At 51.6% G+C, this 57671-nt stretch carries 44 protein-coding genes and 1 rRNA gene (1 of these 45 running past the window's edge); 23 read left to right on the forward strand and 22 right to left on the reverse strand.

From position 1 onward, the window contains the following. Positions 1-12 precede the first annotated feature (12 nt). Positions 13-124, forward strand: a 5S ribosomal RNA gene (gene rrf, locus FOA19_RS09160). A 526-nt stretch (positions 125-650) separates the two neighbouring features. Here the strand turns inward: rrf and purB are convergent. Beyond that, positions 651-2003, reverse strand: coding sequence for an adenylosuccinate lyase (purB, locus tag FOA19_RS09165; RefSeq protein ID WP_149090545.1), 1353 nt, complete (start codon positions 2001-2003; stop codon positions 651-653). A 224-nt stretch (positions 2004-2227) separates the two neighbouring features. Here purB and FOA19_RS09170 point away from each other — a divergent pair, with 224 nt between their 5' ends. Beyond that, the gene (locus tag FOA19_RS09170) at positions 2228-4240 is read left to right on the forward strand and encodes a biosynthetic peptidoglycan transglycosylase (RefSeq protein WP_149090546.1); all 2013 of its coding nucleotides are present in this window, start codon (positions 2228-2230) and stop codon (positions 4238-4240) included. Between the two features lie 179 nt (positions 4241-4419). Here FOA19_RS09170 and FOA19_RS09175 read toward each other — a convergent pair whose 3' ends face one another. From FOA19_RS09175 to hemG, 3 genes are all read right to left on the reverse strand, one after another. Next, entirely contained in the window at positions 4420-5382 is a 963-nt protein-coding gene (locus tag FOA19_RS09175; RefSeq protein WP_149090547.1) for a TerC family protein, read from the reverse strand. A 173-nt stretch (positions 5383-5555) separates the two neighbouring features. After that, positions 5556-6305, reverse strand: coding sequence for a polyprenol monophosphomannose synthase (locus tag FOA19_RS09180; protein ID WP_149090548.1), 750 nt, complete (start codon positions 6303-6305; stop codon positions 5556-5558). A gap of 24 nt (positions 6306-6329) precedes the next feature. Next, positions 6330-7670, reverse strand: a complete 1341-nt coding sequence (gene hemG / locus FOA19_RS09185; protein WP_149090549.1) for a protoporphyrinogen oxidase — start codon at positions 7668-7670, stop codon at positions 6330-6332. Between the two features lie 131 nt (positions 7671-7801). Between hemG and FOA19_RS09190 the strand changes: the two genes are divergently transcribed. Further along, the gene (locus FOA19_RS09190) at positions 7802-8338 is read left to right on the forward strand and encodes a D-glycero-alpha-D-manno-heptose-1,7-bisphosphate 7-phosphatase (protein WP_149090550.1); all 537 of its coding nucleotides are present in this window, start codon (positions 7802-7804) and stop codon (positions 8336-8338) included. 413 nt (positions 8339-8751) lie between these two features. Here the strand turns inward: FOA19_RS09190 and FOA19_RS09195 are convergent, their stop codons facing one another. Then, positions 8752-10152, reverse strand: a complete 1401-nt coding sequence (locus tag FOA19_RS09195) for a type III PLP-dependent enzyme domain-containing protein (protein ID WP_149090551.1) — start codon at positions 10150-10152, stop codon at positions 8752-8754. A gap of 85 nt (positions 10153-10237) precedes the next feature. On the opposite strand from FOA19_RS09195, the gene FOA19_RS09200 reads away from it, so the two are divergent. The 4 genes from FOA19_RS09200 (at position 10238) to FOA19_RS09215 (ending at position 14746) form a co-directional block, all read left to right on the forward strand. Beyond that, entirely contained in the window at positions 10238-11218 is a 981-nt protein-coding gene (locus tag FOA19_RS09200; protein WP_149090552.1) for an arginase, read from the forward strand. Between the two features lie 6 nt (positions 11219-11224). Beyond that, complete coding sequence (argS, locus tag FOA19_RS09205; RefSeq protein WP_149090553.1) at positions 11225-13021, forward strand: arginine--tRNA ligase; 1797 nt, start codon at positions 11225-11227, stop codon at positions 13019-13021. A 189-nt stretch (positions 13022-13210) separates the two neighbouring features. Then, positions 13211-13798, forward strand: a complete 588-nt coding sequence (locus FOA19_RS09210) for a glutathione peroxidase (protein WP_149090554.1) — start codon at positions 13211-13213, stop codon at positions 13796-13798. A gap of 9 nt (positions 13799-13807) precedes the next feature. Further along, positions 13808-14746: a 1,4-dihydroxy-2-naphthoate polyprenyltransferase gene (locus FOA19_RS09215; protein WP_223808813.1), complete on the forward strand. Its 939-nt coding sequence runs from the start codon at positions 13808-13810 to the stop codon at positions 14744-14746. 107 nt (positions 14747-14853) lie between these two features. Here FOA19_RS09215 and FOA19_RS09220 read toward each other — a convergent pair whose 3' ends face one another. Next, positions 14854-16356, reverse strand: a complete 1503-nt coding sequence (locus tag FOA19_RS09220) for a DEAD/DEAH box helicase (protein ID WP_223808814.1) — start codon at positions 16354-16356, stop codon at positions 14854-14856. 594 nt (positions 16357-16950) lie between these two features. Between FOA19_RS09220 and FOA19_RS09225 the strand changes: the two genes are divergently transcribed. The 4 genes from FOA19_RS09225 (at position 16951) to FOA19_RS09245 (ending at position 24109) form a co-directional block, all read left to right on the forward strand. Next, complete coding sequence (locus FOA19_RS09225) at positions 16951-18933, forward strand: T9SS type A sorting domain-containing protein (protein WP_149090555.1); 1983 nt, start codon at positions 16951-16953, stop codon at positions 18931-18933. 702 nt (positions 18934-19635) lie between these two features. Next, positions 19636-21990, forward strand: coding sequence for a T9SS type A sorting domain-containing protein (locus tag FOA19_RS09235; protein WP_190300343.1), 2355 nt, complete (start codon positions 19636-19638; stop codon positions 21988-21990). Between the two features lie 137 nt (positions 21991-22127). Continuing rightward, positions 22128-23348: a CaiB/BaiF CoA transferase family protein gene (locus tag FOA19_RS09240; protein WP_149090558.1), complete on the forward strand. Its 1221-nt coding sequence runs from the start codon at positions 22128-22130 to the stop codon at positions 23346-23348. Between the two features lie 80 nt (positions 23349-23428). Further along, a complete protein-coding gene (locus FOA19_RS09245) occupies positions 23429-24109 on the forward strand; it encodes a hypothetical protein (RefSeq protein WP_149090559.1) in 681 nt (226 codons plus the stop codon). 223 nt (positions 24110-24332) lie between these two features. Here FOA19_RS09245 and FOA19_RS09250 read toward each other — a convergent pair whose 3' ends face one another. Together FOA19_RS09250 and FOA19_RS09255 are read right to left on the reverse strand one after the other, a co-directional pair. After that, positions 24333-26234 carry an ABC-F family ATP-binding cassette domain-containing protein gene (locus FOA19_RS09250; protein WP_149090560.1) on the reverse strand — a complete coding sequence of 634 codons (1902 nt, stop codon included), beginning with the start codon at positions 26232-26234 and terminating at the stop codon, positions 24333-24335. A gap of 126 nt (positions 26235-26360) precedes the next feature. Next, positions 26361-26753: an SPW repeat domain-containing protein gene (locus tag FOA19_RS09255; RefSeq protein WP_149090561.1), complete on the reverse strand. Its 393-nt coding sequence runs from the start codon at positions 26751-26753 to the stop codon at positions 26361-26363. Between the two features lie 155 nt (positions 26754-26908). Between FOA19_RS09255 and murI the strand changes: the two genes are divergently transcribed. From murI to FOA19_RS09280, 5 genes are all read left to right on the forward strand, one after another. Beyond that, the gene (gene murI / locus FOA19_RS09260; RefSeq protein ID WP_149090562.1) at positions 26909-27727 is read left to right on the forward strand and encodes a glutamate racemase; all 819 of its coding nucleotides are present in this window, start codon (positions 26909-26911) and stop codon (positions 27725-27727) included. A gap of 90 nt (positions 27728-27817) precedes the next feature. Next, positions 27818-28468: a hypothetical protein gene (locus FOA19_RS09265; RefSeq protein ID WP_149090563.1), complete on the forward strand. Its 651-nt coding sequence runs from the start codon at positions 27818-27820 to the stop codon at positions 28466-28468. Positions 28469-28591: 123 nt separating this feature from the next. Further along, positions 28592-29773: a glutathionylspermidine synthase family protein gene (locus FOA19_RS09270; protein WP_149090564.1), complete on the forward strand. Its 1182-nt coding sequence runs from the start codon at positions 28592-28594 to the stop codon at positions 29771-29773. Positions 29774-29817: 44 nt separating this feature from the next. Further along, a complete protein-coding gene (locus tag FOA19_RS09275; RefSeq protein ID WP_149090565.1) occupies positions 29818-30435 on the forward strand; it encodes a hypothetical protein in 618 nt (205 codons plus the stop codon). 21 nt (positions 30436-30456) lie between these two features. Continuing rightward, complete coding sequence (locus FOA19_RS09280) at positions 30457-30987, forward strand: flavodoxin family protein (RefSeq protein ID WP_149090566.1); 531 nt, start codon at positions 30457-30459, stop codon at positions 30985-30987. Here the strand turns inward: FOA19_RS09280 and FOA19_RS09285 are convergent. After that, a complete protein-coding gene (locus tag FOA19_RS09285; protein ID WP_149090567.1) occupies positions 30980-31582 on the reverse strand; it encodes a DUF1801 domain-containing protein in 603 nt (200 codons plus the stop codon). The genes FOA19_RS09280 and FOA19_RS09285 overlap by 8 nt on opposite strands. A gap of 87 nt (positions 31583-31669) precedes the next feature. Further along, positions 31670-32407 carry an outer membrane lipoprotein-sorting protein gene (locus tag FOA19_RS09290; protein WP_149090568.1) on the reverse strand — a complete coding sequence of 246 codons (738 nt, stop codon included), beginning with the start codon at positions 32405-32407 and terminating at the stop codon, positions 31670-31672. 325 nt (positions 32408-32732) lie between these two features. Between FOA19_RS09290 and FOA19_RS09295 the strand changes: the two genes are divergently transcribed. After that, positions 32733-33527 carry a sulfite exporter TauE/SafE family protein gene (locus FOA19_RS09295; protein ID WP_149091877.1) on the forward strand — a complete coding sequence of 265 codons (795 nt, stop codon included), beginning with the start codon at positions 32733-32735 and terminating at the stop codon, positions 33525-33527. 81 nt (positions 33528-33608) lie between these two features. Beyond that, entirely contained in the window at positions 33609-35018 is a 1410-nt protein-coding gene (locus tag FOA19_RS09300) for an MBL fold metallo-hydrolase (protein ID WP_149090569.1), read from the forward strand. 356 nt (positions 35019-35374) lie between these two features. On the opposite strand, the gene FOA19_RS09305 is transcribed toward FOA19_RS09300, so the two are convergent. Continuing rightward, the gene (locus FOA19_RS09305; protein WP_149090570.1) at positions 35375-35800 is read right to left on the reverse strand and encodes a DUF6640 family protein; all 426 of its coding nucleotides are present in this window, start codon (positions 35798-35800) and stop codon (positions 35375-35377) included. Between the two features lie 255 nt (positions 35801-36055). Here FOA19_RS09305 and FOA19_RS09310 point away from each other — a divergent pair, with 255 nt between their 5' ends. Continuing rightward, a complete protein-coding gene (locus FOA19_RS09310; protein WP_149090571.1) occupies positions 36056-37330 on the forward strand; it encodes a replication-associated recombination protein A in 1275 nt (424 codons plus the stop codon). Between the two features lie 141 nt (positions 37331-37471). Here FOA19_RS09310 and FOA19_RS09315 read toward each other — a convergent pair whose 3' ends face one another. The 4 genes from FOA19_RS09315 to FOA19_RS09330 form a co-directional block, all read right to left on the reverse strand. Then, positions 37472-37903, reverse strand: coding sequence for a response regulator (locus tag FOA19_RS09315; RefSeq protein ID WP_149090572.1), 432 nt, complete (start codon positions 37901-37903; stop codon positions 37472-37474). A gap of 50 nt (positions 37904-37953) precedes the next feature. After that, a complete protein-coding gene (locus tag FOA19_RS09320; protein WP_190300344.1) occupies positions 37954-40203 on the reverse strand; it encodes a PAS domain-containing sensor histidine kinase in 2250 nt (749 codons plus the stop codon). A gap of 235 nt (positions 40204-40438) precedes the next feature. Further along, on the reverse strand, positions 40439-40870 hold the full coding sequence (locus tag FOA19_RS09325; protein WP_149090574.1) for a response regulator: 432 nt from the start codon (positions 40868-40870) through the stop codon (positions 40439-40441). A gap of 44 nt (positions 40871-40914) precedes the next feature. Beyond that, the gene (locus tag FOA19_RS09330) at positions 40915-42051 is read right to left on the reverse strand and encodes a sensor histidine kinase (protein WP_149090575.1); all 1137 of its coding nucleotides are present in this window, start codon (positions 42049-42051) and stop codon (positions 40915-40917) included. Between the two features lie 200 nt (positions 42052-42251). On the opposite strand from FOA19_RS09330, the gene FOA19_RS09335 reads away from it, so the two are divergent. Beyond that, positions 42252-43331 carry a PAS domain-containing sensor histidine kinase gene (locus FOA19_RS09335; protein ID WP_149090576.1) on the forward strand — a complete coding sequence of 360 codons (1080 nt, stop codon included), beginning with the start codon at positions 42252-42254 and terminating at the stop codon, positions 43329-43331. 663 nt (positions 43332-43994) lie between these two features. Beyond that, complete coding sequence (locus FOA19_RS09340; protein ID WP_149090577.1) at positions 43995-46343, forward strand: family 1 glycosylhydrolase; 2349 nt, start codon at positions 43995-43997, stop codon at positions 46341-46343. Positions 46344-46539: 196 nt separating this feature from the next. Here the strand turns inward: FOA19_RS09340 and FOA19_RS09345 are convergent, their stop codons facing one another. Continuing rightward, positions 46540-47139, reverse strand: coding sequence for a hypothetical protein (locus FOA19_RS09345; RefSeq protein ID WP_149090578.1), 600 nt, complete (start codon positions 47137-47139; stop codon positions 46540-46542). Positions 47140-47558: 419 nt separating this feature from the next. Here FOA19_RS09345 and sppA point away from each other — a divergent pair, with 419 nt between their 5' ends. Both sppA and FOA19_RS09355 read left to right on the forward strand, forming a co-directional pair. Then, positions 47559-49328, forward strand: a complete 1770-nt coding sequence (gene sppA, locus FOA19_RS09350) for a signal peptide peptidase SppA (protein WP_149090579.1) — start codon at positions 47559-47561, stop codon at positions 49326-49328. 176 nt (positions 49329-49504) lie between these two features. Beyond that, positions 49505-50323: a purine-nucleoside phosphorylase gene (locus FOA19_RS09355; protein ID WP_149090580.1), complete on the forward strand. Its 819-nt coding sequence runs from the start codon at positions 49505-49507 to the stop codon at positions 50321-50323. Between the two features lie 394 nt (positions 50324-50717). On the opposite strand, the gene FOA19_RS09360 is transcribed toward FOA19_RS09355, so the two are convergent. From FOA19_RS09360 to FOA19_RS09385, 6 genes are all read right to left on the reverse strand, one after another. Then, positions 50718-51554 carry a DUF4249 domain-containing protein gene (locus FOA19_RS09360; RefSeq protein ID WP_149090581.1) on the reverse strand — a complete coding sequence of 279 codons (837 nt, stop codon included), beginning with the start codon at positions 51552-51554 and terminating at the stop codon, positions 50718-50720. Continuing rightward, positions 51554-53854, reverse strand: a complete 2301-nt coding sequence (locus FOA19_RS09365) for a TonB-dependent receptor (protein WP_149090582.1) — start codon at positions 53852-53854, stop codon at positions 51554-51556. Before FOA19_RS09365 ends, FOA19_RS09360 begins: the two co-directional genes overlap by 1 nt. A 210-nt stretch (positions 53855-54064) precedes the next feature. Then, positions 54065-54337 (reverse strand): Txe/YoeB family addiction module toxin, encoded by a 273-nt coding sequence (locus FOA19_RS09370; RefSeq protein WP_149090583.1) that lies wholly within the window; start codon positions 54335-54337, stop codon positions 54065-54067. Then, positions 54327-54614, reverse strand: a complete 288-nt coding sequence (locus FOA19_RS09375; RefSeq protein WP_149090584.1) for a type II toxin-antitoxin system Phd/YefM family antitoxin — start codon at positions 54612-54614, stop codon at positions 54327-54329. The genes FOA19_RS09370 and FOA19_RS09375 overlap by 11 nt, the downstream gene beginning before the upstream one ends. A gap of 167 nt (positions 54615-54781) precedes the next feature. Then, on the reverse strand, positions 54782-56647 hold the full coding sequence (locus FOA19_RS09380) for a M61 family metallopeptidase (RefSeq protein WP_190300345.1): 1866 nt from the start codon (positions 56645-56647) through the stop codon (positions 54782-54784). Positions 56648-56835: 188 nt separating this feature from the next. Beyond that, on the reverse strand, positions 56836-57671 hold the 3' end of the coding sequence (locus FOA19_RS09385) for an ABC transporter permease (RefSeq protein ID WP_149090585.1). 1585 nt of this gene lie beyond the right edge of the window; 836 of the gene's 2421 nt are visible here — the last part of the coding sequence; the start codon falls outside the window, past its right edge; it ends in the stop codon at positions 56836-56838.

Here is a 57671-nt window from a genome sequence, read left to right on the forward strand (position 1 = left end):
GGATCCCAAGATAATGGTGGCTATGTCGCGGGTGTCCACCTCTTCCCATTCCGAACAGAGAAGTTAAGCCCCGCCGAGCCGATGGTACTGCGGTCACACGCGGGAGAGTAGGTAGCCGCCAACCCCACTTTTTAGTCAGCCCCCCTTCAGAGATGGAGGGGGGCTGTCTCGTTTATAAGCGGGCAGGGGGAGTGTGATGCAGGGGCTTTCTCTCTATCTCCCTTAGTCAATGAGGTTCCTCTAAGGGCTGCATTACCCTTTTCCAGCTGCTGTTTCTTGCCTCTATTCCCGTTCACTCTATATAGTATTAAGTGGAAGTAAGCCCGGGAGTTTAGGATCGCAAACTCTCTTATCACGATAAACAATATATAAAGCCCATCCTGCAAATCTTATTCGACAAGCCTCCAGGCTTGCCTCGTTCTGGGTCTGTATCCAAATACCAAGCCCTAAACTGGAATATCAATCCCAAATTGTTATCAGGCATAATCTGACCTTGATTATCTTGCTGTTTATACTCCTTTTCTAAAAAAGAGCCTTAAATCGAAACTTATCTACCTAGACTAGTTTCCTTTCTTTAAAGTATATTAAATGTAAAGGCCTACTTTCTTACTTGAAGGTAGGCCTCTGCAATTGATATACTTTTTATGGTTTTAATAAAGAGTAATCCCGGTGAAAGTGAAAGGAGAAATCAACTTTAGCTCATCTTTTATCTCATCTGGAACATCTAGAGCATTTATGAACTCCTTAATGGATGCCTCTGTGATTTTTAAATTGGTTCTAGTCAAAGCCTTCAATGCTTCATAAGGTGCAGGGTAGGCTTCTCTTCGGAGGACAGTTTGGATGGCCTCGGCTACTACTGCCCAGTTTTCCTCTAAGTCATTGTTTAAGGCTTCTCTATTTAATTGTAGTTTGCCTATTCCTTTTTCTAGAGACCTTAGGGCTAGTAAAGAATGGGAGATAGGAACTCCAATGTTCCTGAGAACAGTTGAATCTGTTAAATCTCTTTGTAGTCTGGAAATGGGCAGTTTCTCTGAAAGGTATGCGAAAATAGCATTGGCCATACCAAGGTTACCTTCTGCATTTTCGAAATCAATAGGGTTAACTTTATGTGGCATAGCCGAAGATCCGATTTCTCCCTCTTTAATCTTTTGCTTGAAATAGCCCATAGAGATATACTGCCATATATCACGAGCAAAATCCATCAGAATGGTGTTGATCCTTTTGATGTTGTCAAAGAGGGCAGCTAGATGGTCATAATGCTCTATTTGAGTAGTCACCTGACTTCTTTTCAGATTGAGTTTATCCTGCAGGAATTTATTTCCAAAATTGATCCAGTTAATGGAGGGGTAGGCTACAAAATGTGCGTTGAAGTTACCGGTAGCACCACCAAACTTACCAGCAAAAGGAATTTGATTAAACAAAAGAAGTTGTTGCTCTAGGCGTTCTACAAATACCTGGATCTCTTTACCTAAACGGGTAGGGGAAGCTGGTTGTCCGTGGGTATGGGCCAACATTGGAATTTCTTTCCACTCTACTGCCAGAGTAGCCAGAGTTTCTTTTACCTGATTTAGGAGAGGTAGGTACTCCTTTTGAACAGCTTCTTGCAGAGAAACCGGAATAGCAGTGTTGTTGATGTCTTGTGAAGTTAGGCCGAAATGCACAAACTCCTTTGTTTCTCCAATACCCAGCTTCTCAAGTTTGTCCTTCAGGAAATACTCAACTGCTTTTACGTCATGGTTTGTGACTTTCTCAGTATCCTTAATGGCTTGGGCATCTTCCAGCGAAAAGTCTTCGTAGATTTTTCGCATACCGGCATAAAGGTTGCTATCAAAGTCTTTAAGCTGAGGCAAAGGAAGTTCACAGAGGGAGATAAAGTATTCTACCTCTACTAAAAGGCGGTAACGGATAAGGGCAAATTCAGAGAAGTAAGCGGCAAGCGGCGCCACCTGATTACGGTAGCGTCCATCTATAGGAGAAATAGCGGTAAGTGCTGTTAAATTCATAAATACAGATTTTACTCAAAGATATAAAGGAAGATGAGAACCTCTAGCTACCTGAACCTAAACCCAGTTCTTAATCGTTTCTTTTCATAAACCTTGTACTTTACACACCGTATTTACCCAGTTGCGATGCCAAGAATTTTTAGGTATCGGGGATTGCGTTACTTTTGCAAGTTGGAGCAGGAAAAATGTAGGGCTCTGGATTAAAACTAACTATACAAAGCACCTTGTCAAGATTCACAGATTTTTTTGTCAGGAATAAGAAGAAGCTATTGATTGGGATTGGGGGATTCGCCTCGGTCATTATGATTGGCTTTGTGGTGTTCCTGCTTAACCGGGAAAGGATTCTGAAGTATGCGGTGGCCAAAGCCATCCAGAAAGTTGAGAATAAGTATCCAGCCAAGCTCAAGATTGGGAATGCCCGGTTTTTGGACCTAAACACCGTATTGGTCACGGATATTGCTTTATTGCCCAATGACCGCCCTAAACTTATGCAGATTGATACTGTAGAGGCAACGGTGAGTTTTAGATCGCTCTTTTTGGGCCGGATGGTGTTCAAGCAGTTTGATATGGCGCAGGGCGCTATCACCGCTTTTAAGCAGGATAGCGTAGACAATTTCTCTTTCTTGTACAAAAAGCAAGCTGCCGGAGAAACTGTAGATTCTACCGCTAAGAAAACCTCTAACTATGGTACATTGCTCAACAGGCTCATTGAAACGGCTTTTGAAAATGTGCCGGATGGGGTGAATTTCAGAAACCTGGCCGTGCTGTTCAAGAACGATGGCCGTACCATCAACATGAACCTGCCTACTATGTTAGTAGAGGATGGGGAGATCAATGCACGCATGACCATCACCACCGAGGCGCTCACCAACACCATGTACGTCAAAGGGGTTATAGACCCCGATAACTACCTGCTTGCGGCTAAGTTCTATGGTGATAACCAATCCAAAAGCATTGAGGTACCCTATATTCAGCAGAAGTTCGGGGCTACCATGCGGTTTGATACGCTAAGCCTCAGTATCACCAATAAGGTGTACAAGAACAACCAGTTGACTATAAGCGGTGAGTCTAGTGCATATGGACTTGTGCTGAACCACCCTAAGATTGCGGATGAGAATGTGACTGTGCAGAATGGGGCCATGAAGTACGTCCTCACCTTGGGAGATCATTACTACGCTCTTGAGCCAGAGTCTGAGGTGCGCATCAACAAAGCCATTTTCTACCCCGAGGCAACGTACGAGACCCGCCCTAAACGCAAAATCGGAATCAAGATAAACTCACCGGATATTCCGGCCAACGACCTTTTTGCTTCGCTGCCTCCTGGTTTGTTTGATACTTTCCAAGGCGTGCAAGCCACCGGTACGTTCAAGTACCGCATGAACTTCTTCGTGGACATGGCCCAGGTAGACAGCCTTAAGTTTGACTCTGACTTAGATGCCTCTCCAGATTTCAACATCACTCAGTTTGGCCCGGTAGACTTAAGAAAACTGAACCAGGAGTTCACGCACACGGTCTACGAGAAAGACAAAGTGGTAAGAACTTTCCAGGTAGGTCCCTCTAACCCAAACTTCACGCCTTACAATCAGATTCCAAACCATCTCAAGTATGCCATCCTTACAGCCGAAGACCCGCGTTTCTTGACGCACAAAGGTTTCCATGAAGGGGCATTTAGACATTCACTGATTACCAACATCAAGGAGAATTCCTTTGTGCGGGGAGGTAGTACGGTGTCTATGCAGTTGGTAAAAAACGCTTTCCTTACCAGAAAGAAAACTATTACCAGGAAAGTGGAGGAGGCGCTTATTGTCTGGATTATCGAGAACCTGAGGCTTACCAACAAGGAGCGGATGTTTGAGGTGTACCTCAACATTATTGAGTGGGGGCCAAACGTCTACGGCATCAGGGAAGCGGCCCGTTTCTATTTCTCCAAAGAACCAAGCCAGTTAACCTTAGAAGAAAGCCTTTTCCTGGCCAGCATCGTACCTAAGCCTAAACAGTACCGCACTTATTTTGATGCTTACGGTGGGCTACGGGCCTATCCGAGGTACTTCTTCAAGCTCATAAGCGGGAACATGCTTAAACGCGGGCTGATCTCCCCATCGCAGGCGGCCAGCGTCTCCACGTATGTGAATTTGAGCGGCCGGGCTGGTAGCTTTATTATCCCTAAACCAGATACCACTCACGTTCAGCTAATGGATACCCTTCAACTAGCGCCTATTGATTTACTAGATTTCTAATAGAAATACAGTATATAAAAGGAAGAGGCTGCGCTCCAATGGAACGCAGCCTCTTCCTTTTATATACTTTAGTGATCTTGGTTCTGAGGATTCTTGTTTTAAGGTTGTTTTAGCAGAATCAGCCCAAAAACGAAATTGATCTAAAGGTTTAGATTCGAGCAAAAAGAACCTGGAACTTGCTAGGCCCTTGTCTCTTCTTCCTGCTCCTGGATAGGAACCACAGGACCTTCTTTCTTAGGGAACAACAGCGAGAGCAGCACAGAGGCCGTCAGGATGAAGGCTACCACACCCAGGGCCACCATCATGTTAATCTCATAGTACCCTGAAATCAGCAGCTTTACCCCGATGAAGACCAGGATGAGGGACAAGCCATAGTGCAGGTAATGGAAGAGCTGCATGATACCCGAAAGCGCGAAATACAGGGCCCTTAATCCTAGCAACGCAAACACATTGGAGGTATACACAATGAACGGATCTTTGGAAATGGCTAGGATGGCAGGGATTGAATCGGCGGCGAAGACAATATCGGTGGTCTCCACCATGATCAGCACCAGGAACAGCGGCGTAGCAAAAACCGTTTTATCCAGCTTCACAAAGAAGTTACCCTCATAGTGACGGTTGGTCACAGGCATGTACCGGCTCACGAATTTCACCACGGGATTTGCCTCCGGGTCAATGTCTTCATCACCGGAGGAGGTGGCCATCTTGATCCCGGTGAATACCAGGAAACCGCCCAAGATGTAGACGATGAAGTGGAATTTGGCAAGCAAAGTAACGCCTACCAGAATGAACACTGCCCGGAAGAACAGTGCGCCCAGTACTCCCCAGAAAAGGATTTTATGCTGGAATTTAGGCGGTACCTTGAAGAAGTTGAAGATAAGGATAAACACAAAGAGGTTGTCCACGCTCAGGGACTTCTCAATGAGGTAGGCCGTAAGGAACTCCAGGGCCGGACCACTGCCCTTCCAATAATAAATGAACACGTTGAAGGCCAAAGAGAGAATGATCCAGAAGGCACTCCACAGCAGGGCCTCTTTTATCTTTACAACGTGTGTTTTCCGGTGGAATACAAAGAGGTCTAACGCTAGCAAGATCAGCACAAATGCGTTGAACCCCACCCAAAATAAGATATCTGTTTTCACGGTATCAGGTTAATGACAAGGTGCAGACAGTATCCTTTGAGAAGCAATTATTTAGCCCCTTATAAGAAATACCATCATATAATAGAAAATGAAAGATACAGCTAAACAACCGCAAAACCATGGAAAAGGGGCTGAGCGGTTTCGGTTTTAAGCGGTTTTTAGGAAAACGGGCCCTAAACGGCCACCAATTCGCGGCGTTTGAATTGCTTGAAATAGCTACTCAGCTTCATCTGGATGACCCCGATAAATGCTTCCTTGATGATGCCTTTGCTCATTTTAGACTGGCCCTTGGTGCGGTCTGTGAAGATGATGGGCACCTCTTTTATCTTGAACCCAAACTTATAGGTGAGGAACTTCATCTCAATCTGGAAGGCATACCCAATAAAGCGGATCTTGTCCAGGTTAATGGTTTCCAGTACCTGCCGGTGATAACACTTGAAACCGGCGGTGGCGTCATGGATGGGCATGCCCGTGATCAGGCGCACGTAGCGGCTGGCAAAGTAGGAGAGAAGCACCCGGCTCATGGGCCAGTTCACCACATTTACCCCGCTGCTGTAGCGGCTCCCGATGGCCAGATCGTAGCCTTCCACCGCACAGGTGTTGTAAAGGCTCATCAAATCATTAGGATTGTGCGAGAAATCGGCGTCCATCTCAAAGATGAACTTGTAGCCAGCCTGCAAGGCGTATTTGAAGCCGTGGATGTAGGCCGTGCCCAAGCCAAGCTTGCCTTTGCGCTGCTCCAGTAACAGCCGATCTGGGAATTCTGTCTGCAGATGCATCACCACCTCGGCGGTGCCGTCCGGGGAGTTGTCGTCTACAATGAGCACATGGAAAGGGTGGGGCAATGAAAAGACCTTACGGATTATTGCTTCAATGTTTTCTATTTCATTGTAGGTCGGGATGACCACCACGGACTCTTTCATTCCCCAAATATAACCTATATGGTTTTATGGGAGGGAAGGGCGCTGGGAAAAAATTTTCTGGGCCAGCTGTTTGGCAAAGCGCACACAGTCTGGAATGGCAGGTCCCGCAACCCAGTTGGTGCAGGCGTACAGTTGGTCTTGTTCCAGCAAACCCAGCATGAGGTGCACATCAGTGATAAAGATATCGGCCTGGGGCAGGGCCGAGGGCCAGCGGTAGCAGTGCTGAAAAACCGGCAGTTTGGCAGAGATGGCGTAGTTCTCCGTGAGTTCCTCGTGGACCCGCAGCAGAATCTCGGCCTCCGGAAGGCTAGCAAACTCGGCGGCCTGGCTGCCTCCTACATACGAAGAGAACAACACCTCATCGTCTGGGCAGATGCGGGGAAAAAGCGCGCTGCTCCAGACCGTACCTGAGCTGAAAGGCTGTTCTTTCTGCGGATGCATAGCCCCGAGGCCATCCAACGGAAACCCGATGGTATGTTTACGGTAGGCGGTGTGCACCACGGTCATGGGCGCGTAGGAGACGTTGTGCAGGGCGGCAGCGAGGCCAGGGGTGGTGAAGTCCAGCAGTTCAGCGGCGGCATGGGCCGGTAAGGCCACTACCACCGCGTCAAATTCCTCATCGGCTAGGCCTTCCACGTCGTGCCTGATGCTGAGCAGGTATTTTCCCTTTGTCTTATGGATCATCTCCACTTTATGGTCTACGTGCAGCGACACCAGTTTAGAGGCGATGGCCTCAGGTAGGGTCTGCAAGCCATTAAGGAGCGAGATTACCTGTTTACGCGGAAGGTCTACCTGCAGGTCCAGGGCTTTGAGCACAGAACCGTGCTTGCGCTCCATCTCCTTGAGCGCCGGAAAGGTTTTCTCCAATAAGAGTTTATCGGGGTCACCGCCGTACATACCGGCCACCATGGGTTTCACCAGGTAGTCCACCACCTCCTGGCCGAAGCGACGCTTGAAGAAGTGGCTCACGGTTTCCTCAGGTACCTCCTGCGGCGGCAGTTTCACCTCTTGCGTAATCTTCAGTTTGGTGCGCCAATGGAAAAAAGAGTCCAAAAGCAGTCGCCGGGGCGAGGAGGGTAGGCAGTGGTATTCTCCGTCCTTCCTGATGTAACGGTCCTGGCTACGGGTAGCAGGCCTGATGACCTCATCCTCCAGTTTGAGTTCCTGCAGTAATTCTTCCAGCTCCTCGTTCATTTGCAGCGAGTGCGGCCCCAGTTCTAAGTGGTAAGCACCCTTCTGCACGCTTTTGATTACGCCGCCTACCTGGGGCTCGCTTTCAAAAAGGTCATAGCGTACCCCTAGCTTCTGCAGATAGTAAGCCAATGCCAATCCTGAAATTCCGGCGCCTATGATTGCTACTCGCATGAGGGGGGACAATTAGAGATGTTCTTTCGTACGCAGAAGTGCGTCTCCAGTTTGTGCCTACTTTGGATAAAATAAGGCAAAAATCCATTTTCCTGCGAAAAGCCTCATATGTTCTGCCTATTTTTGGACGAATGGAGAATCAGAAACAGCATTTGAAAAGGAAAGCAGTCTTCCTGGACCGTGATGGGGTCTTGAACGTGGAAAGGGGAGACTATACCTGGCGCACCCAAGACTTTGAGGTCTGCGCCGGGGTGCCCCAGGCGTTGGCGCTGCTCAAGGAAATGGGCTATTTGCTACTTGTGGTCACAAACCAGGCGGGTATTACCAAAGGTCTGTACACAAAGGCCGATGTGCTGGCCTGCCATCAAAAACTGCAGGACGCCTGCGGCCAGCTTCTGGATGATCTTTATATGGCGCCCGGCCATCCGTCCGTCTCTGAGTCCCTGTCCCGTAAACCAAACAGCCTCATGCTGGAGCGCGCCATCTCTAAGTACAATTTAGATCCGGCAGCCTGTTGGCTTGTGGGAGACCAGCCCCGTGATCTCCAGGCCGCTGCAAAATGCGGAATTTCAGGAGTATTGGTGGGCCTGCATCCTGTAGGAACGCACGTGCACCAGGAAAAGGATTTGCTTGCCGCCGCGCAATGGATTGCGGGTCAAACTAAATAGGAGAATAAGGGAATTCTGTTTTAAGGCCGCTTTTACGAAAACAGCCGGAAAATGGTACTAATAAAAAGCTAGTTAAAATCAGCTTGTAGTTGCGCTTAGAAAAAGGAAGGCCCGGAAGATAGCTTCCGGGCCTTCAATAAGATTATATTAAATCAGAAGAACGTTATCCGTTCACTTTGTTAGTTTCTGGAGTCTTGGCAACAGCTTTCGCCATTACTTTTTGCTCCACCGAGCGATCAGATTTCTGTGAATAGGCGGGGCAAGTAGACGATTTGCAGGATGCAAAGCCCAACATACAGATAGAAGCGAATAAGAAAAGGTTCTTCATATTTTTAGTTATACAACATATAAGGTATTCTACTTCAAAACTACTGTTTTTGTTTAGGATTATTATCCTTTTGCAGAAATATTTCTTAATCCTTATATCCAAGTATTTGAAGCATGGAATCTACGTCCTGCTCCTCGGCAAAAACCCAAGACTTTAACTCGCCATTTGCCTCGCGGTCAATGATGATATGCTTGGGCGATGGGATGAGGCAATGCTTGATTCCGCCGTATCCGCTGAGGCTTTCCTGGTAGGCACCCGTATGGAAGAATCCAATGTATTGCGGCTCTGGTTGCTCTTTCTGGATCTTGGGCAAAAACACTTGGAAAGAGTGCATCTCAGAGTTGTAGTAGTCCTGGCTGTCGCAGGTAAGGCCGCCAATGTTCAGGCGCTGGTAATTCTTGTCCCAGTTGTTCAAAGCCAACAGGATGTAGCGCTGGTTCAAGGCCCAGGTATCCGGCAGGTTGGTGATGAATGAACCGTCAATCATGTACCAGAGCTCTTTGTCGTTCTGCAGTTTGGTATCCAGGATGGAGTACACGTGCGCGCCGCTTTCGCCCACGGTATAGATCCCGAACTCGGTGAAGATATTCGGCTCCGGCACTCCCTCTGCTTTGCAGATATTTTGGATGGTGCGCAGAATCTCCTCAATCATGTACCGGTAGTTGTAATCAAACTGGATAGAGGTCTTGATGGGGAAACCACCGCCAATATCAATGGTGTCCAGCTCAGGGCACAACTTCTTCATCTCGCAGTACTTGTGCACAAATCGGCTCAGTTCTGACCAATAGTACGATGTATCCTTGATGCCTGTATTGATGAAATAGTGAAGCATCTTCAGCTTGAACTTGGGATTATTCGCTATCTTGTTTTTATACAGGTCTACTACGTCATTGTAGTTAATGCCCAGGCGCGAGGTGTAGAACTGGAACTTAGGCTCCTCATCTGAGGCCAACCTGATGCCCACCTGGCACTCGCCGTTTACGTGTTGCTCATAGTGGTCAATCTCGCCCAGATGGTCCAGTACCGGGGTTACGTTCTTGAAGCCATCGTTGAGCATGGACGTGATATGGTCACGGTAAAGCTCGCGCTTGAAACCGTTGCAGACCACAAACACGTCTTTGTTTACCTTGCCTTTCTCGTACAGCGCCCTGATGATGGGCATGTCAAAGGAAGAGGAGGTCTCAATATGGATGTCATTCTTCAGGGCCTCTTCCAGTACAAAAGAGAAGTGCGATGACTTGGTGCAATAGCAATAGGTGTACGTTCCCTGGTAATTCAGCTTCTCCATAGATTCCCGGAAAAGGATTTTCGCCTTCTGAATCTGGGAGCTGATTTTAGGTAAATAGGTGAGGCGCAGCGGGGTGCCGTATTGCTTCACCAGTTCCATCATAGGGATGCCGTTGAAAAAGAGTTCGTTATCGTGAACGGTGAATTCCTCGGTGGGGAAATCAAAGGTTTGGTGTATGAGGTCTGTGTATTTATCCATTATAATGTAAAGGGCTATCCCCAACGGATAGCGTGCGAAATTGCTTGTATTTTACCATCTTTGCAAAAACTAGTTTCCGTTTTGCATGAAAAAAATCAGACTGATAGAAGTGAAATCTGAGCTAGGTGCGGGCACACGCGGAGCTAGTTTGGGCATTGACGCCCTCAAGATCGCGTGCCTGAACAAACAGTCCGATTATTTTAAACGGTTCACCGCCGTAGAGGTGCCCAACCTCAACGATGTGCTGTTTGAAAAGAACCTGTTTCCCTATGCCAAATACATTGACAGTGTGCTGCAGACGTACAAACGCATCAGTAACACTGTTGAACAAACATTAGAGCTTGGAATGTTCCCGCTGCTGCTGGCCGGCGACCATTCCAATGCCGGGGGTACCATTGCCGGCATTAAGGCCGCGTACCCAGACAAAACCCTGGGCGTGATCTGGGTAGACGCGCACGCCGACATCCACTCACCGTACACCACGCCTTCCGGCAACATGCACGGCATGCCGCTGGCCGCCTCCCTGGCCGAGGACAACCTGGACTGCAAAGTGAACGAACCAGACCAGGAAACTATTTTCTTCTGGGAGTCGCTGAAGAAGGTAGGCACAGACCAGCCCAAGATCAAACACCAGCACATTGTCTACATTGTGACCCGCAGCTACGAGAAGCCCGAGGTGTACCTGTTTGACAAGCACAACATCAAGAACTTCACGTACCCCGAGGTGATGGCCAAAGGCATGGAGCAGGTGGCCGAAGAAGCCCTGAACCGCCTGCGGGACTGCGACATCATCTACGTCTCCTTTGACGTGGACAGCCTGGACTCTAAGTTTTCCAAGGGTACCGGCACTCCGGTAGAGGTGGGCTTGAACGTGGCGCAGGCCAAAGAGCTGTGTTACCTGCTGGTGAGTAACCCAAAGGTGATTTGCTTTGAGATGGTGGAGATAAACCCCACCCTGGACGCGGAGAATACCATGGCGCAGAACGCCTTTGAAATTTTAGAACACACTACAGAAGCTATTCAGGACCGGTTGGCCAAAGAGGCGCAGTCAGTACCTATGGCTTAAAGACAGATGAAACAACTTGAAACCCAGATTGCCCAGGCGCTGAGCCAGGCGTTACAAGATACGTTCCAGCACGCGCTTCCCGCAGAGCAGATTAACCTGCAGCCTACGCGTAAGGAGTTTGCCGGCACTTTCACGTTTGTGACTTTCCCGCTTACCAAAGCCTTGGGCAAAGGCCCTGAGCAGATTGGGCAGGCCTTGGGCGAGGCGCTTACGCAAGGAGCCCCGCAGGTCGCCGGCTACAACGTGGTCAAAGGCTTCCTCAACATCGAGATCAAAGACAGCGTGTGGCTGCAGCAGTTCTCTGAGCAGGTTTCTGGTTTAGGGGCTGGTTTTTCAGAAACAGGCCCTAAACAGAAAGTGGTGGTAGAATACTCTTCGCCGAACACAAACAAGCCGCTGCACCTAGGCCATTTGCGCAACAACTTCCTGGGCTACTCCGTGGCCGAGATCCTGAAAGCGGCGGGCCGCGAGGTGGTGAAAGCCAACCTGGTGAACGACCGTGGCATCCACATCTGCAAGTCCATGATCGCCTATGAGAAATTCGGGCAGGGCGAGACGCCGCAGAGCGCCGGCATCAAGGGCGACCACCTGGTGGGCAAGTACTACGTGGAGTTCGACAAGGCCTACAAGCAGGAGATTGACCAGCTGGTGGCGCAGGGCGTAGACAAGGAGCAGGCCAAAAAGCAGGCTCCCCTTATGCTGGAAACCCAGGAAATGCTCCAGAAATGGGAGCAGCACGACCCTGCCACCATCGCCCTTTGGGAGAAGATGAACGGCTGGGTGTACGAGGGCTTCACGGCCACTTACCAGAATATTGGGGTGGACTTTGACAAGTTCTACTATGAGTCTGGTACCTACCTCTTAGGCAAAGACCGCGTGGAGGAAGGCCTGGAAAAAGGCGTCTTTTTCAAGAAGCCCGACGGCTCCGTGTGGATTGATTTGACCGAGGAAGGTCTGGACGAGAAACTGGTGCTCCGCGCCGACGGTACCTCGGTGTACATCACCCAGGATCTCGGCACCGCCGAACTCAAATACCAGGATTTCCACTACGACCAGTCTGTGTACGTGGTGGCCGATGAGCAGAACTACCACTTCCAGGTTTTAAAGGCGATTTTAAAGAAACTGCAGAAACCCTACGCCGACGGCATCTATCACCTTTCCTACGGCATGGTGGACCTACCCAGCGGTAAGATGAAGTCCCGCGAAGGGACCGTGGTAGACGCCGATGAACTGGTGGAGGAGATGATTGACACTGCCCGCCAGAAAACCGATGAACTGGGCAAGATTGAGGGTTTCACCCCTGAGGAGGCGCAGAAACTCTACCATACACTGGCCATGGGCGCGCTCAAGTACTTCCTTCTGAAGGTAGACCCCAAGAAACGGATGCTGTTCAACCCCGAGGAGTCCATCGACTTTAAAGGCAACACCGGTCCGTTCATCCAGTACACCCACGCGCGTATTGCAGCCATCCAACGCAAAGCGAACGAACTAGGCATCTCGGCCACTGCCGATGCGTTTGCTGGCGTAGAGGGATTGCACGAGACGGAGCGCGAGGTGTTGGTGCTGCTGAACTACGCAGACTCCATCATTGACGAGGCGGCCCGCAACTTCGCGCCGTCTATTATTGCGCAGTACGCGTTTGACGTAGCCAAGGCCTACAACCGTTTCTACACTGAGGTTCCTATTTTCCAGGAGACCAACCCTCAGGTCCTGAGTTTCCGGATTGCCTTGTCTGCGCAGGTGGCCAAGACCCTGAAACTGGTCATGGGCTTGCTGGGCATCACGGTGCCAGAGCGGATGTAATTTGCCAGAAAAGCAAAGGCGGGAGAATCAGAAGGGAAGCAGGACACGTTAAAGGAAGAACCCCGTGGATTTTAGGCCGGTTTTATCAAAAATTGGCTCAAAACGGAGAAGCTTTCTTCCAATGTTTGATTTAGAAGTAACAGAACATATTTTACCCAGAACGGTTAAGGAAATAAAACCCATTGCATTATGCTACAGCTTGTAACCCTATTCTCGCTCTCTCTCATGATGGCCTGCTCTTCGCCGGCTGCCAAGACGCCTGAGACACCAACCGCTACCAACATGAATACAGCCACCGCCTCTTCCTCTATCTATGAAATTCCGTTGAAGACCATTGACGGAAAAGACACCAGCCTGAAGCAGTACAAAGGCAAAAAGGTACTCATCGTGAACGTGGCTTCTGAGTGTGGTTTCACGCCGCAGTACGCAGACCTGGAGAAACTCCACAAACTGCACGGCGACAAAGTGGTAGTACTGGGTTTCCCGGCCAATGACTTTGGCGGCCAGGAAAAAGGCTCCAACGAGGAAATCGCCCAGTTCTGCCAGAAGAACTTCGGGGTGTCGTTCCCCATGTTCCAGAAAGCCTCGGTGATAGGGGCGGAGCAGCAGCCGTTGTACAAATGGCTCACCAGCAAGGATGCCAACGGCAGCAATGCCAGCGCGCCAAGCTGGAACTTCTGCAAGTACCTCATCAGCGAAAACGGCCAGATCATCAAATTCTATCCTTCCAAAGTGTCTCCTCTGAGCGAGGAGTTGCTGCGTGACATCAATAGCTAACAGTTTTAAGTGGATTTAGAAATATCGGCCCCAAAACGGCCAACAGCGGGCACGTGGGTATCGGCTTTCCGGTTACGCACGCTGCCCCTTTCTTTGTCTTGTATTGGCATGGGCGGTTTCCTGGCGGCCGCCGACCATCTTTCCAGGTGGCCGGTGCTCTTGCTCTGCGTCCTGACCACCCTTTTCCTGCAGATTCTCTCCAACCTCGCCAATGATTACGGAGACACCAAACACGGCGCCGACAGCCAACACCGTGAAGGTCCGCAACGGGCGGTGCAGGCTGGGCAGATCTCTCCCGGCCAGATGCGAACGGCCATCATTGTATTCAGCCTTTTGTCGCTGGCTTCTGGTGTAGGCTTGCTGTGGGTGGCCTTGGGGACCTCGGGGCTTTACCTGTTCTTGTTTTTCCTTTTACTGGGGATTGGCGCTATCTGGGCGGCCATCGGCTATACCAACGGCGGCAAGCCTTACGGGTACGCCGGTTTGGGTGATATCTCCGTTTTCTTTTTCTTTGGCTGGGTAGGGGTGTTGGGGACTTACTTTCTGCAGACCGAGCGCATTTTCTCAGAACTGCTGCTGCCTGCCTCCAGTCTGGGCTTTTTTTCAGCGGCCGTGTTGAACGTGAACAACATTAGAGACATCAAGTCAGATGAACTGGCGGGGAAGCGGTCGGTGCCGGTGCGGTTGGGTGCCCTGCGGGCCCGGCGCTACCATTGGGTGTTGCTGCTGGCTGGTATTCTTTGCACGGTGGTGTTTGTCTGGGTGCGGGTGAACGCCACGTTCTGGCCTTGGCTCTTTTTGGGTTCCCTGCCGCTTTTGCTCTTCAACGGCCGCGAAGTGAAACGTCGTCAAACCCCTGCGCAACTTGATCCGCTCCTGAAACAAATGGCGCTTTCCACGCTTTGCTTTGTCGTACTCTTGGGAATTGGATTGCTGTTGGATAGGTAAATTCTAGCTGAGTAATATAAAGAAGCGCCTATGTTTTAAGGTCGATTTCACAAAATCGACCTTAAAACAGAGGCGCTTAACTTTCCAGAATGTTCTGCTAGAATAAATTATTCTGCTGATGCTGCAGCTGGTGGCGCTTGGGTGGTTTGGCCGCCCTCAGTGGCTCTTGGGCCAGCTGGTTTCTTGCGGCGCTTCTTCTTGCGCTTTATTGCCTCGCCTTCCACTCTGGGGGCTTGCGGTTGCCCTTCTGTCCGTGGGGGACGGGGCGTAGCGCCTTCGGTAGGGGAGGTGCCGGCTGGTTTCTCGCCGCGCGGTTTGCCGTCTCTTCTTCGGGTATTGTCACGGGTTCCGCTGCCTTCCCGGCGTCTGCCCTCGGGGCGGCCGCTTTCTGGTCTGGCGCTTCTTCCTTCTGGTCTGCCTCCTCTGCCACGGCCACCGCCTCTTTTGCTGTTCCCCACCGGGTCAAACGCCGGGCTCTCGCCCAGACCTTCTGGCAAAGTAAGTTTGGGCAGTTCGCGCTCAATCAGTTTCTCAATCTTCACCAGGCGCTCCTGGTCTTGCTCGTTCACAAACGTGATGGCGGTACCAGAGGTCTCGGCGCGGGCCGTACGGCCGATGCGGTGTACGTAATCCTCAGCATCCTGGGGCACGTCAAAGTTCACCACATGGCTGATGCCTTCCACGTCAATGCCGCGGGACATCACATCCGTGGCTACCAATACCTGTAGTTGCTTGTTCCGGAAACGCTGGAGGGTAGCTTCGCGCTCGTCCTGGGTTCGGTCAGAGCTGATGCCCTCGGCCTCAAAACCCATTTTTTGCAGGGAGCGCACAATGTCGTTCACGGCGTTCTTCCGGGACGTGAACAGAATCATGGTCTGGATCTGCTCGTCCTTTAGTATGTGCTGCAATACCCGCAGTTTCTGGTTGTCATACACCAGGTAAATGCGCTGGTCAATGTTAGCGGCCGGCTTGGAGATAGAAAGGCTGATTTCCTCTGGGGTTTGCAGGATCTGCTTCGCGAAGTTCCTGATCTTGGGCGGCATGGTAGCCGAGAACATGAGGGTTTGGCGCTCTTTCGGTAGTTGGGAGATGATCTTCATGAGATCGTCCATAAAACCCATGTCCAGCATTTTATCGGCCTCGTCCAGGATAAGGTACTTCAGTTGGTCTAACTTCACGTAGCCCATCTGCATGTGGGCAATCAGGCGCCCTGGCGTGGCCACTATGATGTCTGCGCCACTGGTGAGGGCCTTCTTCTGCTGGTCCCAGTTCTGGGCGTTGTTGCCTCCGTAAATGGCAATAGAGGTGGCGCCGGTGAAATAGCTCAAGCCCTCTACCTGATCATCTATCTGCTTGGCCAGCTCGCGGGTAGGTACCAACACCAGGGTGCTGGTGAAATCATACTTGGCCTCGGTGATCTTGCTGAGCGTAGGCACCAGGAATGCTGCGGTTTTACCGGTCCCGGTCTGGGCGCAGGCAATCAGATCCTTTGATTCTAATATGTGCGGAATGGCCTGGGCTTGGATGGGAGTTGCCTGTTTATAACCCATGGACCGAATACCTTCCAGTAAGTCGGGCTGTAGGTTGAAATCATCAAATGTAACACTCATTGTTCTGTATCTTCTTGTAAGCCAGCGGTGCAATTAGGCTGGCCATTGTATAAGGTCTGTAAAGATAACCTTTTCTGCCGTTTGGTTTGGTGTTGTTTCTAAACAAAGCGCTTCAAAACAGAAGTAATTAATCATTTCTATATACCTGTTTAGTTGTATACAAATTGCACTATATAGAATTTACAGATAAGATTTTTAAAGGAAGGTTGTTGTAAGAATACAATAAGCAAAACTGCGTATTTGGGCCGTAAAACCGTTGAATATAGGTTTTTTGGCTTAAAATTGGTTAAATAATATGAAATTATAAAGAACATATTTGTAACATTTTTTTAAAATACAATTGCGTGAAACCGCAAGTGTAAGCCTCCGTTAAAGCGTGTATAGAAAGAAATTGAAGATAACTAAGTTTACAAACCTTACCTACACTATGAAGCAAGCTTTACTAACCCCTCCCCTTAAATCTGATTAAGCTTAGGCAGTAAATAAAATTATTGCCAACGGAGCTAAAAAAAATAATACCCGCCTAAATGAGAATTTAGGTTCACGGGACAACTACGTCTAATCTACATCCAATTTACCTTAATTCCTCCTATCATGAAAAGAACTGTACTTTCATGGGCCAGCACCCTTATGCTTATACTTTTCGGTTTAATCACTCAGGCGCAAGCCCAGTGTGCCGGAACCAAATCTGACGAATGCTTTGACTTCAACTTCAAAGGCGTTACCAAAAACACCGATGGAACGGTTACCCTTTCCTTCGGGGTGAAAGTGAACTGCAACCGTGACCTCAGCCATGCCTCTTTTGAGTTGCCAAGCGGCGCCAAAGCCATCTCTGCCACAGGACCTACCAACGGGTACGAGAACGGAACCAACAATCCTTTCTACTCTGTGAAATTCAACACCGGCTCAGGCTATAAGAACGGCAGAACCGCCGATTTCTCTTACACCATCTCCGCTGCTGATTTCAGCCGGATGACTACCCTGAGAGCAGAAGCGAAAGCCTCCACCACTGTTGGGATGGTTACCTTTGACCTGAAAAATTGTTCCCCTACTGGCGGCGGAAACAATGGCGGTGACAACTGCAAAGATTCACAGCCAAGACCCATCATTGGTGAGCAGCACCCATGCGCCGGCGACGTGGTCACCTACTGCATTGAGAATGACCGTAACTACACCTCCTTTGAATGGGATGTGCCAAGAGCCCACGCTGGTGAGCCACCAGTAGGCTGGGAAATCATCTCTGGCCAGGGTACAAGCTGCGTGACGGTAAGAGTAGGTCAGAAAAGCGGTACCATGAAAGTGAAAGTGAATGACCCTATCTGCGGTACTAAAGTGGCTACCCTGCCTGTGAAACCAGGAAAGAACTTTGAAGTGGCTATCTCCGGACCAGATTCAATCTGTGTAAAACAAGCACAAGCGTATACTGCCTCAGTTAAGAAAACAAACGGTAATGGCAACGGAAACGGCAACGCCAAAGGCGAATTCAAATTCACCTGGACTGTTCCGGCAGACTGGACCATTCAAAGCGGACAAGGCACTGACAAGATTGTAGTGATCCCTGGTGCTACTGACGGTGAAGTGAACGTTTATGTAACTGATGAAACCAAACCAAGCGGCAACGGAAACAACGGAAACGGAGTGGGAGGTTCTAAAAACGGATACTGCGGTACGGCCTCTGACCAATTGCTGGTAGAAACGAACGAGAACTGCGGCGGCGGCGGAGTTTGCCAAGTACCAACCGTGAGACTGGTTGCCCCAGACACCATCTGTAACTTAGCCGATGAGCCAACGACCATCAGAGTAGCTGAAATGCAGGAAGGCGTTACCTACACCTTCACCGTGCCAGAAGGATTCATCGTGCTGGAAGAAGGTGCAGGATTCGTGACCGTGGTAGCAGTGTTTGAAGAAGCCCAGTTAGGTCAGGCACAAACCATCTCTGTAACTGCCACCAATGAGTGCGGCACACAGACAGCAAACGCTTCAATTGTAGTTGCAGACTGCGGAATTGGTAACCCACTTCCGGTAACGCTAACCAGATTTGAAGGTGCTTCCCGCAGCGGAGCCGTAGTACTGGCCTGGAGCACTGCCTCAGAGAAAAACAACGACCGCTTTGAGATTGAGCGCAGCATCAACGGCAAAGACTTCAAGAAAGTAGGCGAGGTGAAAGGTAACGGAAACTCCTCTGCCACTGTGGACTATTCTTACACAGACCGCAACGCAGCTTCCGGCACCGTGTACTACCGCCTGAGACAAGTTGACTTTGACAACGCCTTTGAATATTCAAAAGTGATTGCCGTGAGCCACGCCGCTACCGCCAGCAACAACGCAGCAGTAAGTGTGTACCCTAACCCGGTATCCGATGGCAGAGTGAGCATCCGCTTCCAGGATCAAGTAAAAGGCAGCGCTACAGTTCGCCTGGTAGATGTAAGCGGCAGAGTGCTTCACACCCAAGAGGTAGCCAGCGTGGAAGGCGAGATTGCCCTTAACCTGACTAGCCTTAACCTGAAAGCTGGTATCTACCTGATCTCAGTAAATGCCAACGGCCAGAACACTACCCAGCGTGTAGTGGTTAGATAAAAGGAAAAAGTGATAGGATGTTAGGCAGGCAGCGACCAAAAGTCGCTGCCTGTTTCCTTTTATAATTTTAGGGACTTACACAAGCATTAGCGCAAAGGGCACGGTTCGAATGCAAAAGATATGGGATACCTAAAAGAAGAACCAACCTAGGTTAACCAAGAAGTTGCATATAAGGTAGCAGCAGGGGGGATAGTGCCTGTGAACTTCTTCTTTCTAATTATTTGCAGGTTGATAAGGTGTCTGGATGATAATTGTATTGAAAGCATTTGAAGAATGAGTCACCATTGCCTTTGAAAGGGTTTGTGTTCCATTAGAAGTGTTATATATTGTTGAAAGCAGATTTAAAAGAAATTTGCTTTAAATCTTCTATAAGTCACAAAAAGCATTTATGCACATTGTGTTTTGTCAAGAAAAGTTTTGTGATATTAACTGAAAGTGCAATTTAGGTGCAACCGCAATCAATGGGTGTCGTTAAAGAGGATAGATTGTATTTAAGCCAAATATACTAAGTTTCAAACTGTTAATGATTGAGGCGATGACAAAACCTGTACTTTCCCCCTGATTTCTTCTCATTAAGCCCAGCACTGTAGACACTTTACGGTAAAACTGGCTTTCCCTTTTTCTCTTCCCCTCCTTGCTAGCCAAGGATATTGAATACCTGTGTCCTAGTTGCATCCTTTTACTATCCTTTATTCTCCTATCATGAAAAGAACTTTACTTTCATGGGCTGGTACCTTATTGTTTTTACTTTTTGGTTTAATTACCCAGGTACAGGCTCAGTGCTCCGGATCCAAATCTGACGAATGCTTCGATTTTAATTTCAAAGGTGTTACCAAAAACGCCAATGGAACAGTTACCCTTTCCTTCGGGTTGAAAGTAAACTGCAACCGCGACCTCAGCCATGCCTCTTTTGAACTACCCGCCGGCGCTAAAGCTATCTCTGCTAATGGTCCATCTAACGGGTACGAGAACGGAACCAACAATCCTTTCTACTCTGTAAAGTTCAACACCGGCTCAGGCTATAAGAACGGCAGAACCGCTGATTTCTCTTACACCATCTCCGCTGCTGATTTCAGCCGGATGTCTACCCTGAGAGCGGAGGCAAAAGCCTCCACTACCGTTGGGATGGTTTCCTTTGACGTGAAAGGCTGTACATCTGGCGGTGGCTCAAATGGTGGCGATAACGGCAACGGCGGCAATAATGGCGGCGGAAACGGCAATGGCGGAAACGGAAACGGTGGTGGAAACAACGGCGGCGGAAATGGTAACGGCGGTGGCAATAATGGAGGAGGTAACGGAGGTGGCAATGGCGGCAACAACTGCAACGAGTCCCAGCCAAGACCGATAGAAGGCCCTACCAGCCCTTGCCCTGGTGAAACTGTTGAATACTCCATCGCCAATAATTATACTTCCTACGCCTGGGATGTGCCAAGAGCACAAGACAATACCCCAATCAAAGGTTGGGAAATAGTAAGCGGCCAAGGCACCAACAAGGTGAAGGTGAAAGTGGGGATGAAAAACGGTACCATGAAAGTGACCGTGAACCATGCAGCCTGCGGCACCAAAGTGGCTACCCTGCCTGTGAAACCAGGCAAAGCAGTGGCAGTGTCTATCCAGGGTGATGCTAATTTCTGTGCCGGAGACGTGCTGGTTTACAGGGCCTCCGCCGGTAAAGTGAACGGAAATGGCAACGGCAACGGAAACAATAGATCATACGATTTCTCCTGGACTGTGCCCACTGGTTGGGTTATTGTGTCTGGTCAGAATACTAACACCCTTATTGTGAAAGCGGGATCAGCAGCCGGCGATGTTGCTGTCTCTGTAGCCAGTAACCCTAAAAAGAACAAAGCCATCTGTGAGGCCGGCGATGCAACTGTGGCCGTTAGGCCTAAGGCAAACTGCGGCTCCTGCGCCAAACCTGACCTTACTGTGACTTCTCCATCAATCGTGTGCTCCTCCGGCGAGAAAATCTATAAGATTGCGGTAGAAGACAGAGATCCGCTGGGTAAAGTAAAATACCAGTTCTTCCTGCCAGAAGAATTCAAGATTGTGTCTCAGGGGTATGGCTACGTGAACATCATGGTGAACAACGCCAAACCAGATTCAACCCTCTTTGTGACGGTAGTAGCCGTGAACGGAAACAACTGTGGCGCTGAGGCGGTTTGCAAACCGGTGAACGTAGAAGATTGCGGCACAAACGGTGGCTGTATCAAACCAACCGTTGCCCTGGTAGCCCCAGATTCTATCTGCAACTTAGCCGATGAGCCAACTACCATCCGTGTAGCTCAGATGCAGAATGGCGTAACCTACACCTTTGATGTGCCGGAAGGATTCATAGTTCTGGATGAAGGTCCTGGGTACGTAACCGTGGTAGCCGTGTTTGAAGAGTCTCAGTTGGGCCAACCGTACACCTTCAGGGTAACCGCCACCAATGAGTGCGCCAGCGGCGTGGCAGAAGAGTCCATCGTAGTGAAAGACTGCGGTAATGGTAACCCGCTGCCGGTAACGCTCACCAGATTTGATGGCGACTCCCGCAACGGGGCGGTAGAACTGGCCTGGAGCACAGCCTCTGAGATCAACAACGACCGCTTTGAGATTGAGCGCAGCGCCAACGGCAAAGACTTCAAGAAAGTAGGCGAGGTAAAAGGGAACGGCAACTCCTCCGCGCTGGTAGACTACGCGTACACAGACCGCGGCGCAGCCTCCGGAACCGTGTACTACCGCCTGAGACAAGTGGACTTTGACAACGCCTTTGAATACTCTAAAGTAATTGCGGTGAGCCACAATGCCGGAGCGGCAAGCCAGGCAGCGGTGAGCGTGTTCCCTAACCCGGTAACCGACGGCAGGGTAGGCATCCGCTTCCAGGAAGAAGTGAATGGCAGGGCCACCATCCGGTTAGCCGATCTGAGCGGACGGGTGCTACACAGCCAGCAACTGAGCAACGTGGCCTCAGACGTAAACTTGAACTTAACAGGATTGAACCTGAGAGCGGGTATCTACACCCTCTCCATCACCGCCAACGGTAGAAGCACCACCCAGCGGATTGTGATCAGGTAAGAATTTAAATTGGATTGATAGGATGCTAAGTAGGCAGCGATCTTTGGTCGTTGCCTACTTTTTTTATAGGCCTACCAGAGCAGGTTGGTTTCCTTTGTTCTTTTTTGCCCATTTTTGGAAAAACAGCAACAAAACCGATGGATTCAGAGAAAGGCCTTTTTCACGATTTGATGGTAGTGGAGTTTGCAAGCGTGCTGGCCGGACCTAGTGTGGGGCAGTTCTTTGCCGAACTAGGCGCCGAGGTGATAAAGGTGGAGAGCCCCAAAACCCACGGTGACGTGACCCGCCGCTGGAAACTGACTTCAGAAAATCCGTCTGCCTCCGTGTCGGCGTATTTTGCCTCAGCTAACTGGGGAAAGAAATCGGTGGCTCTGGACTTGTCCAGTGAAGAAGGGAAACAACTGGCGTACAAAATCATCGCTAAGGCCGATGTGGTGCTGGTTAGTTTTAAGCCCGGCGATGCCGAAAAGCTGCAAATGGATTACGATACGTTGTCACAGTTGAACCCCAGGCTTCTGTACGGCCACATCACCGGGTACGGGAGTGAGGTGCCCAGGGCGGGGTATGATGCCGTACTGCAGGCCGAGGCCGGCTTTATGTTCCTCAACGGAGAGCCAGACGGTCCGCCTGTGAAAATGCCGGTTGCCTTGATTGACCTATTGGCCGCCCACCAGTTAAAAGAAGGACTCCTGGCAGGTCTTTACCGAAGAGAAAAAACCGGGTTAGGCCAGTACATAGAGGTTTCGCTCCTTGCCTCAGCGGTCGCCTCACTGGCCAACCAGGCCACCAATTACCTGGTAACGGGCGTGGCTCCGCAGAGAATGGGCTCTGAGCACCCTAACATCGTACCCTACGGAACCATCTACCGCACCAGTGACGGCAAAGAAGTGGTGCTGGCTATTGGAGATGACCGGCAGTTTCAGGTGCTTTGCCAAATTTTGAGCGAGCCGGAACTGGCCCAAGATGCTAGATTTCGGACCAACCGGCAGCGGGTTTCCAACCGGGATGCCCTCCATCCTAAGCTGCAGGAACTAGTGTCTAGGCTGCCGCAGAAAGAATTGTTAAAGGCTCTGGTGGCGCAGCATGTTCCGGCCGGGGCGGTGCATTCCGTGCCTGAGGCGTTGGCCCAGCCCTTGGTGCAAAATCAGTTGTTGGCAAACGGAGAAGGAAAGCCCCAGGGAGTACGCCAGGTTGCATTTTCGGGACCAGCTTCTAGGCATTTTTCTATTTCTGAACCACCAGAACTGGGGCAGCATACCTGGCAGGTGTTGGAGGAAAAAACTGGTGTTTCTTCAGCTGAAATGCAGGAATTAGCTCAAAAGGACCTTATCTTCCCGGTCAAATCAGGAAATTTATAACCTAAAGGCCTTGCGGAAAGTACTATTAAAGATACATTGCCCAGGCTGGCGCAGCAATATGTCTTACGAAACGGTGTACTATGGAAGATAGAATTGAGACCATTTTTGAGGGGTTACGGCAGAAGTCTACCACCAAGCAAGCTATTTTCAGAAATACCCGCACCATCTTTGAGCAACTCAGAGCCTGCTCAATTGAACTGGTGGAGAACCTTAGAAAACGGATCAACGAGGTAGATTCCAACGTGGTCATTGAATACCGAAGCGTCAATGACTTTGAATTCCATATTAAGTTCTCCGGCGACCTGCTCATGTTTGTGATGCACTCCAACGTAATCACGCTGCCCGATGACCATGAACTCATGAAGAGCCGCTACGTGGACGAGGATTTCCGGCGCCGATTCTTCGGGCACATCATGGCCTACAATTTCATGGCAGACTCCATCAAATACAACCGCCTGAACGATCCCGGGTACCTGTTGGGTCGCGTGCTCATCAACATTGAGAACCACTTCTACCTGGAAGGCGTGAAGCAGCTGGACCTCACTTACAACGACATGGCCAAAAACGTGATCACTGAGGAAACCCTGCGGGTCTTCATTGAAAGCGCTATGGTAGCCTCGGTGAACAATGACCTCATTGCCCCGGATGTGGAGGAGATCAGGAAAATCACCGTAAAACAGAAACTTGAAGAGCAGCAGGTAAGCACCCCGCAAAAAGTCGGATTCTCCTTCAGCTACCAGCGCAAGCCCAATGTGTATTAGTAGCAGGTAGCACGAATCAGGTAGAAAGACGAACCCTAAAAAAAGCAACTCGGCCCGCATGGAATAAAAACCATCCGGGCCGAGCTGCTTTTGCTCGTATCAGTATAATATGATGTCCTTCTCTTGTTAAGTTAAGTATCCTGTTTCAGAGCCGATTTTGTAAAACCAGCCTTGAAACAGAGGCCTTCATCGTGAAACTTGATACGCGCTACTTGATACCGTATTAAACGATCTCAGCAAGTTCAAGCCAGCGCTCCGTTTTTGTTTCCACGGCGGTGTTGATGTCCTTGATGCGTTGGGCCAGTTCTGCCAGGCGTTTGTGGTCGGCCGCGCCGGAATTCATTTCTTCTGCTAAGGTGTCCTTTTCGGCTTCCAGGTTTTCTATTTCTTTCTCCAGTTGCTCGTATTCCTGTTTTTCCTTGAAAGAGGCTTTCCGTTTAGGCGCCGCATCAGCCGCAGGGGCAGCAGCTACGGGTGTCGGGGCAGGTGCTGCTGGGGCTTCTTTCACGATGGGTTTCACCTCATCCAGTTTCATGTTCTCGCGCTCTTTGGCCCACTCGCGGTAATCGGTGTAGTTGCCCGGGAAATCGCGGAGTTGGCCGCTTTCCTCAAACACGAACAAGTGCTCTACCAACCGGTCCATGAAGTAACGGTCGTGGGAAACGATGAGCAGCGAGCCCCCGAAATTCAGCAGAAAATCCTCCAGGATGTTCAGCGTCTGAATGTCTAGGTCGTTCGTAGGCTCGTCCAGGATGAGGAAGTTGGGGTTTTTGATGAGCACGCGCAGCAACTGCAGGCGCCGTTTCTCACCGCCGCTCAGTTTGCTTACAAACGTGTACTGCTGGGCCGGCGGGAACTGGAAATGCTGCAGGAATTGGCTGGCGGTAATCACCTCGCCGTTGCCGGTTTCCACTACCTCGGCTACTTCCTTTACCACGTCAATCACGCGCTGGTTCTCATTGAACGTGAGCTCAGACTGGGTGTAATAACCAAACACGGTGGTTTGGCCGGCGATGATCTCGCCGCTGTCCGGCGCCAATCGGCCGGTGAGCATGTTCAGGAACGTGGTTTTGCCAGCGCCGTTCGGGCCCACAATGCCTACGCGGTCTTTTTTTCGGAAGATGTAGCTGAAGTCATTCAATACGACTTTCTCCCCGAAACTTTTGCTTAGGTGGTCTATCTCCAGGATCTGGTTTCCCTGGCGGGTGCTCTTCACAGACAGTTCCAGGGAAGTGCGGGTGTCTTTCTGCGAGGTCTTGTCTTTGAGGTCATAGAACGCGTCTACCCGTGATTTGGACTTGGTGCCCCGGGCGCGCGGTTGCTTGCGCATCCACTCCAATTCTTTCTTGAGAAGTTGCTTGGCCTTACCCATCTCGGCGGCGTTGGCTTCTTCCTGCTCGGCTTTTTTCTCTACGTAATAGCTGTAGTTTCCTTTGTAGGTGTAGACCTGTCCGCGGTCCAGCTCCGCGATCTCGTTCGCCACCTGGTCCAGGAAGTAACGGTCGTGGGTCACCATGAGCAAGGTGGTCTGCTCAGTGGTCAACAGGTTCTCAAACCATTCAATGGTTTCCAGGTCTAAATGGTTGGTAGGCTCATCCAGGATCAACAAATCTGGTTCCTCAATCAAGACCCGGGCCATGGCCACGCGTTTCTTCTGTCCGCCGGAAAGGTGCTCCACTTGTACGTCCAGGTTCTGGATGCCCAGTTTGCCCAAGATTTGTTTGGTGCGCACTTCATACTCCCAGGCGTGCAGGGTTTCCATGCGCTCCATTACCTGCTGCATGCGTTTGTCAGACGTGTTGGGGTCTTCTAAACAGGCTTCGTAGTCCCTGATAGCGTCCAGTACCTCGGTTTGGCCCGAGAAAATGGCCTCTTGCACGGTGGCGCCCGCCGGAAATTCTGGTTGTTGCCAGAGGTAGCCCACTCTAATGCCTTTGCGTACGCTTACGCTGCCGTTGTCTGGCGGAACGGTGCCCGCTAAAATCTGGAGAAGGGTGGTCTTGCCGGCTCCGTTGGCGCCAATTAGCGCAATGCGCTGCCCCCGGTTAATGCCAAATATAAGATTCTGAAAAAGCCAGCGGTCGCCGTAGCTTTTAGAGATAGAGTCTGCTGAAAGGTAATTCATGGCGCAAAGGTACGCAAACAGAAAAGCGTAAACCAGAGACAGTTCAGGGAAATATGGAGCGCACAAAAAAGGCCGGGTTTTCCCGGCCTTCTCTGCTTTCTTTTTAACTCAATTTCAGCACTACCCTTAGTGGGTGTGTCCGTGGTGCATTCTAGCGTTGGTAACGGCCCCGTGGGCTGGTACTACGCGCGTCATCATGGCTTGCAATAAGATCATGATACCTACAATCAGGTGCGGCAGGTATACATACTCGTCAAAATTGAAGATCCAGGGAGAGGCGGCTAAGAAAATACCAATCAGGTAGTCCATGTTCAAGTGCATGTTAGCAGACAGGGCTCTGAAAACGCCTACTTCCCAGTTGGTCATGAGGTTCTGTAGAATAATCACGGCACCCACAATGATAGGTACCCAAGTCTCTGCTCCGCCACGGTCAAAATCAAGGATAAATGGAGCAGCAATTAAGAGTAGACCCACCAGATAATCCATGATCCCGTGGGCACGGGTTGACATTACTTTCATTTTTATTCCTCCTTTTTTAGTTTCAACTTGTATGGTCTTTTACGCCCATTTATTTTGGGTTGTTGCAGTAAAATGCATTTTAGATTTGTATTTTATGAATATAGGTGTTTTTACGGATGGCTGGTATTTACCCCATTCTGCGTAACTTTTCACACATGACGAAACCTGAGAACTGGGCCCGTCCCATTGGTATTTTTGATAGTGGTATTGGCGGATTAACCGTTGCTAAAGCCATTAAAGCCCATTTACCCGAAGAACAACTGGTCTATTTTGGCGATACCGCCCACCTGCCGTACGGCGATAAATCCACGGCCGCCATCCAGGCGTACTCCGTCAAAATCTGCGACCTGTTGATTAAACAAAATTGTAAAATAATTCTCATTGCGTGCAATTCTGCCTCAGCGGCGGCCTATGAGTTGGTGCGTGAATACGTGGGCAGCAAGGCCCATGTCTTGAATGTCATAGACCCGGTGGTGCAGTATGTGGGTGAAAGATTCTCTGAGAAAACCGTGGGCTTGATTGGTACCAAACAAACCGTGAACTCCAACGTCTACAAAAAGAAGATTGATGACCTCAACGCCGGCGTGCAACTCAAGTCGGTGGCCACGCCGCTGCTGGCGCCCATGATTGAGGAAGGCTTCTTCAACAACACCATCTCAGAGAGCGTGATACAGACGTATTTGTCAGAACCTGGGCTTTCCAACATTGAGGCCTTGATTCTGGGCTGCACGCATTACCCCTTGATCAAAGAGCAGATCACCGATTTTTACCAGGGCAGGGTAGAAGTGCTGGACGCCTCAGAGCTGGTGGCCCGCCACGTGGGCAAAGTGCTGACAGAAACCGGCATTGCCTCCAGCCGTCTGCCCGGCGAGGCCCATTTCTACGTTTCAGACTACACGGTGTCTTTTGAGGCATCCACCCAAATCTTCTTTAACCAAAAAGTCCACCTGGAGCATTATCCGCTTTGGGAGTAAGAAAAAGCCTAATTCAGCGACCAATACTATGGTTTGAGTTTTAAGCCGATTTTACAAAAACTAGCCCTAAACGGCTGCGTATCCATACTTATGAAAAAGCGCTATTTCCTCATTGGTGATTTCTCACGCAACGTGCTGTTGGTGAGTGCCGCCGCCTGCCTGGGGTTATCTTCCTGTTCAGATAACCGCTCGGCCCAGAATGAAGCCTCCACGGAGTGGAACGCCGATGAGGCCGCCCCTAAATACAGCCAGGGCGTGATCACCGAGATGACCGAGGTGAGCCCCGATAACTGGCGCATCACTGATGAGCGCCCCGCCGGCCCAGGCCAGGTGATGGCCATCCTCAAGCATAACAACGGACAGGTAGATACTTTGAAAGGTCTGGAACTGGAGCGCCAGATGCAGCAATACACCCAGGCCAATCCGGTGAACGGCTCTGGTTTCAGCATGATGAACGTGCTGATGTGGAGCAGCATTGGGTATATGGCGGGCCGTATGATGAACCCCAACCCGGCGTATTATTCCAATCCGGCTACCATGCGCCGTAACGATGCCTGGCGCCAGCAAACCTACGCCGAAAGAAGCAGGGGAGCCCAGGCTTTCAGGGGAACCACCGGCACGTACAGCCGTCCGTCCACCTCATCGGGTACCGTGCGGTCTACCCGTCCCAGCAGCAGCCGTTCCGGTACCTTCGGCAGAAGCTCAGGTGGCTTCGGCGGAAGATCTGGCTTCGGCGGTTAATCTGCTGGCCGTGCCTGTTTCTCTTTTTGACTTATGGTTTCAGGGCTGATTTCTGCAAAACGGCCCTGAAACGCTTTGCCATCAAACTTTCTTTGTCATTCATTAACCAAGCTATATCCTGTTATGCCAGAATCCGCTCTTCCTGTAAAACTGATGCCGCACCACGGCGACGTGACGAAAATGGTCCACCAGATGGGGTGGGAGTGGGTAGTGGAGGAAGAATGCCAGACCTACCTGTCCGGCGAAGCTGTGGTGCTGACCCAGGCGGCCGCCGATGAACTGTTAGAAGCCGCCTCGGCGGTGTACCAGATGATGGTGGAAGCCGTGCCGGATGATCTGCCCGATGATTTCCTGCGCAAGATCGGGATTCCGGAGAAACTGTGGCGCGCGGTGCGGCACTCCTGGAACGATGAACGCCACTGGCACATCTACGGCCGTTTTGACTTCGCGCAAACCCCGGAGGGCGTGAAGCTGCTGGAGTTCAACGCTGATACTGCCACGGCCATCCCCGAGACGGCAGTGGTGCAATGGGCCAGCCTGGCCGCCGCTGGCAAGAACGAAAGCCAACAGGCCAACGGGCTGTATGAAGGGCTGGTGGAGCAGTTCCGCACCTGGCAGGGCCTGAACCCCGAGCTGGAACCTGCCCTCCTGTTTATTTACATGCCTGATAGCAAGGAGGATTACACCAACTGCGAGGTGCTGGCGCAGGCCGCCCACGAGGCCGGTTTTGATACCTACATTTGCGCCGCCCACGAGATGCAAGTCTCTACCCTGGGCGCCGAGCGCGGCGTCTGGGCCCAGATAGGCGCCGAGCAGTGGCGTAAGTTCCCTTTCCTGTTCAAACTGGTGCCTTGGGAGCTGTTCCTGGAACTGGAGCCGGAACTCTGCACCGATCTCATTGACCTGCAGTATTCCCGCAGCGTGCTGGTTGCCAACCCGGCGTACTCGCTCCTTTTCCAGAGCAAAGGCATGTTGGCTTGGCTTTGGCAGCAGTTTCCGTACCATCCGCTGTTGTTAAGAACCGAGTTTACCTCATTTTCTGGCAAAGCCGTGGAGAAACCCATCTTCGGGCGCGAAGGCCAGAACATTCAGGTCCACGAGAACACCGATGTCTCTTCCACCACGGGTGATTACGGCTACCAACCGCACATTTACCAGGCCTGGGCCGAGCTGCCGCAGGATGCCCAAGGGTACCGCTACCAGGCCGGCGTCTTCTGGGCCGGAGAGGGAAGCGCCATCGGGTTCCGGCGTGAGCGCGGCATCATAACCAATCTTTCCCAGTTCGTGGCCCACGTGGTGGAGTAACTAAAGGTTCTTAGTACAACTTATCTCAAAAAGGAAGCATGACCGTGAGGCGATTATCTGGACTGCTGCTGCTGGTGCTGGTTTTAAGCGGGTGTGGGCATGCCGCTCAGGAACCAAAAGGACAAACATCGGAACCACCGGTAGCATTGGTGAGTACGGCTGCCCCTGCAAGCCCAGATTCCGTGGCGGCAACCCCCGGAAAGAAGAAGGCTTTTCCCGCCTACTGGGCGAAGCAGTTTGCGGGTTTGCAGTTAGACACCCTGTACCAATTGGCAGATTTTACCTCGCCCTCTTTTCTGGAAGGTGATTTCAACGGAGACAATCAGCAAGACATCGCCTTTCTGGTAAGTCATAAAAGAACCGGTGAAAAAGGGATTCTCCTTCTTCACCAAAAAACCAAGGAGTACTTTGTTTTTGGGGCGGGCCGGGAAATAGACGGAATGACCAATCTGGATTGGATTGAGGTTTTCGAGAAAATACCCAAAGGTGAAAGCGTGGCCCAAACCCTGGTAGATGAGGAAACAGGGGACATCATCGGGCCAGATTCTTTACATGCGGTTACTTTGAAAGGTGAAGGAATCGCCACCCACCTCCTGGAGGCGTGCGGAGGCGGAATCATCTATTGGAACAAGAACAAATATGCCTGGCTTCATCAGGAGTAAAGCTATTGACGTACTACTAACATGAACCAGCTTCCGCTCATTTTGCTGGCCAGTGCCCGCCGGGAAAGCGACACGAAATTGTTTCTGGAGAAGGTCTTCCAGGAGACCCCGCACCAATTGGTGGACCTGCTAGATTACACCGTGGGCTACTACCGCTATGAGCATGACTATCCGGCGGAGGACGAGTTCAACACCCTCATCAACCTGATGTTGCAGCACCAGGTGATTGTGTTGGCCACGCCGGTGTATTGGTACGCCATGAGCGCGCAGCTGAAAACCTTCTTCGACCGCCTCACCGATCTGGTCACAATGCAGAAACCTCTGGGGCGCAAACTGAAAGGCAAGACCCTTTTCCTGGTGGCTGTAGGTGCCGACGATGCGCTCCCCGATGGGTTTGAGGTGCCCTTTAAACTCACCGCCAAATACCTGGACATGAAGTACGGCGGCAGCCTTTACGCCTCTACCGAGGAGGTGGAAACGGACATTTACCACCTGGGCGACCACCGCGAGTTTCTGCGCGATATGGAGGAAGCCCAGAAGGAGACTAGCTGAATTTCTTGCCCTCCGTAATACGCTCCACGGTTTTCTGGATGCGGGAGTCACGGGTCTCGGCGCGTTTGGCTTCGTTCACCCAGCGCACATATTCCTTGCGGTGCGTGTAGGCCATTCCTTCAAACTTCTCAAGTTGCCCCGCTCCGGTTAGCGCCTGCTTCAGGTCCTCGGGGATTTCAACCACGCTGCGCTCGGTAGATTTGGCCGCGGTACCGGCCTGCAGTTGGGTGGCAGCCCGCACGTATTCCACCAGTTGGTCTTCGTTAACCTGTGCGTCTTGGGTGAACCTGATGGTGCGCATGGCCTTGGCATCCTCGCTGCTGGAGAACAACCCATGCGGATCTGGCAACAACGCCCCCTGGAAAAAAGACAGATTCACGTGCTGTTTATGCGCGCTCACGGCACACACCAACCCTGGGCCGGCTTTCTCATACACCGGCGTATTCCATTTCCAGGTGGGGGTCAAGCCCGAATCTGCGGTGGCGATGGCGTTCCTTATTTTCTCACAGATGGGTTGGGCAAACGCCGGAACCGTGGCGAAAAAGGTTTCTATTTTCTGCTCGTGCTGTTCCGGGGTCATTTTGGAAGTGGCCATGTGGTGGTGGATGAAGGGTGTTTAATATTGGAAGTAATAAGGTGATTCGATTGAAGGCTGTTTTCTGAAAATCAGGGCAAAAAGGACTTACCAGCGGGCTGCTTTGAAACCGGCCACGGTAAACAGGTTGGCAGGCAAGGTCTTGGGGAATTTTATGTTGTAGTAGACCTCGTGCATGGTGGTTTTGCCGTTGAGCGAGAAGGTGAGGTCTGTGGCTACCCAGTTGCCTTTCACGTTCTGGTAGCCTTTCAGGTCCACCACGTTGCGGCGGTCACCGGTTTGCCGAACGGTCTGCAGCACCCAGAGTTTTTCCTGGTCAATGATGAAGTGGCTGGCTTTCTCCTCCAGGCTATTCACGCCTACCACGTAGACTTTTCGGCTCTGCCAAACTGTGGCGAAGGCTTTGGAGAGGTCAATGCCGGCCTCTTGCAACTGGGCCGCGCTGCGGTCTACCGGCTGATGGTACACATCAAAGCCCAGCACCAAGACCTCGTGCACCCGGCGGGTGCGGGTTTGCAACGTGTTATCCTTGAACACAAACTGGCTGTCCTGGGCGTAGATGGCGCCATTGCCTTTCTCAAAATCCTCGAACTTGATGACCAGTCTTCCGGGCAGCGCAAGGGCTTCGTGCCAAACCTGCTCGGTAGAGTCCTGGGCGCTTTTATAGATGATGGCTTTCTGGTCAAAGGTGAAATACGGGTTGAACTTGCCCTGGTACTTGGCATGCATCTTCCTGAGGACCTCTTGGCCGGTGAGCGCCGGTGCGTTGGGCGCAAAGAGGCTGGCAAAAGAAAGAAGAAAAGGCAGCAGCAAGTGCAACAGCATAAACCAGGGCTTTAGTGGAACCCGAAAATAGAAAGATTATTCGGTTTCCGGAAAGCCTGTTTCCCGTTCGTTTTGGGTAAAACCCTCCAAAATAAGAAGCGCCGCGGTTACACCTTTGCTTTCGGGTATTTTACAGAACCCCGGCAACAGGACGGACCAGGGAAGTTCTATTCTCTGAGTGCAGCTCTGGGCCTTTTCTATGCTTCTGGCGCCTTGTTCTGTTCAGAAGAAATTAACCAAAAAACGGGCTTAAAACGGCACTATGTTTTTTGAAACTGTGATGGGTCAAAGTATCTTCTACCTTTGCTGCCGCAAACAAGCATACATGGAAATACTGGGGTACATTTCGGCAGTGTTCATAGGGCTGTCTCTGGGGCTTACCGGAAGCGGAGGCTCTATCTTAACGGTGCCCATTTTAGTGTACCTCATCGGGTTGAACCCGGTCTTGGCCACGTCTTACTCGCTGTTTGTGGTAGGGGCTACCAGTTCGGTGGGCGGTATCCGGTTTTACCGGCAGGGGCTGGTGCACCTGAGAACCTTGCTTACCTTCGGGCTGCCCTCGCTGCTGACCATTTACCTTACCCGCCTGTTCCTGTTGCCCGCGCTGCCCAACCACCTGTTGCAGCTAGGCGGGGTGGTGATCACCAAAGGTGTGGCCGTGATGGTGCTGTTTGCCTTGCTCATGGTCATTGCCGCGTACCGCATGATTCAACACAAAGAGGTGGTTTGTCCCTTAGGGCGAGAGGAGCGGGTGGGCTATGCCAAAGTCCTCACGCAGGCGGTGTTGGTAGGCCTCATCTCTGGGTTGGTGGGCGCGGGCGGCGGCTTCCTGATTATCCCCGCCCTGGTGCTGTTGCTGCGCCTGGACATGAAAACCGCCGTAGGCACCTCGTTGGTGCTCATCGCGGGGAACTCGCTGGTGGGTTTCCTGGGCGATGTGTACCAGTACCGCATTGACTGGGCTTTCCTGCTCACGTTTTCGGCCTTGTCGGTAGCGGGGATTTACGCGGGCGCGGCCTTCGCCCATAAAGTAAACAGCCGGATTTTGAAGAAGGGCTTCGGGTGGATTGTGCTGGCCATGGGTATTTTTATCCTAGGTAAGGAGTTATTGTTGAAGTAGCCCGCAGGGACGGGAGTCCTTACCTTGGGTCCGTTTTGGCCCCGATTTTGTAAAAAGAAGTAAAAACAAGTTCATCTTGCTATGAAAGTAGAACAGATTTATACCGGTTGCCTGGCGCAGGGAGCGTATTACATTGAAAGCAACGGCGAGGCCGCCATCATTGACCCGCTGCGCGAGATAAAGCCTTACCTGCTCAAAGCCGAGAAAGACCAGGCCCAGATCAAATACGTGCTGGAAACCCATTTTCACGCCGATTTCGTCTCGGGGCACGTGGATCTGGCGCAGGCCACCGGAGCCCAGATTGTGTTCGGTGCCGCCGCCCAGCCCAACTTTGCCGCCCACCTGGCCCAGGATGGCGAGGAACTGACTCTTGGCAAGGTCACCATCAAAGTGCTGCACACGCCCGGCCATACACTGGAATCTGTCACCTATTTGCTGCGCGACGAAACCGGTAAAGACTACGCCCTTTTCACCGGCGATACCCTGTTCATTGGGGATGTGGGCCGTCCGGACCTGGCCGCTAAATCTGACCTGAACCAGGAGCAACTGGCCGGCATCCTGTTCCACTCCCTGCGCACCAAGATCATGCCGCTGGCGGATGATATTTTGGTGTACCCTGCGCACGGGGCCGGATCGGCTTGCGGCAAGAACATGAGCAAGGAAACTTTTGACACGCTGGGCAACCAGAAAAGAACCAACTACGCCCTGCGCCCCGATATGACCGAAGCTGAATTCATCAAAGAGGTCACCGATGGCTTGTTGGCGCCGCCCAGCTATTTTCCGTTAAACGTGCAGCTGAACAAGCAAGGCTACGCCAACATTGAGACCGTCCTGCACCAAGGCCTGCAGGCCCTTTCCCCCGAGACGTTCGAAGCCCTGGTGAACGAGACCGGCGCTCTGGTGCTGGATACCCGAAAAGCCGCTGATTTTTCGCTGGGGCACATTCCCAACGCCATCAACATCGGGCTGGACGGCAGCTTTGCGCCTTGGGTAGGAGAACTCATCCCCGATATCCAGCAACCCATCGTTTTCCTGGCAGATGCTGGCCGAGAGGAAGAAGTCGTGACCCGGCTGGCCCGCGTAGGTTATGACAACACCTTGGGTTACCTGCAGGGCGGTTTTGCCTCCTGGCAAGCCGCCGGAAAAGAAACAGACATCTTGCCTTCTATCTCCGCCGCAGAATTTGCCCAGCGTCTGAAGAATGGTGCCGCTGTCGTGGTGGATGTCCGGAAACCTAGCGAGTTCTCCGCTGAGCACGTGGAAGGTGCCCTCAATATTCCCTTAAGCTCCCTGAATGAGCACCTGGCCCAAATTCCCAAAGAAGAAAGCGTGTACGTGCACTGCGCAGGTGGTTACCGCTCCATGGTAGCTGCCTCCATCCTGAAAGCCCGTGGTTTTGACAACCTGGTAGACGTAGCTGGCGGCTTCAAAGCCATCGCTGAGACAGACGTTCCCAAAACCTCGTTTGTGTGCCCGTCTACTTTGGGGTAGAAGTTACCTTAAGAAGTTGGGGTATCTGATTGTCCCCCTTTGAAGGGGGTAGGGGGATGATTACTCGTGCTGGTTAAATCATTCCTGAACTGTAGGGGCAATCCCTTGTGGTTGCCCTTGCGTGAGAAACGGATTACTCTGTAGTAAAATCAATCGGTACTAAACGCTGCCTTATCATCCCCCTACCCCCTTCAAAGGGGGACGGTATACGTGTGTCTTGTCGGAGTGATTATCAACCATCCAAACTACAAGCGTAAGGGCAACCACAAGGGATTGCCCCTACATTGACGTGCAGGAGTAGTAGGGCTGATTTTCTAGAAACAGCCTTAAAATAGAAGCTTCAAACTTCAGGATTTTTAGTTAGTCTCTCTCCTGGCCAGGAGATACCCGGCACCCAAAGCCGCCAGCATTACCAGGGAAAAAGGCCCTTCGTTGAGGCGGATTCTACCTACGGAGGGGATTTTCTCCGGGAACTCGGCATCCATGCCTTTAGCGCCGGGAAAGGTGAAGCTGCCGGCCTGCGCCAGGTAAAAGATGGCCGGTAGAAAAGCCGCGGTTTTTAGGTTGGTGGCAGCGTCTCCGTCTTTCTTATTAAGCAGATAGAGGCTGCTAGCGCCCAGCAAAGTCCCGGATAGGATGGTCATGGCGTCATGGAACTTGGCATGTGGAGTCCATCTGGGATTGAACAGGTGGGTTTTGTTCCAATCCATCAGGAAGCCGCCTATGGTGGTAAAGGCTGCCACAGATTGAAGGATGGTGCGTCCGGCTACAGCAGTTTTCATCTTTGTCTGGTTTTCATGGCAGGAACCCTGCGGTAGAAGATACGCAGTCCAGGCACGCTGGTTCAAGGGTAGTCAGATACAATCCTTTAACACAAAGAGAAGAATCAGCAGGACTACTATCCGGTAGGCAACCATCCGGGAAGCCGCTTTCAGGCCATTTTCTGAAAATCAGCCAGGAAACAGTGGCAGAAAGAAAGTAAATTGCCCTTCGGTTTCCTGCGTATACAGCCAGGCAAATAACCCAAACTGCTTTCCATGTTCCAAACCACCAAAGCCCCCCTGGCGGAGCGCATGCGCCCGCTCAACCTGGATCAATACGCCGGTCAGAAGCACCTGGTAGGCCCCACAGGAGTGCTGCGCCGCTACATTGAGGCCGGTATGGTGCCGTCCATGATTTTCTGGGGACCACCGGGCGTAGGCAAAACCACCTTGGCGGGCATCATTGCCGGGCAACTGAAGGTGCCGTTTGTGGCCATGAGCGCCATCAACGCGGGGGTAAAAGACATCAGGGAGGTGATTGACCAGGCCCGTCGCCGGCAAGGGACGGTGCTGTTCATTGACGAGATCCATCGGTTCAACAAGTCACAGCAGGATGCGCTGTTGGGCGCGGTGGAGAAAGGCATTGTAACGCTTATTGGGGCTACAACGGAGAACCCGTCTTTTGAGGTGATTCCCGCCTTGCTGTCCCGGTGCCAGGTCTACATCTTGAAGTCCCTGGAGAAGCAAGAGCTTACGGATTTGGTGCAGAAAGCCCTGACCGAGGACGAGATCCTGAAAAAGCAGAACATTGAGGTAAAGGAGTATGAGGCGCTGCTCACCATTTCGGGCGGCGATGCCCGCAAGTTGCTCAACCTGCTGGAGATTGTGATTGACGGCAGCGGCCTGACGGATAAACTGGAAATCACCAACGAGCTGGTAAAACAGATTGCCCAGCAGAACCTGGCCTTGTATGACAAAGGCGGCGAAGCACATTATGATATCATCTCGGCGTTCATCAAATCCATGCGGGGCTCAGACCCAAATGCCACCATTTACTGGCTTGCGCGCATGATTGAAGGGGGCGAGGACCCTAAGTTTATTGCCCGCCGGATGCTCATCATGGCTTCGGAGGACATAGGCAACGCCAACCCTACGGCTATCATCATGGCCAACGAGTGTTTCCAGGCGGTGAACGTGATTGGCTACCCCGAGTGTGACATCATTCTGTCGCAGTGCGCTATTTACCTGGCTACCTCGCCTAAAAGCAATGCAGCGTACAAGGCCATCAGAAGCGCCCGGGCCATGGTGCGGGAGCAGGGGAGTCCGCCGGTACCCTTGCATCTGCGCAATGCGCCCACCAAGCTCATGAAAGAAATCGGTTACGGAAACGAGTACAAGTACGCCCATGACTACGAAGGCAACTTCGTGCCGCAGGATTTCCTGCCGGATGATCTAAAGGGCACCATTTTCTTCAACCCCGGTAACAACGCCCGCGAAAACGAGATGCGCAAGAACCTGCGTAACCAGTGGGGCGAATGGTATAACTATTAGTAGGGGCAATCCCTTGTGGTTGCCCTTTGCTTCAAAATTGTTAAGGGCAACCACAAGGGATTGCCCCTACAAAGGCGAATAAAACAGAAGCGGGCATTCCATCAGATTGCCCGCTTCTGTTTTAGAGCTGTTTTTGTAAAACTAGGCCAAAAGATTCAGCAGAACTTCTTTGGTAACCGGTTTGGTGAGGAAACCCGCAATGGGGTATTTGGCGGACCGTTCTTTGTCGGCGGGGTTAAGGGAGCTGCTGCACATGTACACTTTGCTTTGGCCCAGGTCAATCTTACCCGTTTGGGAAATTTGCTCCAGAAACTCAAAGCCGTCCATGACGGGCATTCTAATGTCCACAAAGATCAGGGCGGGGAGTTTTTTCTCACCGGTGGCAGCGAGTTCCTCTAGTTTGTCTATGGCTTCGCGGCCGTTGCGGGCGGTGATGATCTCTTTTCCTAAGCCGGCTTTCTTCAGGTTTATCTTGGAGATAAAGATCCAGTTGTCGTCATCATCTACCACCATGACGCTTTCAATGTGTTGCAATTTGTCCGGGTTTGCGCCCGTTGCTTTCCGCTCCTCCATCTTTTAGGGGGGTAATGGTAACCTATTTGTTCAACAAAGATAGTAAGGTTTTAGTCAGCTACCGGCAGGTACACCCTGAACTCGGTGCCTTGGCCTTCTTTGCTATCAACCTCAATCCTGCCCTTATTGTTTTCCACTATGCGCTTCACCATGAACAGCCCTACGCCGGTGCCCTCCACGTGGTCATGGAAACGCCGGAACATGGTGAACAGCTGTTCCTGCTGGTGCGCGGGCAAGCCTAACCCGTTGTCTTTCATCTCTAAGACAACATGCTGCTCTTCTAACCGCGTCTGAATCTGGATGCTGCATTCCCGGTCTGGGGATTGGTATTTGAGGGCATTGCTGAGCAGGTTGTACAAGATGCTTCTGAAGTTCTTCTTAGAAAACCGGAGCTGCGGCACCTGGAAATTAGTGTGGATGTGGCAGGGTTGGGTGCTGTTGGAGGCCACCAGGTCTGCCTTGATGTCTTCGTACACCTCCTGCACGTTTATGGATTCTTCCAGCAGGTTCTCAGGGTTCGTGTTCTGCAGTCTGCTGATGTTAGTGAGGTCCTGGATGGTGCGTTGCAGGCGGCTCATGGAGGTGATGACCCGGTTCAAAATGCTTTCTGTCTCAGAATTCAAGCAATCTGTGTCGGTTAGTTCGTCTTTCAGGAAGCCTATCAGGGCTTCAATGGTGGTGATGGGGGAGCGCAGGTCATGCGAGGCGGTATAGACAAAGTTATCCAGGTCGGTGTTGGTCCTGACCAGCTGGGTGTTCTTCTGGGCCAGGGCTTCTTCGGCCTGTTTCAGGTCAGTGATGTCAATGGAAGAACCGATGTAGCTGTAAATGTCACCATTAGGCAGATAGCTGGGCGCACCCTGTGAAAGCAGCCACCGGTACACGCCGTCTTGCCGGCGCATGCGGTGTTCAATGGTGAAAATGCCTTGGTTCTGGATAGCCCCACCCAGGGTTTTTATGGCTATGTTTACGTCATCTGGGTGCACATACGGTATCCAGTTGTCCCGGAGTGCGGTCTCATACCCAATGCCTAAGAAAGATAAAAAGGAGGTATTGACATACGTGAGTTCAGCCTCTGGGCTAATGGCCCACACCATGTTAGGGGCGGCGTCTGCCATAATCCTGAACCGTTCTTCGCTCTCTTTTAAGGCCGCTTCCATTTCTTTGCGGACCGTAATGTCTCTGGTGATGGCCAACAGATGGGGTTCCCCATCCAGCAGTAGCCCCACTACCCTGGCTTCTACCGGAAAAATGTGCCCATCTTTTCTTCTGTGCAGAGTTTCAAACTGCGGAATGGTTTCTTTCTGCGCTTTGGCGAAAAGCTGCTTGAACATGTCCTCCTGGTACACCGGGTCTACCGCAGGCACCCGCAAACCTGGGGCTTCTTTTTCTGAGTAACCCCAGATTTCCAGGGCATTTTTATTCAAGTAGGCAAATGAACCGTCTTCCCGCATCAACACAAAGGAATCCTGGGCCTGGTCTGCCATGAACTTGAACCGCCTTAATTCTTCCTGGCTGGCTTCTACCTTTTGGCGGGCCAGTACCTGCTCGGTTACGTCCTGGGCTACATGAATTACCCCGGTTATTTTCCCGGCTTCAATTAGCGGGGTATAGGATACATTTACGTAATGCTTTTTCAGGATATCGCCCTCCTGTAAGTCTACCGGCACTTCATTGCCTCTGAAAGCGTCACCAGTTTGTACCACGTTTTTGGCAATGGCCAGAATGGGTTGGTTTTCTACCTCGGGCAAAACGTCTATCATCTTCTTGCCAAGCACCTCCTCTGTTTTCTCTTTGCCCATGAGGCGCACCATGGGGGCATTGACACTTTCAATCACCACATCGGCGCCCCGGGTTAACGCAAAGGCCACCGGCGCCTGTTCTACCATGTGCCGGAAACGTGATTCTGTTTCTTCTATTTTATGGCTGGTAAGTACCTGATCGGTGATGTCTGAGGTGGAGTGAATCAGGTAGCGTACTTCTCCTTCTTCATTTAGAACCGGCTTGTTGCAGGCAGCCCAGTACCGCTCCTCAAATTGGCCGTCTATGTTGGGTACGTCATAGCGCACAATGGGCATATGGTCTGGCTTCTTTGAAGCCAAGGCTTTATGGAAAGACTCTTTTAACGTAGAAGGTCCTGTGGCCGCATTTTCCTGGGGGTTTTCAGGAAATACCTCAAAAACACTTCTGCCTATTACGTGATGCCTTTCTTTGCCCGCGGTGTGGAGAAAATCATCACTTACTTCCAGAATGGTGAAATGCGGAGGATTGGGCTGTGCTACCAGAAAACTGCCCGGCATGGCTTTAAATATCGTTTTATAGTCTAATGCATTTTCTGGCCGGGCACTTGAATCTTCTAAGGACATATATTTCCGTAAGCTGCAGTAAAAGACGGGGTATTTAGGTTTCCTTCCTATTCTATGGGGAAGATAGCGACAAGGAAGAACCTACTCTCTACAGAAGAGCCCGCTTATGAACCGTACGGGCAATTAGAAAGCAACGATGCAGCGCCGGGCAGGTAGCTCGTTTCTGGGCTTATCCTATTATTCCTTGTAAGATCTCTTTGGAAAGGGGTTTTGTAAGAAAACCGGCCACAGGGTAGAGGGCGGCTTTCTCTTTGTCTCCGGGGTTAAGGGAACTGCTGCAGATATACACCTTGGTTTGGCTCAGGTCTATAGGATCTGTTTTAGTGGTCCTTTCCAGAAACTCAAAGCCATCCATCACGGGCATACGGATGTCCAGGAAGATAAGGTCAGGTAGCTTTTTATCTTCGGCAGAAACCAACTCCTGTAATTTGGTGAAGGCCTCCAGGCCATTTTTGGCGGTAATGATTCCGTTTTGAATACCGGCCTTTTTCAAGAGAAGCTTAGACACGAAAATCCAGCTTTCGTCATCGTCTACTATCATCACAGATAGCATCTTTTGTGCGTTATCTGCCTGTGCGTCTGCTGCGTGCTGCTCCTGCATTTCTGTTGGGTACTAATTTACGTAAGTCTGTTAGGTAGGAGGGGTTACATCGCCTCTTGAAAGTACACCCTGAATTCAGTACCTTCTCCTTCTTTGCTTTCCACCTCAATCTTGCCGTCTGCGTTGTCTACTATTCTCTTCACCATGTAAAGGCCAACGCCGGTGCCTTCTACGTGGTCATGGAAGCGCCGGAACATGCCGTATAACTGCTCTTGCTGTTTAGGGTTCATGCCTAGGCCATTGTCTTTTGCCCGTAAAACCACATAAGGTTCTTCTAAACGGGTGGTTACCCGGATAATGCAATCGCGGTCTGGCGCCTGGTATTTGATGGCGTTGCTTAGGAGGTTGTACAAGATGCTCCGGAAGTTCTTCTTGGAGAAGTTGAGCTGTGACACTTGAAAATCAGTTTGGATGAAGCAGGCTTTTTGTTTGGAGGGATAGTTCAGGTCGGCCATGATGTCTTCGTACACGTCTTTGATATTGGTGACGATGTCTGTGGCGTCTTGGGTGCTGTCTTTTTGCACCCTGCTTATTTCGGCTAGATCTTCAATAGTGCGCTTAAAACGGTCTACCGAGTCCAGTACCCGCTGCAAAACCTCCTGCGTCTCTGGCGTAAGGGCATTTTCTTCCTTGAGCTTTTCTTCCAGGTACAGCATCAACGCCTCTATGTTGGTGATAGGCGAGCGCAGGTCATGCGAGGCCGTGTAAATGAAATTGTCCAGGTCATTGTTCGTGCGCTGGAGCTCAGAGTTTTTGCGCTCCAGGGCATTTTGCTGCCGTTCGGCTAGTTTGTCCTGCAGTTCTTTCTGTTTGGTAAGGTCTCCCGTGATTTTGGTAAAGCCAATGTGCTGGCCGCTCTCATCATAGATAGGAGTGAGGGTAACGGTGGCCCAGAACAGAGAACCGTCTTTCTTTTTGCGCCAGTCTTCGTTTTCAAAAGAGCCGTTATCCAGGGCTTTCTGTAATTCTTTTTCGGGGTAACCGACCTGCTGGTATTCGTCTGGGTGCAGGATGCCGTAAAATTGGCCCACAATTTCTTCTTCGGTGTAGCCTTTCAGCCGTTCCGCTCCCTTGTTCCAAGCCGTGATAATGCCGTTGGTATCAGTGGCGAAGATCGCATAGTCCTTTACCTGGTTTACAAAAAAGGAGTTGATGCTTTCTGCAGAATAGATAGGGGCCATAGGTTGTCTATACAGGTATGAACACAGGAATAATTCTTTTACTAAAAGAAGAATTAAAGGTTAGCCTGCCTTTATGGGCTGGTATAAACACTAGTCTTTTGAGAAGTAATACAAGTTTTCAAACTCTGGCAGTCCTTTTCTTGTATATTTAGGTAATTGAAACGGCCTTTCAGGATAACAGCGTTTCAGAAGACGTTGTTATGATTAACTCCCACGAGTTTTGCAAAGCCTTACTAGAACAAACCGGTTTGAGTTTGTTCGGCTACGACACAGGCTCACATAAATTCGTGTACCTGAGCCCTGCTTTCAAAGAGATTTTCAAGTTTCAAGAGGATCAGTCAGACATTGCTGCCCTGCTGAGCAAGGTTCACCCAGATGACCAGGAGCACGTCATTAAAAACCTGACCGAAGCCCAGGAACCAGGCATTTGTCCGGAAATTGAGTTCCGGATCAGGTTCACCGGTCAGTCAGAGCAGTGGGTGTGCCTTCGGCCTACTTTGCTGGAGCAAAGCACCGGTGAGCGCTTGATCATTGGGCACGCAGAAGACATCTCTATCCGACGCCAATACAACGACAACCTCAAGAAGTACTCCAACAAGAAAAACTCCGTCCTGAACATCCTTTCCCATGACCTGGCCGGGCCAATGGGCATGATCCATAACCTGGCAGAAATCCTGGTAGAGCAATTAGGCGATAGAGCCGATGAAGATGCCTTGGAAATCATTCAGCTGATTGACAAAAGCAGCCAGAACGGTACCCGCCTCATCCAGGAGTTTATGAAAAAAGAATTTCTGGAGTCTGCCCAAACAGAGGTCATTACCCGGCGGGTGAATCTGGTGGAGAAGTTCAGGGAGGCCATTGTGGAGTACCAGAGAGCCGAGGGAAAGGTGCTGCACGTGCAGGTTGATTTCACACCGGCCCAGGAGGAAGTCTACGCCCAAATAGATGACATCAAATTTCTGCAAGCCATCAGCAACCTGATCTCTAATGCCCTGAAGTTTACGCCAGACGGGGGAAGCATCACTGTTGGCTTGGAGGAGAAAAACGACCAGATTCTGATCACCGTCTCTGATACCGGGGTAGGTATTCCTAAAAAGTACCATGCCACGCTGTTTGATGAGTTCACCAAGGCCCGCCGCCCCGGTCTCAAAGGAGAGCCATCGGTGGGGTTGGGCATGTCCATTATCAAGACCATTGTAGAATGGCACCACGGACAAATCTCGTTTGAGAGCGCAGAAGGCAAGGGCACCACCTTCTACATCACCCTTCCCAAAGCTTGATTCCTGTTTTTAAAGCATTTTCTGAAAACTAGCCTCAAAGCTTAGTTTGCCTTGGTATGGCCTATGTTTTTTTGATTCCTTCCCTCTGTTTGTATTCACACGCCACTTTCTTAAAAGCATACGAAGCGTTAGGTTTGTATTCAAGCCTATTTCGGGGCTTAATTGGTTTAATTGCTTCAAATGTATACAGCAGAGTGGCCGTATAAGATTTTGTTATTCTCGTCTCATCTCAGGTAAATACTTGTAATAAAAGGTTCTATAAGCCTAAAGTTAGCCTTCTTTCTTTTTAACTATTTAAATAGGTTGATTCTGTCATTAAGTCACTTGATTTTAAGCTATTTATCTAAAACAAGGCGAAAAACACCATGCGTATAGCGTAATTACGAAGCTAATTTGCAGTAAATACGGTTTTTTAAGTGCATACCCTTAAATTTCACCTGTTCTTCAACTCTCTTTTTTAGGCTCGCGTATTTCTCCAAAACTGGTAAATTATTTAGAACAATTACCAGAACAGTTTTCTTAAACATCACGGAGCCTTTTGAGCATTGCCCCCTAATCTTTAGTGCTCTACTAAGGAATAAAGTACCTGTTTTACTGTCATGAATATGCCTAAATCCATGATAGATAAAGCATTGCTTTGCTCTGGTTCAAACGTTTATACGAATGGAGAAAAGCGAAAATCTGAACCCTTGTTTCCCAGAAGTTTGGGCAGGTTTAGAGTGTACCGTAAACCGGGTAGGAGATGAATACCTGGACCAGATGCAATTGAACGGCCATGCCCTGCGCGAAGAAGACATTGCCTTGTTTGGCTCCATCGGGGTGAAGAAGATGCGCTATCCGCTGCTGTGGGAATTAACCGCCCCCAACGGACCCGCTACCGCTGACTGGACTTGGGGCGACCGCCGCATGCAGTTGCTGCAGGAACATAACATCACGCCCATTCTTGGACTCGTGCACCACGGCAGCGGCCCCATGCACACTAACCTGGCAGACCCGTCCTTCCCCGAGGGAGTAGCCGAATACGCCCGTGCGGTGGCAGAACGCTATCCCTGGGTGGAGTACTTTACCCCGGTTAATGAACCACTTACCACCGCCCGCTTCAGCGGACTGTACGGGCACTGGTACCCGCACGGCAGAGACGGCAAGACCTTCGGGTTAACCTTGCTGCACCAATGCAAAGCCACGGTGTTGGCCATGCGCGCCATCCGGGAAGTCATTCCGCATGCCAAACTGGTGCAAACCGAGGATTTAGGCAAAACCTACAGCACCCCGCTGCTGGCCTACCAGGCCAAACTGGACAATGACCGCCGTTGGACCAGCCTGGACCTGCTCACCGGCACCCTTACCCCAGAGCATTCCATGTGGCAGTACTTCGTGAACAACGGCATCCCGGAAGAAGACCTGCAATGGTTCAGAGACAATCCGTGCCCGCCAGACATCATCGGGATCAACCATTATCCCACCAGTGAGCGCTACCTGGATGAAAACTTGGCTGGTTTCCCTGAGTGGACGCACGGCGGGAACGGTATCCATGAGTACGCCGATGTGGAGGCCCTGCGCGTGAAAACCGAAGATCCGGCCGGCTTTTACTCAGGCCACAAGGTCTTGCTGCGCGAAGCCTGGGAACGCTACGGTTTGCCTATCTCGGTGACCGAGGTGCACATCTGCGGCGCCCGCGAAGAGCAGGTGCAATGGTTCAAGCACGTCTGGGATTCCTGCACCAATTTGAAAAAAGAAGGTGTAAACGTGGTAGGCGTAGCTGCTTGGTCCTTACTGGGCACCTTTGACTGGGTGAACCTGGTGACCCGCGCCGACGGCTACTATGAACCCGGCGTGTTTGACGTACGCGGACCGGTGCCAAGACCAACCGCCCTGGCCAAAATGCTGACCAAACTGGCTAAAGGAGAGGAGTACAACCATCCCTTGTTCCATCTGCCCGGCTGGTGGCAACGCCCAGACCGCTATTTCTACCCGTTCACGGACGAAGCCAAACACGCCGAGTTGTTCCTGAACCGCGAAGAAAACCGGTTTGGCCGGGGCACCAAGTCGGTGTGGCGCCTGAACTGGAACCCCATCTATGAAACCGAGACCATCCCAGACGGCGACGGCTTGACGGAGAAAGAGGTACTCCATCTGGAAGACACCACGCGACCTATCCTCATCACAGGTGCCACCGGTACGCTGGGGAGTGCGTTTGCCCGGCTCTGCGGAGACCGCCACATTCCGTACCGGTTGGTGGGTCGCAAGCAGCTGAACATCGCTGATCCGTTCTCCATCGAGCGGGCCATGAACTACTACAACCCCTGGGCGGTAATCAACGCGGCCGGGTACGTGAAAATTGACGAAGCCGAAGAAGACTGCGAAGCCTGCCATCTGGTGAACGCGCACGGCGCCATGCTGCTGGCCGCTACCTGCCAGAAAAGAGGCGTCCAGTACCTAACCTTCTCGTCTGACCTGGTGTTTGACGGCTTGAAACAGGAGCCTTACCTGGAAAGCGATGCCGTGAACCCCCTGAACGTGTATGGCAAAAGCAAAGCGCAGGCCGAGAAATACGTGCAGGACATGAACCCCGAGGCGTTGATCGTGCGCACCAGTTCGTTTTTCGGGCCTTGGGACGAGTTCAATTTCCTGACCCTCATGATCAACCAACTGGCCAAAGGAAATACCTTCCTGGCCCCCGAGGACATCATTATCTCGCCCACCTACGTGCCCGATCTGGTAAATGCCTGCCTTGACCTGTTGGTAGACGAAGAATCAGGAATCTGGCACTTGACCAATGAAGGTGAGTTGTCCTGGGCAGACCTGGCCCGGAAAGCCGCCGAGATCACCGGCCTGGACCCTAACCTGGTGCAAGGGTTCTCCGCGAATGAGTGGCAAGGGCACCAAGCCCCTCGGCCAAGGTACAGTGCCTTGAGCAGTGAGCGCGGCCAGATCCTGCCTCAGTTAGAAGATGCTTTGATGCGCTACGCCAACCGCATGAAGTGGGCCAACCGAATTACCGTTTCCGCCTGATTTTGAAAAAACAGGCGGTAAACCAGGAAGATAGATATTTGGGTTTGTTGGTGTGTAGAGGAGAACACCCTTCTGTAGCAGGAGGGTGTTCTTTTATTTCAATCCAAGGCACCACCAGTGTTCCCAAAACAGGAAGTCCAAATCTCTGTTTTAAAGCTGATTTGAGAAAAGCGGACCTTAAACGCGCAAGGCACTTTTAGGGAGCAATGGTTTTGTCTTTCTCTTTAAGCCAGTAGCGCACGCCAAAAGACAGCGTCATGATGTTGGGGTAACCGGGCACAAACGAGGTGGAGAAATCGGCGCGGTCAGAGAGGCGGTAATTGTACTCAAACTCGCCGGCGTACCACACCATCTTGTACTGCCATTTGTCATTGGGGTCACCCCCAAAGAAGGAAGTGGAAAAATTATAGCCAGGCAGGTCAGACCAGTTGCGGCGGTAGACCAGGGTAGGGCCCATCCCGCCGTTCAGCGAATGGCGGCCAATCTGGAACACCACCGCCCGCAGCCCCAGATGGGTAAACCCCGCGAACTGCATGGCGCAGTCGGCATACAGGGCCTGGATGGCTTTGAAAGACAGTTTATCAGGGATGATGAACTGCTCATAGCCCACGCTGGCGCCAACATTCAACACCAGATAGCCTTTGCCATCGGGGTTCAGGGGCATCAGTTCGGCATTGTCGTCGCCTTTGGGATGCAGGGTAAGCCCGAAGTACTTGAAATTAAGGTTCCGCTTGTATTGCGCCTGGGCCAGGAAAGAACCCAAGACCAGGAACGCAAGTAGTGTCCATTTTTTCATTGTAAGGCTATATACGGCAATTGGGGCAATTTGCTAAAATCAGGTGGAAAACGCCGCCCCGCTACAACTAAGAATTGCCCTATGGGTAAAAGATAATAGCACCTGAAAAGTACCAAATCACCCACAAACCTTTGTCTAATTTGCGTTTTTCAGACGATTGTCCTCTTGTTTCATGGTGGTGGTTTCTCCAAAGAAAATGAACCATCAGGTAGCTAGCAGAAGAGACGATGTAATGTGCTGGTGATGAGAAATCTACAGCTTGAATTTGCAGGTGATGATCCTTGCGTTTGGTGCTTCCCTATGAACCTGTTTTGGCAAGATGAAGAAGAGAAAGACGTTTTTGTAAGTATTCTGCCTATTTTACGACTAATGTAGAGACATTGCAGGCCAGCTTAAGGTCCTGAATTGATTCATTTATTATGCGACAGTTTTTAAAGTTTGTACTGGCCACCGTGGTTGGCTTGTTTTTATTTGGCGTGGTGAGTTTCCTCATCGTGTTGGGCATTGCCGCGGCGGCGTCCTCAGGTGACGAGGTGAGCATTGCAGAGGGATCTGTGCTGGAGCTCAAGTTGGGCCAGCCAGTGGTGGAGCGGGCGCCCCGAAGTCCGTTCGCCGATCTGGGCATGGAGGAGGTGTTTGGGCAGGAGGGCATCGGGTTAGATGAGATCAAAGCCTCCATCAAGAAGGCCAAAGCCGATGACAACATCAAAGGTATTTTCCTGAACCTGGATCTGCTGCAGGCGGGCATGGCTTCGGTAGAGGAAATCCGCAACGCGCTGCTGGACTTCAAGAAATCAAAGAAGTTTGTGGTGGCTTACAGCGAGTTCTCCACCGAGAAAGCCTATTACCTGGCCTCCGTGGCCGATAGATTCTACCTGAACCCACAGGGAACCATGGAACTGAACGGCCTCAGCTCTGAGGTGATGTTCTTCAAGGGCACCCTGGAGAAACTGGACCTGCAGCCGTACATCTTCAAAGTAGGGGAGTACAAGAGTGCCGTAGAACCTTTCATCCTGGACAAGATGAGCGAACCCAGCCGCGAGCAGACGCAGTCTTTCCTGAACTCTTTGAATGATTTCATGCTGCAGAACATAGCCACCGCGCGCAAGAAAAGCCTGGCAGAGATGAAAAACCTCTCAGATTCCATGCTGGTGCACAACGCCAAAGATGCCCTGCGGTACGGTTTGGTGACCCACCTGGGCTACTATGACGAGGCCACCGATTTCATGAAGTCCAAAACCGGCGTGAAGAAGGATAAAGAACTGAAACTGGTGAACCTGGGTACCTACAAAAAAGCCACCGACCCAGAGAAGAAATCGGGCTCGTCTTCGAATAAAATTGCGATAATCTACGCCTCCGGCGATATTGTGGGCGGTAAAGGCGATGATGAGTCCATTGGCGGCCAGGGCATGTCAGAAGCCATCCGGAAAGCGCGCCTGGATAAAAACGTGAAGGCGGTGGTGCTGCGCATCAACTCGCCCGGCGGCAGTTCCCTGGCCTCAGACGTGATCTGGCGCGAGGTCATGCTCACCAGAAAAGTGAAGCCCATCATTGCCTCCATGTCTGACGTGGCCGCTTCGGGCGGATATTACATCGCCATGGCCTGCGATACCATTGTGGCGCACCCTACCACCATCACCGGTAGCATCGGGGTGTTTGGCATGATGGTCAACTCAGAGAACTTCCTCAAAAACAAACTGGGCATCACCACCGACCGCGTGAAAACCGGTAAGTTCTCAGACGTGCCCACTGTGACCCGCGCCATGACGCCGTACGAGAAAATGCACATTCAACGCGAGGTAGAGCGCATTTACGATGACTTCACCACCAAAGCCGCCCAGTCACGGCACATGCCTGTGGCCGATCTGCGGAAAGTGGCCTCCGGCCGCGTTTGGTCGGGCATCGAGGCGAAGCAGAGAGGGCTGGTGGACGTGATGGGCGGGCTGGACCAGGCCATTGCCATTGCCGCCAGAAAAGCCAAACTGAAGGAAGGCGACTACCGCCTGCGCACACTACCCGCGCAGAAATCGTTTATGGACAACCTGTTCTCAGACACCGAGTCCCAGATGAAGGCGTACTTCCTGCGCAATGAACTGGGCGATATGCTGCCGTATTACCAGCAATACCAACGGGTGATGCAGATGCAGGGTATTCAGGCGCGTCTGCCGTTTGAGATTGAGATCAACTAAATACCGGACCTTTGTTTCCCAGAAAAGACCGCCCCACGGCGGTCTTTTTCGTTTTAAGAAAAAGCGAGCGTCTCCTTTTCCTAATTTTTTCCGACCTTGCGCCTCCCCCAAATGAACCTGTTTTATGGTCCTTTTCTTCAAATAAGGCTTAAAACACCTGACCAAACCCTAAAACTATGATGAAGACCCTGCAAGAAGCCGCTGAGTACATTCGCCAGCAAACCTCCCAGTTTCAGCCCGATTTCGGGATTGTGCTGGGCACCGGCCTGGGCGCCCTGGTGCAAGACATTGACACAGCCTTTAGCCTTGACTACGCAGACATTCCGAATTTTCCGGTTTCCACCGTAGAGAGCCACTCCGGTAAACTGATCTTCGGGGAGCTGGGTGGCCGCAAGGTGGTGGTGATGCAAGGCCGGTTCCATTACTACGAGGGCTACACCATGGAGCAAGTGGTGTTCCCCATCCGGGTGATGAAGTTGCTGGGCATCCAGAAGCTGTTTGTGAGCAACGCCGCCGGAGGCCTGCACCCAGACTTCAACACCTCAGACCTGATGGTCATCACCGACCACATCAACCTGCTGCCTTCGAACCCGCTCATCGGCAAAAACCTGGAGGATCTGGGCCCCCGCTTCCCCGATATGAGCGAGCCTTACAGTGACCATCTGGTGCAGCAAGCGCTGGAGATCTCGGCGGCACACGGCCTGCACGTGAGAACCGGTGTGTACGCCAGCGCTCCAGGACCCATGCTGGAAACCAAAGCCGAGTACCACTTCATCAGAACCATCGGCGCCGATGCCGTGGGCATGAGCACCGTCCCCGAGGTGATTGCCGCCGTGCACATGGACCTGCCAGTTTTCGCCGTCTCCGTCATCACCGACCTCTGCGTGCCCGGCAAAATCAAGAAAGTAGTTCTACTGGACATCCTGGAAGCCGCCGCCAAAGCCGAACCCAACATGACGCTGCTCATCACCGAACTGATCAAGCGGCAGGAGTAAAATAGTCCTGAGTTCTGAGTCTTAAGTCCTGAGTTATGAGTCATCATAGGGTGAGGACGATTTTCACGCCTACTTTGTGGAAGACCTTTACAAACAGCAGAGCGGAATTCCCCTCCTGGGAGGGGTAGGGGTGGGTTTACAACTTCCCACAAACCACAAAAGCAGAACCGGCGTCAGAAAATCCTCTGGCGCCGGTTCTGCTTTTGTTTTTACTGCAGGTTAAGATCTGGTAAGACAGCTTCTACGTGCAGATTCTCCCCTCAAGGGGAGAATCTGCCTTGAACACACGGATTTGATGTTGATGAGGGGTTGTGCACCTAAAAGCTTTTTTGCTTCCTGATCACAACGGCTATTTCTCGGCCTATTTCCTAAAATCAGCCTTGAAACGCCCTGCTCACTTGATGATAATCTCCTTGCTGTGGTAATTCAAGTGCGTGAAGATACCGAAGCCGCCAGCCACGGTAGATTTTATGGTGACGGGTTGAGCAAATGGGTTGCCGTTGGCGCGGCGGGCGTCTTCTACGCTGCTGATGAAGTCATAGTAAGCTTTGTCTACGTGGAAGAGTTTAACGGTTAAGGTATCATCGCGGTCAAAGCGGTAGGTGGTGGTATAGGTGATCTTTTGGCCGTTGCGCAATTGGTCGTCTACTTCCGCGTCTAGTTGGCTGTCTATGCCGGTGCTGTCTTTTTTATGGGCCAGCAGGCGGTAAAAGTTCTTCTGTTCGGCGGGGTCCTGCCAGCGGGCCATGAGGTAAGCTTCCTGGCTTTGCTCTGGTTTGCTGTTGAATTTATAACCTACACTGTCTAGGAGAACTGGGGCCAACACCGTGGTGGAACCGGTGATGCGACGGCCTTTGGGATCGGTGATGAGGAGCTTGAACACGTCGCCGGGCTCGGCGGTGATTCTTCTGGGGTTGTAGTGGGTGTAGACTTTCTCGTTTTCCTCGTCAATGATCAAGGTATCTTTCAGGACTATGGGTGCCTCGTTGTTCTTGGTGATGGTCACGTTGGCACCGGTCACAATGAGGGCCTCAGGAGCATCAAAATACCCCGAGGATTCCGATAAAGCCAACCGAATGGGCTCACCATTTTCTAAGTAACATTCTACCACCATCTGCGGCGGCAACTTAGGCAATTCCACCACAATCTCCTGCTCCATGTCACAGGCAGACACTAGGCCAGCCAACAGAAGCAAAGACAGAAAAGGGCGTATGTAAAAGGGAGTACCCATTAGAATTTAAAGTTATAAGTCACAGACGGAATCACCGGGAACAAGGAAACCTGCTTGGCCACAAAGCCCGTGATCTGGTTGTTTTCCTCGTCTTTGATGGTCTCAAAATACACGAAGTACGGGTTGCGGCGGTTGTAGGCATTGTACACGCTGAACGTAAGGTCAGAGGAGCCGCGTTTCGGGCGCAGTCTCCAGACCAATCCTAAATCCAGGCGGTGGTAAGCGGCCAACCGGAAGGAGTTGCGCTCTGGATACACCGGGATCACGGTATAGTCCTCGCCGTTCACATCCTGGAAAACGAAACGCTGTACCGGAAGGGAATAGGCGTTGCCGGTTCCGTACACAAAGGTAGCGGTGGCGCTTAGGCGTTTGTGCACCTCTTGGATGGCCACTACGGAGAGATCGTGGCGGCGATCAAAGCGGGTAGGGAAGGTCTTGCCGTTGTTCAGGTCGGGGAAGGTGCGGTTGCTCCAGGAAAGTGTGTAGCCGATCCAGCCGGTAGTTTTGCCCTCCTTTTTCTCCACGTAGAACTCCTGGCCGTAGCTGTCGCCGGTGCCAAAGACAAACTCCTGCTCCAGTTCCTCTGTCCCGAAAATCTGCGCCCCGTCGCGGAGGTCCAGTTGGCGGTTCATCTTCTTGTAATAGGCCTCGGTGCTGAACAGGTATTTGTCTTTGTAAAGCTTGGTCAAGCCCACCGTGAACTGGTCTGAGCGCTGCGGCTTCACACCTGGACTGGACGGATACCAGATATCGGTGGGGAGGGAGGCCCCGGTATTGGAGATAAGGTGCACGTACTGGAACATGCGCGTGTAGTTGGCCTTGAGGGTGAGCGTCTCAGTGAAGCGGTAACTGGCGGCCGCCCGTGGCTCCAGCCCCAGGAAGTTCTTGCCGTTGTTCAGGAAACCCGAGAGGCGCAAGCCATAACTCAGCGTGAACACCGGGCTCAAAGCCCAGTCATCTGAGGCATACACGCCGTATTCCTGCCCTCGGTAGTTGTTTCCCGCACCCACGTTTACCGTTCCGTCCTGGCTGTTGGCTTCCAGCCTTCCCACGGTAAACCGGTGGTCAATCGCGGAGCCTCCAAATCGCAGGTGGTGATGCTCCGAGGAAATGTACTCAAAGTCAGACTTCAGGGTGAGGTCTGTGATGTGGGAAGTGAGGCTGAAGGAGTAGATGTCCAGCTGGTTTTTGATCTGGTACTGGTAGTTGGAGGCTGAAAAAGTGGTGTTTACGAAAAAACGGGGCGAAAACTGGTGCGCCCACCTTGCCGAGCCCACGCGGTTTCCCCAGTTGAAATTGAAATCGAAATCCTCGTCGTTGAATTTGAAGAAATCGCGGCCGTAGTAACCGCTCAGGAAAAGGCGGTCGTTGGGGCCCAATTCAAAGGTGGCCTTCGCGTTGAAATCATAGAAGTAATAGTCTGGGATAGGGCTCCAATCTGGGTCGCTTTCCTTGGCCTTGTTGATCATGCGGGTGAAGACATCCACATACGTGCGGCGCCCCGAGACCAGGAACGAAGACTTGTCTTTCTGGATAGGGCCTTCCACCGTGAGCCTGGAGGCGATCAAGCCTATCCCGCCGGAAACGTCATTCTCTTTGCGGTTGCCCTCGCGCAGTTTCACGTCCAGCACACTGGATAACCGCCCCCCGAACTGCGCCGGGAATCCGCCTTTGTACAGTTCCACGCCGCGCACCGCGTCTGGGTTGAACACACTGAAAAACCCGAACAAGTGGCTGGGGTTGTACACCAGGGCATCGTCCAGGAGCACCAGGTTCTGGTCAGAGCTGCCGCCCCGCACAAACAGACCGCTGCTGCCCTCGCCGCCGCTCTGGATGCCCGGTTTCAGCTGCAGGGTTTTGATGATGTCCACCTCGCCAAACAGCGCCGGCAAGAGCTTGGCCTCCCGGGACGAAAGTGTTTCCATGCTCATCTGCGGCGTGGTCAGGCGTTCCTGAAAGGTATTGCGCTCAGATTCCACCACCACTTCGCCCAGCTGGTTTGAGTTCTCCAGCAACTCCACGTTCAGGCGCGTGTTTGTGGTCAGGACTACTTCTCTGGTCAAGGTCTGGAACCCGATGTACGAAAACTGGATCTGGTACGTGCCCGGGTTCAGCGGCAAAGCGTAGACGCCGTTGGTGTTGGTCTCTACGCCCGTGGTGGTGCCCGCCACCGAGACGCTGGCCCCAATCAGTACCTCGCCGGTTACTGCCGAGCGGAGCGTTCCGTTCAGCGTGACCCGGTCCTGGGCCTGGGCAAAGGAAATGGGCAGAAAAAGCAAAAGCAGCAGGAATAATCCCATTTGCCACTGAACGGCCCTGGGAAACGGAATATGTCTGGAGGATTGAAGCACGCTTGCGGTGGTCAGATTTAAAACATAACGCCTAAACCCCTGATATGTTTTTACAGGATAGACTTGGCGAAGAAGCTACTTTAAATATAGTATTTAATTCTACTGTTAGAACAGATAAGATTGATGAAGAAGGCCACCGGGAGGATGACCTGTGGGTGTTTAATAGTGTAAGCGACATTGGACGATGAGGCAGGTCTGATCCAAGCCTTTGGTGCCTATTATCTTGTAGACCAACCGGTGCTCATGGGTGATGCGCCTGGACCAATAGCCTTTTAGGTCATACTTTAACGGCTCCGGCTTTCCCAGCCCTCCAAAGGGTTCCTTCCGGATCGCTTCCAGCAACTCGTAGATGCGCTTAACGGTGGTGAAGTCGCCTTTCTGTATAAAGTAAAAGATGTCCTCGTGCGCATGTTGGGTGTAGTTAAATTGCATTTTCTCCTTTCGCTATCTCCTTTTGCAGATCCTCTAGGGAGAAAGAAATGGTTTGGCCTTTTTCCGCCTGCGTGATGGACTCATCAAGGCGTTGGCGGTTGGCGGGAGTAGAGAGAAGGTGAGCCGTTTCCATAATTGAGTTATACTCGCTCAAGGGCATAAGTACGACTGCCTCTTCATTTTCCCTGGGAATCACTAATGTGTCCAGAGATTTGGTAACCATGTCAAGGTATTTTTTGATGTTGCCTCTGAAAGCGCTAACGGTCAATGATAACATAACAGTAAAGTTTATTGCTTAACGAATGTACATAATTATGTACAATATAGTTGCATCAAGTGTAAAAATGCTACCTACCCTTTGTAAGCCTAAAAAGTGGCGCCCGTTTCAAAGCTGTTTCAAAGAAAACAACCCCAAAACGGGCGCCACAAAAATCAACTAATAGTCTACAGGCTAGAATACAGCCAAGCTTCCCGTAAGGTCAACTGCGCCGGGGTGGCGTTAGGGTCTGGGGTAAGCAGGTGTGATACGTTTTCCTCAGCGGCTACCAGTTTGCCTTTGAGCTCTACCGGTTTTACCGTTCCGGAGGCATCTTTCCGGCCGACGGTGATGGAAATTGGCGTACCTTCTTTCGCGCTCATCACGTGTTTGTTGATGAGATCGGTGGCGTTGCGCAGGTTCAGGTCCTCGCCGTTGATCTGCCATAACTGGTCGCCGGCTTTGTAGCCCAGCTGCTTCCCGAAGGAAGTGAGGTTCTCGGTACTGGCCACCATCAAATGCCCCGAGGCCTGGTCATAGCCAATGGTAGGACGGCCCAAGGAAATGCGTTTCTGAGTGCCGGTAGGCTGATAGGTGATGCCTACTTTCCTGAAAATCTCAGAATAGGGCAGGGGCTCATTGCCTTCCACGTGGCGCTTGAAGAAGTCACGCACCTCTGGGTAAGTAAGCGCGGTGATCTTGTCAAACAGCTCCTCGTCTTTGAACGACTGATTTTTGCCGTAGGTCTGGCTCAGGTCCTTCATCAGATTCCGGATGCCGTATTTTCCGCCCGAGAGCTCGCGCAGCCTGATGTCTAAGGCCATGCCGATGAGTGCGCCTTTCTGGTACACGTTGCCGTATTCTTTCTCATGCTTGTCCAGGGCGCCCAGGCTCAGTTCAGTAAAGGCCAGCGCGTCGTTGTACTCCTGCTGCGAGGCGATGATCTTGTTGCGCAACTCCGTCAGGAAATCAGGCAGCTCTTTCAGGCGCTGGTTTATCTGCACGTGGTGGGCAAAATACTCGGTCACGCCCTCGTACATCCAAAGGTGCTTAGACATCTTGGGATTGCTGAAGTCAAAATTCCCGATCTCCTCTGAGTGGATGTTCAGCGGGGTCACGATGTGGAAGAACTCGTGCGCCGAGATGTTCCGGACCTGCTCAGCCAGCATGGTAGGCGGCATCTCGGGGAAGTAGTACACCGAAGAGTAGGAGTGCTCCAAGGCCCCGTAGGCGCCGGTGCGGTTCGGTTTGTTGTCTATGTACACCAGGAAAGCGTATTTGTCTACCGGCAGCGTGCCGCCCAGGTAGTTTTTCTGCGCCTCCAGAATGGTTTTGATGTTCTCGGCCAGGTTTTTAGAGCGGGCCCCGCCCCCTGCGGCGTACGTGGAGATCAGCACATCGGCGTTGCCTACTTTGAGCATGGCCGTGTCTGGGCGGCTGTACAGCATAGGCGAGTCTACCAGGTCATTGTAGCTCTGCAACAGGTACGTGTCTGAGGTAGGCGTGGAACTGGTGGTGCGCAGCGGCGTGGCGCCGTAGAAATCTTGCGGCTTGTTCACCGTGATCTGGTACGGCACCTTGGTCAGGTTGGCGAAGTACCCGAAGAAGCCGTGCGTGTTGAGTAGGAATACCTTGCCTTCCTCAATGTCCGTAGCGGCCGGCTCAAACACGATGTCTTCTTTCTTGGGCGTGTCCCAGGTGTCATCTACCAGGTAGGTGAGGCGGGCCAGTTTCTTGGCTTTCTTGATTTTCCAGGTGTTCTGGTCCAGGCGCTCTACGCTCAGTTTTTTGCCCTTTTTATCAAAGGCGTTGAAGTCAGAGACAAACTTCCCGAAATTATACACGGCATAGGTGCCGGGCACCATTTTGGGCATGTGGTAGAGGACTTCGTCTTCTTTTAACTCTGGGGTGATCAGGGTTACCTGCAGTTTATCGTCTTTGGCCTGAGCCAAGTCCAGAGAAAACTTGTAGGCAGGTGTGGCGTTGTTTTGCGCCAGCAAGGGGGAGTGCAGGAGAGCGGCAAACGCCAGCGCCGCCAATGATTTTTTCAACATAGAATTTTAAATGTCTTGGAATGCTAAGAAAACGAAAGTTATCGGGTTTAGGTGTCTGGACCGGAAGAATCCTGTGCCGTCTTCTCAGGAGGAAACCATTTTTCCTCTACGTGTTAGTCGCGGGGCATGTCTAAAACTTACAGGAAGCGATTTAGGGCCTGTTTCAGTAAACAAGCCCCAAAAGGGATTTACTCACTCCTCAGCGACTTCACCGGGTCCAGCAACGCCGCCTTGGCCGCCTGGAAACTGACGGTAGCCACCGCGATGACCAGCGAGGCCAAACCCGCCGAGAAAAATAGCCATGGACTCAGGTTCACCTGGTAGGCGAAATCCTGGAGCCAGTTCTTCATGCCGTACCAGGCCACCGGCGAGGCGATCAAAATAGCCAGCAACACCAGCAACGCGAAGTCCTTGGACAGCAGCAGCACAATCTCTACCACCGTAGAGCCCAGCACCTTTCTTATGCCGATCTCTTTGGTGCGCTGCTCGGCGGTGAAAGAAGCCAGCCCGAACAAGCCCAGGCAAGCGATGAGAATGGTTAACCCCGCGAAATACCCGAAAACCGTCAGCATCTTTTCCTCGGCCTGGTACTGCCGGTTGAAGTAATCGTCCAGGAAGAAGTATTCCATGGGGTGCTTGGGCGCAAAGGCTTTCCATTTCTGCTCCAGAAAGGTAAGCGTATTTTGGGCATTTTCCGGGCTGATTCTGGCCAGCAGGAACCGGTTCCCTTCGGGGACGGGCACAATCATGAGCGGCTCAATGGGCTTGTGCAGCGAGGTGTAGTTGAAGTTTTTGGCCACGCCAATCACCTGGGCGTCATAGTCGGTCACCTGTACGCGCTTGCCAATGGGGTTTTTCCAGCCCAGCCACTTGGCCCCGGCCTCGTTCACAATCACCGCTCCTTTTGCATCCGTCGGGATACCTTTCTGGAACGTACGGCCTTCTTTGAGGTCAATGCCCATCAGTTCCAGGGCATTGTAGCTCACGAACATCACGTTCATGGTCTTGTCTATTTCGGCGCCGT

This window comes from Rufibacter hautae, assembly GCF_008271695.1.
Classification (GTDB): domain Bacteria; phylum Bacteroidota; class Bacteroidia; order Cytophagales; family Hymenobacteraceae; genus Nibribacter; species Nibribacter hautae.

What these genes read in the sequence shown, in the direction of transcription:
- FOA19_RS09305 (WP_149090570.1), bottom strand. Translation starts at nt 35,800, where the DNA reads ATGAAAACTGCTGTAGCCGGACGCACCATCCTTCAATCTGTGGCAGCC.
- FOA19_RS09200 (WP_149090552.1), top strand. Translation starts at nt 10,238, where the DNA reads ATGAAAAAAATCAGACTGATAGAAGTGAAATCTGAGCTAGGTGCGGGC.
- FOA19_RS09280 (WP_149090566.1), top strand. Translation starts at nt 30,457, where the DNA reads ATGAACCAGCTTCCGCTCATTTTGCTGGCCAGTGCCCGCCGGGAAAGC.
- FOA19_RS09365 (WP_149090582.1), bottom strand. Translation starts at nt 53,854, where the DNA reads ATGGGATTATTCCTGCTGCTTTTGCTTTTTCTGCCCATTTCCTTTGCC.
- FOA19_RS09235 (WP_190300343.1), top strand. Translation starts at nt 19,636, where the DNA reads ATGAAAAGAACTTTACTTTCATGGGCTGGTACCTTATTGTTTTTACTT.
- FOA19_RS09240 (WP_149090558.1), top strand. Translation starts at nt 22,128, where the DNA reads ATGGATTCAGAGAAAGGCCTTTTTCACGATTTGATGGTAGTGGAGTTT.
- FOA19_RS09255 (WP_149090561.1), bottom strand. Translation starts at nt 26,753, where the DNA reads ATGAAAGTAATGTCAACCCGTGCCCACGGGATCATGGATTATCTGGTG.
- FOA19_RS09310 (WP_149090571.1), top strand. Translation starts at nt 36,056, where the DNA reads ATGTTCCAAACCACCAAAGCCCCCCTGGCGGAGCGCATGCGCCCGCTC.
- FOA19_RS09195 (WP_149090551.1), bottom strand. Translation starts at nt 10,152, where the DNA reads ATGGATAAATACACAGACCTCATACACCAAACCTTTGATTTCCCCACC.
- sppA (WP_149090579.1), top strand. Translation starts at nt 47,559, where the DNA reads ATGCGACAGTTTTTAAAGTTTGTACTGGCCACCGTGGTTGGCTTGTTT.
- FOA19_RS09300 (WP_149090569.1), top strand. Translation starts at nt 33,609, where the DNA reads ATGAAAGTAGAACAGATTTATACCGGTTGCCTGGCGCAGGGAGCGTAT.
- FOA19_RS09180 (WP_149090548.1), bottom strand. Translation starts at nt 6,305, where the DNA reads ATGAAAGAGTCCGTGGTGGTCATCCCGACCTACAATGAAATAGAAAAC.
- FOA19_RS09320 (WP_190300344.1), bottom strand. Translation starts at nt 40,203, where the DNA reads ATGCCGGGCAGTTTTCTGGTAGCACAGCCCAATCCTCCGCATTTCACC.
- FOA19_RS09250 (WP_149090560.1), bottom strand. Translation starts at nt 26,234, where the DNA reads ATGAATTACCTTTCAGCAGACTCTATCTCTAAAAGCTACGGCGACCGC.
- FOA19_RS09335 (WP_149090576.1), top strand. Translation starts at nt 42,252, where the DNA reads ATGATTAACTCCCACGAGTTTTGCAAAGCCTTACTAGAACAAACCGGT.
- FOA19_RS09245 (WP_149090559.1), top strand. Translation starts at nt 23,429, where the DNA reads ATGGAAGATAGAATTGAGACCATTTTTGAGGGGTTACGGCAGAAGTCT.
- FOA19_RS09225 (WP_149090555.1), top strand. Translation starts at nt 16,951, where the DNA reads ATGAAAAGAACTGTACTTTCATGGGCCAGCACCCTTATGCTTATACTT.
- FOA19_RS09210 (WP_149090554.1), top strand. Translation starts at nt 13,211, where the DNA reads ATGCTACAGCTTGTAACCCTATTCTCGCTCTCTCTCATGATGGCCTGC.
- FOA19_RS09285 (WP_149090567.1), bottom strand. Translation starts at nt 31,582, where the DNA reads ATGGCCACTTCCAAAATGACCCCGGAACAGCACGAGCAGAAAATAGAA.
- hemG (WP_149090549.1), bottom strand. Translation starts at nt 7,670, where the DNA reads ATGCGAGTAGCAATCATAGGCGCCGGAATTTCAGGATTGGCATTGGCT.
- FOA19_RS09375 (WP_149090584.1), bottom strand. Translation starts at nt 54,614, where the DNA reads ATGTTATCATTGACCGTTAGCGCTTTCAGAGGCAACATCAAAAAATAC.
- FOA19_RS09325 (WP_149090574.1), bottom strand. Translation starts at nt 40,870, where the DNA reads ATGCAGGAGCAGCACGCAGCAGACGCACAGGCAGATAACGCACAAAAG.
- FOA19_RS09270 (WP_149090564.1), top strand. Translation starts at nt 28,592, where the DNA reads ATGCCAGAATCCGCTCTTCCTGTAAAACTGATGCCGCACCACGGCGAC.
- FOA19_RS09290 (WP_149090568.1), bottom strand. Translation starts at nt 32,407, where the DNA reads ATGCTGTTGCACTTGCTGCTGCCTTTTCTTCTTTCTTTTGCCAGCCTC.
- FOA19_RS09190 (WP_149090550.1), top strand. Translation starts at nt 7,802, where the DNA reads ATGGAGAATCAGAAACAGCATTTGAAAAGGAAAGCAGTCTTCCTGGAC.
- FOA19_RS09220 (WP_223808814.1), bottom strand. Translation starts at nt 16,356, where the DNA reads ATGAGTGTTACATTTGATGATTTCAACCTACAGCCCGACTTACTGGAA.
- FOA19_RS09345 (WP_149090578.1), bottom strand. Translation starts at nt 47,139, where the DNA reads ATGAAAAAATGGACACTACTTGCGTTCCTGGTCTTGGGTTCTTTCCTG.
- FOA19_RS09265 (WP_149090563.1), top strand. Translation starts at nt 27,818, where the DNA reads ATGAAAAAGCGCTATTTCCTCATTGGTGATTTCTCACGCAACGTGCTG.
- FOA19_RS09355 (WP_149090580.1), top strand. Translation starts at nt 49,505, where the DNA reads ATGATGAAGACCCTGCAAGAAGCCGCTGAGTACATTCGCCAGCAAACC.
- FOA19_RS09360 (WP_149090581.1), bottom strand. Translation starts at nt 51,554, where the DNA reads ATGGGTACTCCCTTTTACATACGCCCTTTTCTGTCTTTGCTTCTGTTG.
- FOA19_RS09380 (WP_190300345.1), bottom strand. Translation starts at nt 56,647, where the DNA reads ATGTTGAAAAAATCATTGGCGGCGCTGGCGTTTGCCGCTCTCCTGCAC.
- FOA19_RS09295 (WP_149091877.1), top strand. Translation starts at nt 32,733, where the DNA reads ATGGAAATACTGGGGTACATTTCGGCAGTGTTCATAGGGCTGTCTCTG.
- argS (WP_149090553.1), top strand. Translation starts at nt 11,225, where the DNA reads ATGAAACAACTTGAAACCCAGATTGCCCAGGCGCTGAGCCAGGCGTTA.
- FOA19_RS09340 (WP_149090577.1), top strand. Translation starts at nt 43,995, where the DNA reads ATGGAGAAAAGCGAAAATCTGAACCCTTGTTTCCCAGAAGTTTGGGCA.
- purB (WP_149090545.1), bottom strand. Translation starts at nt 2,003, where the DNA reads ATGAATTTAACAGCACTTACCGCTATTTCTCCTATAGATGGACGCTAC.
- FOA19_RS09315 (WP_149090572.1), bottom strand. Translation starts at nt 37,903, where the DNA reads ATGGAGGAGCGGAAAGCAACGGGCGCAAACCCGGACAAATTGCAACAC.
- FOA19_RS09370 (WP_149090583.1), bottom strand. Translation starts at nt 54,337, where the DNA reads ATGCAATTTAACTACACCCAACATGCGCACGAGGACATCTTTTACTTT.
- FOA19_RS09330 (WP_149090575.1), bottom strand. Translation starts at nt 42,051, where the DNA reads ATGGCCCCTATCTATTCTGCAGAAAGCATCAACTCCTTTTTTGTAAAC.
- murI (WP_149090562.1), top strand. Translation starts at nt 26,909, where the DNA reads ATGACGAAACCTGAGAACTGGGCCCGTCCCATTGGTATTTTTGATAGT.